Here is a 55,040-nt window from a genome sequence, read left to right on the forward strand (position 1 = left end):
GGCACCCGGCACCCGGCACCCGGCACCCGGCACCCGGCACCCGGCACCCGGCACCCGGCACCCGGCACCCGGCACCCGGCACCCGGCACCCGGCACCCGGCACCGGGCAACGGCGCCTACTGCAGGCAGAATTCGTTGCCCTCCGGGTCCGTCATCACCAGCCACTGCCCGCCCGGCTCCTTCACCTCGCGAACCACCCGCGCGCCCAGCCCCTCCAGGCGTGCCACCTCCGCCGCGCGCCGTTCCGGGCCGGCGTGCAGGTCGAGGTGGAGCCGGTTCTTGACCGTCTTCGGTTCCGGGACACGTTGGAAGAGCAGGCGCCGGCCGAGCCCCGTGCCGGTGTCCGGGTCGTACGGATCCTCGGGATGCCGTACGGCGATCAGGTCACGGAAGGCGGGGCGGCCGTGGTACTCGACGGTCGCCCCGCCGGGCAGCGCTCCGGCCGCCAGCAACCGCTCGACGAGGGCGCTGTTGTCCTCGGCCGTGTAGTGCAGCGCGGCGGCCCAGAAGTCGGCCTGGGCGTGCGGGTCGGCCGCGTCGATGACGAGCTTCCAGTGCAGTGGTGCGGGCGTCTGTGTCGACATGGTCGCCACTTATAGCGCGCGGCACTGACAACGGCCGTCAGGCCTCCACCGCCGCGGACTCGGCCCGGTCGCCGCGTGCCACCACGAGCGATTGCCTGGTCCGCCGCGCCGAGCGCAGGGCGTCGCCCGTGAGCAGCATCAGGGCCAGCCAGACCAGCGCGAATCCGGCCCAGCGCTCGGGCGGCATGGCCTCGTGGAAGTACAGGATGCCGAGCAGGAACTGGAAGACGGGAGCCAGGTACTGCAGCAGGCCGAGCGTGGACAGCGGCACGCGGATGGCCGCCGCGCCGAAGCAGACCAGGGGCAGTGCGGTGACCAGGCCGGTGGAGGCGAGGAGGGCGGCGTGCCCGGTCCCGTCGCTCGTGAAGCTGGCCTTGCCGTGCGCGCCGAGCCACAGCAGATAGCCGAGTGCGGGCAGGAACTGGATCGCGGTCTCGGCAGCCAGCGACTCCAGGCCGCCGAGGGCGACCTTCTTCTTGACCAGGCCGTAGGTGGCGAAGGAGAACGCGAGGACGAGCGAGATCCACGGCGGGCGGCCGTAGCCGATGGTCAGGACGACGACGGCGGCGAGGCCGGTGGCGACCGCCGCCCACTGCACGGGCCGCAGCCGCTCCTTGAGCAGCAGCACGCCCATCGCGATGGTCACCAGCGGGTTGATGAAGTATCCGAGGGAGGCCTCGACCACATGACCGGAGTTCACGGACCAGATGTAGACGCCCCAGTTCACGGTGATGACGGCGGCGGCCACGGCGACGAGCGCGAGCCGGCGTGGCCGACGCAGCAGCTCACCGGCCCACGCCCAGCGCCGTACGAAGAGCAGGGCGACGGCGACGACGACCAGGGACCACACCATGCGGTGAGCGAGGATCTCCACCGCCCCGGCGGGCTTCAGCAAAGGCCAGAACAGGGGCACCAGGCCCCACATGCCGTAGGCGGCGAAGCCGTTCAGCAGGCCTATTCGGTGCTCACCCTTGGACTTCCCGGCCACCGGGCCCTCCCTCTCGCATCAGACACGCGAGAACGAAGGTAGCGCCGAAACCCGCGCCTGTCATGGCCGTATCGCCATACGGTCATGACAGTCGGGGTGGATCATGGGACGCTCAGCCCTTGAGCGCGGCGGTGACCGCCTCCGCCAGCGGGGTGGTGGGACGGCCGGTCAGCCGCGACAGGTCGCCGGAGGAGACCACCAGCTCACCCTTCTCGATCGAGGCGTCCACGCCGGCCAGGATCGTGGCCAGCGGTCCGGGCAGCCCGGCGCCGGCGAGGATGCCGGCGAAGGTCTCCACGGAGACCGCGTTGTAGACGATCTCCTTGCCGGTCTGCCGGCTCAGCTCGGCCGCGTACTCGGCGAAGCCCCACGCCTCGTCGCCGCCCAGCTCATAGGTCTTGTTCTCGTGCCCCTCGCCGGTCAGCACCGCGACCGCCGCGGCGGCATAGTCGGCGCGGGCGGCCGAGGAGACCCGCCCGTCGCCGGCGGCCTGGACGACCGCGCCGTGCTCCAGCACCGGGGCCAGGTTCTCGGTGTAGTTCTCGTGGTACCAGCCGTTGCGCAGCAGGGTGTACGGCAGGCCGGAGGCGAGCAGCACCTCCTCCGTCGCCCGGTGGTCGTCCGCGAGCGCGGCGGTGAGGCTGCCCGGGGCGCTGGTGTAGGCGAGCAGCGCCACACCGGCCGCCTGCGCGGCGTCGATGACGACCTTGTGCTGCTGCACCCGGCCCCTGTCGAACTCGTTGCCCGAGATCAGCAGCACCTTGTCACCGGCGGCGAACAGGCCGTCGAAGGTCTCGGGCGCGTTGTAGTCGGCGACGGCCGGCTTCACCCCGCGGGCGGCGAAGTCGGCGGCCTTCGCCTCGTCGCGCACGACGGCGGTGATCTGCTCCGCGGGTACCTTCTCCAGCAGCTGCTCCACTACGTGCCGGCCGAGGTGTCCGGTGGCTCCGGTGACGACGATGCTCATGGTTCAGAACTCCTTGTGGGGTGCCGTGACTCTCCTATGACACTCACCCTAGGAGGGGCGCTAACCAAGCGAAAGTACCCACTTTGAAGTAAGGTACGGTCATGTCGGTAAGTGAGTGGAAGGGTGACGGCGAGGCCATGTGCCCCCACCGCCTGGTCCTGGAGCACATCACCAGCCGCTGGGGTGTGCTGGTGCTGATCCAGCTCCTCGAACGCCCGTACCGCTTCAGCGAACTGCGCCGGGCGATCAGCGGTCTCGGCGGGCGTGGCGTGAGCGAGAAGATGCTCACGCAGACCCTCCAGACCCTGGAGCGCGACGGTCTCGTCCACCGGGACGCCAAGCCCGTCATCCCGCCGCGCGTCGACTACTCCCTGACGGGTCTGGGCCGCGAGGCGGCGGAGCAGGTGCGCGCACTGGCCCGGTGGACCGAGCGGCGCATGGACGACGTCCTCGGCGCCCGCCGGGCATACGACGAGGCCCGGGACGTCCGGTCCCGGGCCTCGTAGCCGAGCCGAGGGCGTCCTCAGCCGATGACCGTCCAGGTGTCCCCGCCCGCCAGCAGCGCGGCCAGGTCGCCCTTACCCTTCTGCTCGATCGCGGTGTCCAGCTGCTCGGCCATCGCCGTGTCGTAGACCGGCCGGTCGACCGAGCGGAAGACACCGACCGGAGTGTGGTGCAGGGTGTCGGGGTCGGCGAGCCGGGAGAGGGCGAAGGCGGTGGTCGGGGACGCGGCGTGGGCGTCGTGGACCACGATGTCCGCCTCGTTCTCCGGCGTCACCGTGACGACCTCCAGGTCACCTGTGGCCCGGTTGCGTACGACGCCGCGCGCGCCGGCGGCCCCGAAGCGGATCGGCTGTCCGTGCTCCAGCCGGATCAGGGCCTCCTCGGCCTGCTGCTTGTCCTTCAGGGCGTCGAAGGCGCCGTCGTTGAAGATGTTGCAGTTCTGGTAGATCTCGATCAGCGCGGTGCCCGGGTGGTCGGCGGCCGCGCGCAGCACCTCGGTCAGATGCTTGCGGTCGGAGTCGATGGTGCGGGCGACGAAGGACGCCTCCGCGCCGATCGCCAGCGACACCGGGTTGAACGGCGCGTCCAGCGAGCCCATCGGCGTCGACTTGGTGATCTTCCCCAGCTCGGAGGTCGGCGAGTACTGGCCCTTGGTCAGGCCGTAGATCCGGTTGTTGAACAGCAGGATCTTCAGGTTGACGTTACGGCGCAGGGCGTGGATCAGGTGGTTGCCGCCGATCGACAGCGCGTCGCCGTCACCGGTGACCACCCACACCGACAAATCCCGCCTGCTCGTGGCCAGGCCGGTGGCGATGGCGGGGGCGCGGCCGTGGATGGAGTGCATCCCGTAGGTGTTCATGTAGTACGGGAAGCGGGAGGAGCAGCCGATGCCGGAGACAAAGACGATGTTCTCCTTCGCCAGCCCCAGCTCCGGCATGAAGCCCTGCACGGCGGCGAGGATCGCGTAGTCGCCGCAGCCCGGGCACCAGCGCACCTCCTGGTCCGACTTGAAGTCCTTCATCGACTGCTTGGCCTCGGCCTTGGGGACCAGCTGCAGCAGCCCGTTGCCGGTGTCAGTCATCGATGGCCTCCTTCAGCGCCGCGGCGAGCTGTTGCGCCTTGAACGGCATGCCGTTGACCTGGGTGTAGGAGTGGGCGTCGACCAGGTACTTCGCCCGGATCAGGATGGCGAGCTGCCCGAGGTTCATCTCGGGGATGACCACCTTGTCGTACCGCTTCAGGACCTCACCCAGATTCCGCGGGAAGGGGTTGAGGTGGCGCAGGTGGGCCTGGGCGATCGCCTCGCCGGAGCGGCGTAGCCGCCGTACCGCCGCCGTGATCGGCCCGTAGGTGGAGCCCCAGCCCAGTACCAGGGTGGTCGCGCCGTGCGGATCGTCCACCTCGATGTCGGGGACCTCGACGCCGTCGACCTTGGCCTGCCGGGTGCGGACCATGAAGTCGTGGTTGGCCGGGTCGTAGGAGATGTTGCCCGTGCCGTCCTGCTTCTCGATGCCGCCGATGCGGTGCTCAAGCCCCGGGGTGCCCGGGAGCGCCCATGGCCGGGCGAGGGTCTCGGGGTCGCGCTTGTACGGCCAGAAGACCTCGGTGCCGTCGTCCAGGGTGTGGTTCGGGCCGGAGGCGAACTGCACCCGCAGATCGGGCAGTTCGTGCAGGTCGGGGATTCGCCACGGCTCGGAGCCGTTGGCCAGGTAGCCGTCGGACAGCAGCATCACCGGGGTGCGGTAGGCCAGGGCGATCCGTGCCGCCTCCAGGGCGGCGTCGAAGCAGTCCGCCGGCGTCTTCGGCGCGACGATCGGCACCGGGGCCTCGCCGTTGCGGCCGAACATCGCCTGCAGCAGGTCCGCCTGCTCGGTCTTGGTCGGCAGACCCGTGGACGGGCCGCCGCGCTGGATGTCGACCACGAGCAGCGGCAGCTCCAGGGAGACCGCGAGCCCGATCGTCTCGCTCTTCAGCGCGATCCCGGGACCGGACGTCGTCGTCACCGCGAGCGAACCGCCGAACGCCGCGCCCAGCGCCGCGCCGATGCCCGCGATCTCGTCCTCGGCCTGGAAGGTCCGCACGCCGAAGTTCTTGTGCTTGCTCAGCTCGTGCAGGATGTCGGATGCCGGGGTGATCGGGTACGAGCCCAGGAACAGCGGCAGGTCCGCCTGCTGGGACGCGGTGATCAGGCCGTAGGCCAGGGCGAGGTTGCCGGAGATGTTGCGGTAGGTGCCCACGGGGAAGGCCTTGGCGGCCGGGGCGACCTCGTAGGAGACCGCGAAGTCCTCCGTCGTCTCGCCGAAGTTCCAGCCCGCCCGGAACGCGGCGATGTTCGCCGCCATGATCTGCGGCTTCTTCGCGAACTTGGACTTCAGGAACTTCTCGGTGCCCTCGGTCGGCCGGTGGTACATCCACGACAGCAGACCCAGCGCGAACATGTTCTTGCTGCGCTCGGCCTCCTTGCGGGAGAGGTCGAACTCCTTCAGTGCCTCCACCGTGAGGGTGGTCAGCGGCACCGGGTGCAGGTTGTAGCCGTCCAGCGAGCCGTCGTCCAGCGGGGAGGCGTCGTAGCCGACCTTCTGCAGGGCGCGCTTGGTGAACTCGTCGGTGTTGACGATGATCTCGGCGCCGCGCGGCAGATCGCCGATGTTCGCCTTCAGCGCGGCCGGGTTCATCGCGACCAGGACGTTCGGCGCGTCGCCCGGAGTGAGGATGTCGTGGTCGGCGAAGTGGAGCTGGAAGCTGGAGACGCCGGGCAGGGTGCCGGCGGGCGCGCGGATCTCGGCGGGGAAGTTGGGCAGGGTGGAGAGGTCGTTGCCGAAGGACGCGGTCTCCGAGGTGAACCTGTCACCGGTGAGCTGCATGCCGTCACCCGAGTCCCCCGCGAACCGGATGATCACCCGGTCCAGGCGCCGTACGTCCTTGGCGCCGCCCGGTTTGCGCTGTTCTCCGACAACGGCTCCGTCGGTCTGCTCCGCCTGGCTGCTGACCTGGCTGGTCACTGAACTGGACCTCCTTCGAGGCGGCTGTCCGGGGCGTGGTCGTCCCACGGACCATCCCAGGATCAACCCTACGTCGGTTAGGGTCGCCTTCCCGAGGCGATCCACAGAATGGACGACATCGAGTCGGCCTGTGGTGCTGTCGAGTCGGCATGGCACTGAGGTGTCAGGGCGTCCTTCCCCGGTCGCCTCCTCCTGTCTTCCATCCGGGTACCCGGACTTCTCACAGAAGCCGGACCGTCTGACGCCCTGCTGACACAGTGTTCTTCGGATCAGGAGTTCAGATAGGTCAGTACGGCCAGAACACGCCGGTGGTCCCCTTCGCTCGGGGCCAGCCCGAGCTTCAGGAAGATGTTGCTGACGTGCTTCTCCACGGCGCCGTCACTGACCACCAGCTGCTTGGCGATCGCCGAGTTCGTGCGCCCCTCCGCCATCAGCCCCAGCACTTCGCGCTCCCGCGGGGTGAGCCCCGCCAGCACGTCCTGCTTGCGGCTGCGGCCGAGCAGCTGCGCGACCACCTCGGGGTCGAGCGCCGTACCGCCCTGGGCCACCCGCACCACCGCGTCGACGAACTCGCGCACCTCGGCGACCCGGTCCTTGAGCAGATAGCCCACGCCCCGGCTGGAACCGGCCAGCAGTTCGGTGGCGTACCGCTCCTCCACGTACTGCGACAGCACCAGCACCCCGAGCCCCGGGTGGGTCTTCCGCAGCCGTACGGCCGCCCGTACGCCCTCGTCGGTGTGCGTCGGCGGCATCCGTACGTCCGCCACCACCACGTCGGGCAGCTCGCCCTGGGCGTCCAGGTCGGCGACGGTCTTCACCAGGGCCTCCGCGTCCCCGACGCCGGCCACGACGTCGTGCCCGCGGTCGGTCAGCAGCCGGGTCAGGCCCTCCCTGAGCAGCACTGAGTCCTCGGCGATGACCACCCGCACCCTGTCCTCCACGATCTCCCGGCCCCCCATGGTCCCTACGCAGGTCTCGTACGGGGGTCCAGCATTCCAGCATTCGGTACGCGCCGCTCGCGGCACCAGCACAATCCCGCCCCCGGGGCGGGGGCGGGAAAGGCCGGGCCGGGTCCTCGCGTCAGGTGCGCCAGGGCAGTTCCGCGATCACCCGGGTGGGTCCGCCTTCCGGGGAGTCCACCACGAGGACGCCGTCCACCGCGTCCAGGCGGCCGGCGAGACCGGCCAGGCCCGTGCCGCGGGAGGCCTCCGCGCCACCGACGCCGTCGTCGATCACCTGCAGCATCAGCCGGTCCTCCGCGCGCCACACGTCCACCGACGCGGAGCGGGCCCGGCTGTGCTTGCTGATGTTCTGCAGCAGCTCGGAGACCGTGAAGTAGGCGATGCCCTCGATGGCCGGCGCCGGGCGGGCCGGCAGATCGACCTCCACCCGCACCGGCACCGTGCAGCGCGAGGCGACCGAGGACAGCGCCGCGTCCAGGCCGCGGTCGGTCAGCACGGCCGGGTGGATGCCGCGGGCCAGATCGCGCAGCTCCTGCAGCGCCGTCTTCACCTCCCCGTGCGCCTCCTCCACCATCGCCGCCGCCGCCCGCGGATCCTCCCGCAGCTTCTCCTTCGCCAGCCCCAGGTCCATCGCCAGGTTGACCAGCCGCGCCTGGGCCCCGTCGTGCAGGTCCCGCTCGATGCGCCGCAGATCGGCGGCGGCCGTGTCGACCACCACCCCGCGGTCCGACTCCAGCTCCACCACCCGCGCCGACAGCGGCGAGGGCCCCAGCAGGCCCCGGACCAGCAGTCCGTCCACCGTCGTCAGGGCCCGTACGATCCACGGCGCGGCCAGCGTGAACAGCAGCCCCCCCAGCGCGGTCACGGTGATCTCGAAGGGGTTGTCGAGATAGACGCTGTGGTGCTCGTCGCCGTACAGCTGGATGCCGCCCTGGCCGGCGTATGCCGGGAAGACCCAGAACCACAGCGGGTACGTCAGCAGCGTCCAGCCCGTCGCCCACAGGCTCACCGCCACCGAGAACGAGAACACCGCCCACGGGAACTGCACCAGCGCGTACAACATGTTCCGCCAGGAGGTGCCGCTCTTGAGCACCGCGCCCATCCAGGCCGGCACGCCCGGCTTGCGCATCCGCAGCGGCTCGGGCTCGGCCACCTCCAGCCGCAGCAGCCCGCGCGCCCGCGCCCGCTCCAGCGCGCCGAAACCCCGGCAGCCGGCCAGCGCCGCCGCGAGGACCGGGACGCCGAGGAAGGTCACCAGCAGGCCCGTGCCGAGCGACGCCATGGTCACCGTCCAGGTGAACAGCACGATCGAGATCGGCAGGCTCAGCAGGACATAGCCGAACTCGCGCCAGCTGCGCGCCTCGAACGGTGCCCGCAGGGCGGGAGGGAGCCGAAAGCCGGTGCGGGTCCGTTCGTCCTCCCGCCCGTATCCGTATCCGTGTCCGTACTCCATGGCCATCGATCGCGTCCCGTTCTCGTCGTGTGAGCGGCGGTTCAGCCGTGTTTCCAGGGTCGTGCGCCGGGGGTTCGCGGGCCATGGAGGTCGTCGGCGTCTCGGGGCGGGGGTTTTCCCCACCATGGCCTCCGGCGCCTGGACCTACTTGTCTTCGGTGCGGTGGTTTCTTGGTGCCGTTGGTTGCGGATCGCCGTAGGGGTTCTGCCGTCGGCTCGCCGCGGGGCCGTCGTGGCCGGTCGCGCAGGTCCCCACGCCCTTAGGGGGTCGCGGGCGCCGGCACTCGGGTACGGACCCCTCGGCTACTCCCTGCGGTCCCGCCACGGCAGCTCGGCTGTGACCACCGTCGGGCCGCCGGGTGGGGAGTCGAGGTCGAACAGGCCGTCCACGGCGCCCAGGCGCTCCGCGAGGCCGCGCATGCCGGTGCCGTCCTGGAGGCGGGCGCCGCCCCGGCCGTCGTCCTGGACCTGGATGAGCAGCCGGTCCTCCGCGCGCCACACGTCCACCGACGCGGCGCGGGCCCCGCTGTGTTTGCTGATGTTCTGCAGCAGCTCGGAGACCGTGAAGTAGGCGATGCCCTCGATGGCCGGTGCCGGGCGGTCCGGCAGGGTCACGGTCACCTTCACCGGCACCGTGCAGCGGGTGGCGACCGAGGACAGGGCCGCGTCCAGGCCCCGGTCGGTGAGCACGGCCGGATGGATGCCGCGGGCGAGGTCGCGCAGCTCCTGGAGGGCCAGCTTCACCTCGCCGTGCGCCTCCTCCACCATCGCCGCCGCCGAGTCGGGATCCTCCAGCAGCTTCTCCTTGGCCAGACCGAGCCCCATGGCCAGGTTGACCAGCCGCGCCTGGGCCCCGTCGTGCAGGTCCCGCTCGATGCGCCGCAGATCGGCGGCGGCCGTGTCGACCACCACCCCGCGGTCCGACTCCAGCTCGGCGATACGGCGCTCCAGCTCGTCCGAGGGCGACAGCAGCCCGCGCACCAGGAAGCGATCCACGTTCGCCAGGCCCCGCGCCAGGTACGGCAGCACCGGCCACAGCACGAACAGCGAGGTCAGTACGGTGCAGAAGGTGAGGATGCCCCAGGGCAGCCGGATGACGTCGTACAGCAGCGTCCGCCAGCCCACCGGGTCCTTCAGCGCCATCCACAGCCGCTGCGTCAGCGCGCCGCTCTTCGCGAGCGGCAGCGGGGTCGGCTCCTCCACCCGCACCCCGAGCAGCCTTCGCGCGCGGGCCCGCTCCAGCTTCCCCAGCTGCCGGGCACCCAGCAGACTGAGCGCCAGCAGCGGCAGGCCGACGACGGTGATCGTCAGGGACCCGCCGACGGACAGCACAGTGATCGCGTAGACGAAGCCGAACACCGCCACCGGCAGGTTCAGCAGGAGATACAGGATCTCCTTCCACGTGTGCGCGTCGTACGCCGGCCGGATCGGAGGCAGAGGGTCGGTGCCGTCGGCCCGGTCGACGGCTGAGCTGGTAGCGGTCATGACGGTCAGCCTGCCGTGCCGTGCACCCTCCGCGCCATGCGGTACACGCCCTCCGCCGACGGGGGAAAACCCCACCCCGCACACGTCGGCCGTCGCCGCCATCTGTCCCACGCGTGACGGGCTGCTTACTGGCTCTTTATCAGGGCCTAGACTCCCGTGCGTACACATCGTCGAATGATGTCAGGGAGCGAGGTCGGACGGTGCGGGAGACGTTGGGGGACTCGACGGCCGCCGCGGCGAACGTCATCGCGGCCGGCTACTTCCGGTCCTACTCGGTCGTGGGCCTGCTCGCGCTGATCGGCGTGCTGTTCGTCGCGGTCGCCTTCGGCGCGGGCCGCCTGCTGCGCCCGGTCGTGCCGACCCCCGAGAAACTGCTGACCTACGAGTGCGGCGTCGACCCCGTCGGCGAGGGCTGGGCCCACACCCAGGTCCGCTACTACGTCTACGCCTTCCTGTACGTCATCTTCGCCGTCGACTCGATCTTCCTGTTCCCCTGGGCGACGGTCTTCGCCGCCCCCGGCTACGGCGCGACGACGCTCGTGGAGATGTTCGTCTTCCTCGGCTTCCTCGCCGTGGGCCTGCTGTACGCATACAAGAAGGGCGTCCTGGCATGGACGTGACCCCCACCCCTGTGTCGCTCCCGGAGCCGAAGCGGCTGGGCGCACTCGCCCGTCTGGCCCCCGAGCCGATGAAGGTGGTCCTGAACTGGGGCCGCCGGTACTCGCTCTGGGTCTTCAACTTCGGCCTCGCCTGCTGTGCGATCGAGTTCATCGCCGCGTCGATGGCCCGCCACGACTTCATCCGCCTCGGCGTGATCCCGTTCGCCCCCGGCCCGCGCCAGGCCGACCTGATGGTGGTGTCGGGCACGGTCACGGACAAGATGGCCCCGGCTGTCAAACGTCTGTACGAGCAGATGCCCGAGCCGAAGTACGTCATCTCCTTCGGCGCCTGCTCCAACTGCGGCGGCCCCTACTGGGACTCGTACTCGGTGACGAAGGGCGTCGACCAGATCATCCCGGTCGACGTCTACGTCCCCGGCTGCCCGCCGCGCCCGGAGGCGCTGCTCCAGGGCATCCTCAAGCTCCAGGAGAAGATCGCCCGCGAGTCCCTGGGGGAGCGGTACGGCCACTCCCGGCCGTCGGCGGCCGCCCTGACCAGCGACCTGGTGAAGCCACCCGCCCCCGCCGGTGAGGGGGATGCCCGATGAGCACGGTCGGCTGGCTGCCCGCCCCGGTCGAGGACCTCTTCGGTACGGACGCCACGGCCGAGGAGTCCTACGACCTCCTGACCGTGGACGTGCCGCCGTCCTCCTGGCTCACCGCCCTGGAGACGGCCCGTACGACCCTGGGTTGCAGCTACTTCGACTGGCTGAGCGCGGTCGACGAACCGGGCACGGGCTTCCGCGTCTCCGCCCATGTCGTCGCGCTGGGCCCGGTCCGCCGCCTCCTCGTCCGCACGACCGTCCCGCACGAGGCGCCGGCGCTGCCCTCCGCCGTGGGGGTCTACGCGGGCGCGGCCTGGCACGAGCGCGAGACCCACGAGATGTTCGGCGTGGTGTTCGAGGGTCACCCGGGCCTGGAGCACCTGCTCCTCCCGGAGACCTTCGAGGGCCACCCGCTGCGCAAGGACTTCGTCCTCGCCGCGCGTGTCGCCAAGGCCTGGCCCGGCGCCAAGGAGCCCGGCGAATCCGAGCACGGCGGCCCCAAGCGCCGCCAGATGCTCCCCCCGGGCGTGCCCGACCCCAACGAGTGGGGCCCCCTGAAAGGCCAGCTGCCCCCTGCCCCGGCCCGCCCGGCGCGCGGCGCGGGCCGAGCGCCGGGCGAACGCCCGGCGGCTCGCGCGGCCGCGGCCGGAGACCGCCCGGTACGACGCACCCGCACAGCGGCGGAGGGTTCAGCCGGCCAGACCGCGCAGGCCGCCCCGCCCGAGCCGACGGGCGAGGCCGCTGCGGCAGGCGGGGCGAGCGGGGCTGCCGGAGCAGGAACTACAGGGACCGGCGGGGCTGCAGGGGCCGGCGGGGCTGTGGGCGCTGCCGGTGCGCGGCCGCGCCGGATGCGGAGTGCCGGCGAGGGCTCGGTGAGCCAGACGCGGGCGCCCCAGGACGCGGCCGGGCTCAAGCAGGCGGCGGCCGAGGGCGACGCGACCCAGACCGCGGCGGATGCGGCAGCGGAGGGCCCGGCCGCCGAGGCCTCCGTGGCCCATGAGCCCGGCCCCGCCCCGGCCCGTCCGCGCCGCGCTCGCAGCGCCTCGGAAGGCTCGGCCTCACAGCGACCCCGGGCTCCTGAACCGGAGGCACCGGCCACGGATGAGCCGGCGGCAACGGAAGGCGCCGCCCGTCCCGCCCGCCGGAGCACGACCCCGCGCAGCTCGGACGCCCCATGGCACCACGCCCGCCCGGCCTTCGAGGAGCCCGAACAGGCCCCGGCGGCCCCCGAACAGGCGCCGGAGGAACCGGGGCGGACCCCTGCGGAGCCCGAGCAGGCCTCGACGGAACCTGAGCGGGCGTCTGCGAAGCCTGAGCAGGCCCCCGCCGAAGCCGTACAGGCCGAGCAGCAATCCGAACGGCCCGCCGGCACCGGTGACGGCCTCCCCACCGACGACGAGCCCGCCACCCCCGACAACCCCGAGGCCGAACCCGAGCCCAACGACGACACCACCCAAGGAGGCCCGCAGTGAACGGCGCGTTGGACGTCGCCCTGCGACTCGTGGTCGTGTTCGTCGTCTTCCTCACCTTCCCGCTGATCGTCGGCCAGACCGAGCACAAGGTGATGGCGCACATGCAGGGCCGGCTCGGCCCGATGTATGCCGGCGGCTTCCACGGCTGGGCCCAGCTCATCGCGGACGGCGTGAAGTTCGCACAGAAGGAGGACGTGGTCCCGGCCGGCGCCGACCGGCGCGTCTTCCAGCTCGCCCCCGCCGTCGCCCTGCTGCCGTACCTCCTCGTGCTGCTCGCCATCCCGATCGGCCCGAGCAACGGCGACGTCGGCCAGGTCCTCGACGCGGGTGTGTTCTTCGTGCTCGCCGTGATGGGCGTCGGCGTACTCGGCTCGCTCATGGCCGGCTGGGCCAGCGCGAACAAGTTCTCCCTGCTCGGCGGTCTGCGCACGGCCGCCCAGCTGCTCGCCTACGAACTGCCGATGCTGCTCGCTGCCGCCTCGGTCGCGATGGCGGCGGGCACGGTCTCCCTGCCCGGCATCCTGCACGCCTTCCACTGGTGGTGGGTGCCCTGGCAGATCGTCGGCGCGGTCGTCTTCTTCGTCGCCGGACTCGCCGAGCTGCAGCGCCCGCCGTTCGACATGCCTGTCGCCGACTCGGAGATCATCTTCGGCGCGTACACCGAGTACACCGGTCTGCGGTTCGCACTCTTCCTCCTCGCCGAGTACGCCGGGATCGTCGTCCTGTGCGGCCTGACCACCGTCCTCTTCCTGGGCGGCTGGCACGGCCCGTGGGGCCACGACGGCCTGGGCTGGCTGTGGACCCTGCTGAAGACCGCGATCCTCGCCTTCCTCGTCATCTGGCTCCGCGTCACCTACCCGCGGCTGCGCGAGGACCAGCTCCAGAAGCTGTCCTGGACCCTCCTCGTCCCCCTCTCCCTCGCCCAGATCGCCCTCACCGGCATCGTCAAGGTGGTGATCTCCTGATGGCCCCCATTCCCGGCTCCGGCCTCGCCAAGGGCCTGGCCGTCACCCTCCGCACGATGACCAGGAAGACGGTCACCGAGCAGTACCCGGACGCCCAGCCCGAACTGCCGCCCCGCACGCGTGGCGTGATCGGCCTGTTCGAGGAGAACTGCACGGTCTGCATGCTCTGCGCCCGTGAGTGCCCCGACTGGTGCATCTACATCGACTCCCACAAGGAGACCGTCCCGCCCGCCGCCCCGGGCGGCCGCGAGCGCAGCCGCAACGTCCTCGACCGGTTCGCCATCGACTTCTCCCTGTGCATGTACTGCGGTATCTGCATCGAGGTGTGTCCTTTCGACGCCCTGTTCTGGTCCCCGGAGTTCGAGTACGCCGAGACCGACATCCGTGACCTCACCCATGAGCGGGACAAGCTCCGCGAGTGGATGTGGACCGTCCCGGCCCCGCCGGCCCTCGACCCCGCCGCCGAGGAGCCGAAGGAGATCGCCGCCGCCCGCAAGACCGCCGAGAAGCTGGCGGCCACGCAGGCCGAACCGGGGGAGGGCGCGTCGTGACCCTCGCCTCGACCCTGAGCCCGGCCGCGGGTCGTACCGGCATGCACTTCGCCGCGGCCTCACACGGCTTCCTGTCCCCGACCGGCGTCGAGGTCGCCTTCCTCCTCGTCGGCCTGGTCACCTTCGGCGCCGCGCTCGTCACCGTCACCACCCGCCAGCTGGTGCACGCCGCCCTGTGGCTGGTGGTCGCGCTCGGTGGTCTCGCCGTGGAGTACCTGCTGCTCACGGCCGAGTTCATCGCCTGGGTGCAGGTCCTGATCTACGTCGGTTCCGTCGTCGTCCTCCTGTTGTTCGGTCTGATGCTCACCAAGGCCCCCATCGGCCGCTCCCCGGACGCCGACTCCGGCAACCGCTGGGCCGCCCTGACCGTCGCGGTCGCCGCCGCCGTCGCCCTGGTCTGGGTGGTCGTCGACGCCTTCCGCACCACCTGGATCGACCTGAACGGCCCGGCCGCCGGCTCCACCCGGGTCACCGGCGAGAGCCTGTTCCGCAACTGGGTGCTGCCCTTCGAGGCCCTGTCCGTCCTGCTCCTCGCGGCCCTGGTCGGCGCGATCGTCCTGTCCCGCAAGGCGAAGGCGGAGTCGAACCCTCCCCCTGTGAACTCCCGGGGAGTCACGGAGAGTTCCCCCTCCGTCACGGATTCCGGAATTCACCCGGTCGAGCAGGAAGGCGCCCGCTGATGCACCTCGCCTACCCGGCCGTACTCTCCGCCCTCCTGTTCTGCACCGGCCTGTACGGCGTCCTCGCCCGCCGCAACGCGATCCTGGTCCTGATGTCCGTCGAGCTGATGCTCAACGCCGTCAATCTCAATCTCGTCGCCTTCGACGTCTGGCTCAGCCGGGCCGCGAGGGACACCCTGCACTCCGGCCAGGCGCTCACCCTGTTCACCATCACCATCGCCGCCGCCGAGATCGGCATCGGCCTGGCGATCGTGCTCGCCGTCTACCGCAACCGCGGCACCTCCGACATCGACAAGCTCCGCGACACCGCCGAGGGCCCCGGCACCGAGGGACCGGGCTCCTCCGCGGCCGAGAAGGCTGAGGCCACCGCGTGACCACGACCACCCTCGCCGCCCTCGTCCCCCTGCTGCCGTTCCTCGGCGCCGCGGCAGGACTTCTGCTCGGCCGCACCGCGCCCGGGTTCATCCGCCCGCTCGCCGTGCTGCCGCCGCTGGCCTCGCTCGTCCTGGCGGCGCTGGTCGCCGCACGCCAGGGCGGCGGTCAGGCCATCGACGCCCACACCGAGCTGACGCCCACCGGCTCGGTCCCCATCGAGCTGGCGCTGCACATCGACGGCTTCGCCGCGCTCGTCGCGATCCTGGTCGCGTTCGTCGCGGCCTGCGTGCAGATCTACTCGACGGGCTATCTGCGCGACGACCCGCGCTACCCCTCGTACGCCGCCCTCGTCTCCCTGTTCACCTCCGCGATGCTTCTGGTCGTCTACTCCGGCGACCTGATCGTGCTGCTGGTCGGCTGGGAAGTCATGGGCATCTGCTCCTACTTCCTGGTCGGCCACTACTGGGAGACGCCCGAGGCCCGCGCCGCCTCCCTGAAGGCCTTCCTGGTCACCAAGCTCGGCGACGTGCCGTTCCTCATCGGCCTGTTCGCCCTCGCCACCGACGCCGGGTCCTTCCGCATCACCCGCGTCCTCGGCGCCGTCGCGAGCGGCAACCTGCACCATCCGACGGTGATCGCCCTGCTGCTCCTCGCGGGCGTCGCGGGCAAGTCGGCACAGTTCCCGCTGCACACCTGGCTCCCGGACGCGATGGCCGGCCCCACACCCGTCTCCGCGCTGATCCACGCCGCGACGATGGTCGCCGCCGGTGTCTACTTCGTCGCCCGTCTCCTCCCGGTATTCGAGGCCTCCCAGGCCGCGATGACCGTGCTGGCCGTCATGGCCGCCGTCACGATGGTGGGCTCCGGTCTCGCCGCGCTCGCCCAGGACGACATCAAGCGCGTCCTCGCCTACTCGACGATCGGCCAGCTCGGCTACATGACCGGCGCCCTCGCCGTCGGCGACCGTGGTGCCGCCGTCTTCCACCTCCTGTCCCACGGCGCCTTCAAGGCGCTGCTGTTCCTCGCGGCCGGCGTGATCATCCATGCCTCCGGCACCAACTCACTGGCCGCCATGTCCCGGATGAGTCACCTGCGCGACCGTGTTCCGGACGCCTACTGGACGATGACCGTGGCGCTCCTCGCACTCGCCGCGGTCCCGCCGTTCAGCGGCTTCTTCTCCAAGGAGTCCGTCCTCGGCGCCGCCGAGCACGTGGTCGACGGTCACCCGGACCACGCCCCCTGCGCCGCCGGCTGGATCGTCCTCGTCGCCGGTCTGCTCACCGCCCTGCTCACCGCCGCCTACGCGGCGCGGCTGTGGCTGCTGGCCTTCCGCGGCCGGGGCGCCGAGGCCCCCGACCACGGCCGCCAGCCGCTGACGATGACCGTGGTGCTGTGGGTCCTCGCCGTGCCGTCCCTCGCCTTCGGCGGGCTCGCCTACCGCGTCCTGCCCCGCTGGTTCGACGGCCGCGACCTGACCCCGACCCTGCTCACCTCCATCCTGGGCACAGGCCTCGCCGTGGTCGGCGGGCTGCTGACCTACGGCGCCTGGCAGCGCACCACCCAGCTGGCCGCCCGGGTCCCGCTGGGCGCGGTCGCCGCCCATCCGGAGGAGGACGCCGGGCTGGTCGAGGCCGAGGCCATCGCCACCCACGAGCCGGCCTACGGCGACATCGCCTACGCGCCCGACCCGGCGGACCCGGCGCGGCTGCTGCTCGGCCCGCTGCGCCGCCACGCGGCCGCCGGCTTCCACCTGGACGCCGTGTACGCGGCACTGTTCGTCCTTCCGGTCCAGGCCGGAGCGAGCCTCGTCCGGTTCCTCGACCGCGAGGTCGTCGAGACCTACGTACAGGGCGCGGCCGCCCTTCCCCGGCTGCTCGGGGCCGCCGTACGGCGGGCGCAGACCGGCAATGTGCAGACCTATGTGAGCGCGCTGCTCGCCGGCACCGTCCTCCTGGCGGTCGCCGTCGTCCTCGTCGCCACGGGAGCGTGAGCAGGCGTGATCGATATCAACGAGTCCGTGATGCAGTTCCTTCTGGCATTCGTCGTCGTCGGCCCGCTCCTCGGCGCCGTCGCCGCCCTCCTCCCGGCCCCGCCCGGACTGAAGGGGAAGTCACCCGAGCAGGCCGTGTTGCGGCACGGCGTGACCGTGACCGGCGCGATCCTCATCGCCGCGATCGTCCTCGCGCTCGGCTTCGACCACGACCACCCGTCGAAGATGCAGGCCACGACGGACATCAGCTGGATCCCCGCACTCGACGTGCGGATCCACCTCGGCATCGACGGCATCTCCCTCCCCCTCGTCGTCCTGACCGCGCTGCTGACCTTCCTGTGCGCGCTGTACTCCTACTTCAAGCCGCCCGCGGGCGGCTCCCCGAAGGCGTTCGTCGCGCTGCTGCTCCTGCTCGAGTCCGGCACCCTCGCGACCTTCGCCGTCCTCGATCTGCTGCTGTTCTTCCTCGCGTTCGAGATGGTGCTCATCCCGATGTACTTCCTCATCGCCCGCTGGGGCGGCGAGGGCCGGACCCGGGCCGCGTGGAAGTTCATCCTGTTCACGCTGCTCGGCTCCGTGGTCATGCTGCTCGGCCTGCTCCTGATCGGCATCAAGGCGGGCACGTTCGACATGGTGGCACTCGCCACTGACAACGGCCGGTCGCTGACCGCATCCGTGCAGGTCATCGCCGTTCTGGCGATCGGGATCGGGCTGGCGGTGAAGTCGCCGATGTGGCCGTTCCACAGCTGGCTGCCGGACGCCCACACCGCAGCGCCGACCGTCGGCTCGGTGCTGCTGGCTGGTGTCCTGCTGAAGATGGGTACGTACGGGTTCGTCCGGATCCTGCTGCCGGTGGCGCCGCACGGCTTCCACACCTTCGCGCCGTACATCGCCGCGTTCGCCGTCGTCGGGATCATCTACGGGTCCCTGGCCTGTCTGGCGCTGGCAAAGCGGGGCGCGAAGGGCGATCTCAAGCGGCTGATCGCCTACTCCTCCGTCGGCCACATGGGCTTCGTGCTGCTGGGCGTCGCCACCATGACCCCGACCGGTGTCAACGGCGCCCTGTTCGCCAACATCGCCCACGGCCTCATCACCGGCCTCCTCTTCTTCCTGGTCGGCGCGCTGAAGGACCGCACGGGCACGACCGACCTGGACACCCTCGCCGAGGAGACCGGCGCTGCGCTGTACGGCAAGGCCCCGCGCCTCGGCGGCCTCCTCGCGTTCGGCGCCGTCGCCTCGCTCGGGCTGCCCGGGCTCGCCGGGTTCTGGGGCGAGATGCTGGCCCTGTTCGGCGCGTTCAAGCCCGCCGCCGATCTCAGCCGGCCGGCCTTCCTCACCTTCATGGCGATCGGCGCGTTCGGCACCCTGCTGACGGCCGCGTACATGCTGATCGTGGTCCGCCGCGTCTGCATGGGCGGCGTCGAACAGGAAGTCCCGAAGCTCGCCGACGTACGCGGCTACGAGTTCGCCGCCTGGACCCCGCTCGTCGCCCTCACCGTCGCCGCCGGACTGTGGCCGAGGGCCCTGCTCGGCCTGACCGACCCGGCCGTGCACCAGCTCCTCGCAGGAGGCACCCGATGAGCGCCCAGCCCCTCGCCGAGTCGCTGGTCCAGTCCGTCGACTGGCTGGCCGTCGCCCCGCCCGCCATCGCCGCCGCGGTGGGACTCGTCGTCCTGGTCGCCGACCTGTTCCTGCCCGAGGCCCGCAAGCCCGTCCTCGGCTGGGTCTCGGTCGCCGGACTGGCCGCGGCCGCGCTGATGCTGCTACCCCTCCTGGACGGCGACCGCAGCACCTTCTGCCTCACCGGCGCCGGTACGCGCGCGTGCAGCTACACCGCCGACCACTTCACGCTGGTCATCCAGTTCCTGGTCCTCGGCGGCGCCCTGCTCGCGGCCCTGCTGTCCGTCACGAATCTCAGCGACGACCAGCGGCGCGTCCCGCCGGGCGAGTTCTGGTTCCTGCTGCTGTCCTCCGCGGCCGGCGCCGCCCTGCTGCCCGCCTCCCGCGACCTGGCCACGCTGATCGTGGCCCTGGAGGTCGCCTCCCTGCCCGCGTTCGCCCTCGTCGGCATCCGGCACGGCGACGAGCGGTCCTCCGAGGCCGCCCTGAAGTTCTTCCTCTCCTCGGTGACGGCCACCGCGGTCAGCCTGATGGGCATCAGCTTCGTCTACGCCTCCACCGGCACTCTCTACCTCACCCAGGTCGCCCAGCGCCTGCCCCACGTCGGCGGACAGCTGCACACGCTCGCCCAGGCGGGTGTCGTCCTCACCCTGATCGGCTTCGCCTTCAAGACGGCCGCCGTCCCCTTCCACTTCTGGGTGCCCGACACCTACGTCGGCGCACCGCTGCCCGTCGCCGCCTACCTGTCGGTCGTCGGCAAGGCGGTCGGCTTCTCCGGCCTGATCCTCGTCACCGTCGTCGCGCTCCCGTCGTACGCCGACGTCTGGGGCCCCGCGCTCGCCGCCCTGGCCGCGCTCACCATGACCGTCGGCAACGTCGGCGCCCTGCGCCAGCAGGCCACGCGCGCGTACAGCGCCGTTCGGCTGCTCGCCTGGTCCTCCGTCGGTCAGGCCGGCTACCTGCTGGTGCCGATTGCCGCCGCCGGCTACGCCAAGGACCCGCAGAAGGCGATCGGCTCCACGGTGGCCTACGCGCTGATGTACGGCGCCGTGAACCTCGGCGCGTTCGCGGTGGCCGCCGTGGTGGGCCGTAGCCGGGCCGTGAACCGGATCGCCGACTACCGGGGTCTGTACGCCAGCAACCCGCTCACCGCGCTCCTGCTGGCGTTCTTCCTGCTGTGCCTGGCCGGGCTGCCGCCGGGCGTGATCGGCCTGTTCGCCAAGGTCACCGTGTTCTCGTCGGCCGTCGACGCGGGCCTCGGCTGGCTCGCCGTCGTCATGGCCGTCAACGTGGTGATCGCCCTCTTCTACTACCTGCAGTGGACGGCTCTGCTGTTCCGCGCCCCCGAGGGCGAACCCGCCCGGCACCACGTCCCGGCCCCGCTCACGGCCGCCCTCGCCCTCACCGGTGTACTCGGCGTCGCCCTGTCCGGAGCACCCCAGCTGGTCCTCCGCTTCGCGGCCACCGGCCTGTTCTGAAGGCTCGGCCACGCGCGCGTGGGCACCCGTGCCCTCCACGCGCGCGTGGCCGTATGCGCCCATCACTCGCACGGCCCTGGCGCGCAGCCGCACCCACCAGGGAACTCGCAGCAGCCGCCTGGCGTTGTCACAAGCGGGAGGGTCCACTGGACCAAAGTGTTCCCCAGCTGCACGACTTGGAGGGCGCACGGTGCACCGCCGGCACAACGGGCTCAGGACCGCAGTACTCCTCGGGGGACTGTCCGCACTCATCATCGTCATCGGCAGCCTCTTCGGCCGCACCGGTCTGATCGTCGCGGTCCTGGTGGCCCTGGGCACGAACGCGTACGCGTACTGGAACAGCGACAAGCTGGCCCTGCGCGCGATGCGCGCCCGCCCGGTCAGCGAGTTCGAGGCCCCCGCGCTGTACCGCATGGTCCGCGAGCTGTCCACGCAGGCCCGCCAGCCCATGCCGCGCCTGTACATCTCGCCCACGGAGGCCCCCAACGCCTTCGCCACGGGCCGCAACCCGCGCAACGCGGCCGTGTGCTGCACCGAGGGCATCCTGCGCCTGCTGGACGAGCGTGAGCTGCGGGGCGTCATCGGCCATGAGCTCAGCCACGTCTACAACCGGGACATCCTCATCTCCTCGGTCGCCGGCGCGCTCGCCTCGGTGATCATGTTCCTGGTGAACTTCGCCTGGCTGATCCCGGTCGGCCGCTCGGACGACGACGACGGCCCGGGCCTGCTCGGCCTGCTTCTGATCATGATCCTCGGCCCGCTCGCCGCCAGCCTGATCCAGCTGGCCATCAGCCGCTCCCGCGAGTACGAGGCGGATGCCTCCGGCGCCCAGCTCACCGGCGATCCGCTGGCCCTCGCCAGTGCCCTGCGCAAGCTGGAGACCGGCACCCAGCAGCTCCCGCTGCCCCCCGAGCCGCGGATCGAGACCGCCAGCCACATGATGATCGCGAACCCGTTCCGCTCGGGCCAGGGCCTGACCAGGATGTTCTCCACGCACCCGCCGATGGCGGACCGCATCGCCCGGCTGGAACAAATGGCAGGCCGCCACAGGTGAGTCCGCCGTCCTCCTGCACGACCGGATGGCCGAACTGTGCGACAGCTACGGCCTCACCATGGCCGACCTCAACATTGACCTCGGGCCGCTGGGCACGCTGCTCCCGCCGTGACCGGCGGCCGGCGCGGGAGACCGGCGGCCGACGCAGAAGATCGCGCCCGGCGCGCGAGATCAGCGCCCGGCGAAACCCTGGTCCGACGGCACCACCTCACGCCCGAGCGGCATGAGGGAGATCGGGATGAGCTTGAGGTTCGCCCAGCCGAAGGGGATCCCGATGATCGACAGGAACAGGGGGATGCTCGTGATGAGGTGCCCCAGCGCCAGCCACCAGCCCGCGAAGATCACCCAGATCACGTTGCCGATGAAGGAACCCGCCCCCGCGTCCGGCCGGTCCACGGTGGTCCGGCCGAACGGCCACAGGACGAAGCCGGCGATGCGCAGCGACGCGATGCCGAACGGGATGGTGACGATCAGGACGAAGCAGATCAGGGCGGCGATGAGATAACCGATCGCCATCCAGAAGCCGCAGAAGACGAGCCACAGGATGTTGAGCAGCAGGTTGAACAGCTTCATGGTCGGTACCTCTCCGGGTCGCTCCGCCGGCATGCCTGCTGCCACAAGTATCAGCGTGCCGGGCCTTCAGGCAGAACCGCAGCGTCCTTGTGGAGTGATCGGGAACGCCCGGAGACGATCCGGCGCAGCATCACTCTCGGCATCATTCGGCGTCACTCGGTGCGCCGTCGCGCCCGCAGTCGTACGCCGTAGGCCGCCACGCCCGCCGCGAGCACGCCCGCCCCCACGGCCACCGAGCCGGCGGGCAGTGCGAACGCCAGCGTGGCGCAGCCCAGCAGGCCCACCACGGGCACCACGCGGGCCGACGGGGCCGGACCCAGGGTCCATGCGGAGGCGTTGGCGACGGCGTAGTAGGCGAGCACGCCGAAGGAGGAGAAGCCGATCGCGCCGCGCACATCGACCGCCGCGGCCAGTACGGCGACCACCACGCCCACGGCCAGCTCCGCCCGGTGCGGCACCTGGAAACGCGGGTGCACGGCCGCAAGCGCCCTCGGCAGATGCCCGTCCCGGGCCATGGCGAGGCTTGTACGGGACACGCCGAGGATCAGCGCGAGCAGCGAGCCCAGCGCCGCCACCGCGGCCCCGACCCGCACCACCGGCGCGAACCCCGGCACGCCGGCCGCCCGTACCGCGTCGGCCAGCGGCGCCGCCGCGTGCCCGAGCCGGTCCGTACCGAGGACAGCGAGCACCGCGACGGCCACGCACGCGTACACCACAAGTGCGATCCCCAGGGCCAGCGGGATCGCACGCGGAATCGTGCGCGCCGGGTCCCGTACCTCCTCCCCGAGGGTCGCGATCCGCGCGTACCCGGCGAACGCGAAGAACAGCAGCCCCGCCGCCTGGAGCACCCCGCCCGCGCCCGACGACAGCCCGATGTCCAGCCGCCCGGCGTCGCTCTGTCCGGAGACCAGGCACACGACCACCACGGCTGCGAGCACGGCCAGCACCACCGCCACGATCACGCGCGTCAGCCACGCCGACTTCTGGATCCCGCCGTAGTTCACGGCCGTCAGGGCCACCACGGCCGCGACCGCCACCGCGTGCGCCTGCCCCGGCCAGACGTACGCGCCCACGGTGAGCGCCATGGCCGCACAGGACGCCGTCTTGCCGACCACGAAGGCCCAGCCCGCGAGATAGCCCCAGAAGGGGCCCAGCCGCTCCCGTCCGTACACGTACGTCCCGCCGGAGGCCGGATAGCGGGCGGCGAGCCGGGCGGAGGACATGGCGTTGCAGTAGGCCACCACGGCCGCGAGCGCCAGCCCGGGCAGCAGTCCCGTGCCCGCCGCGTGCGCGGCGGGCCCCAGGGCCGAGAACACGCCGGCCCCGACCATCGAGCCGAGGCCGACGATCACGGCGTCCCGTACGCCGAGGGTGCGGCGCAGCCCGGTGCCGGAGGTTGTCATGTGCCGGACTCTACTGACTGCCGGAACCGGGAGGTGGACCACCGGCGTCTATCTCGTGACCAGACCACGAACGCACGGTCAACAGGCAGCGAACGTGTGCTGCGACAGCACGGAAGGGCGGGCACCGCTCGGGGGCGCCCGCCCTTCCGTGCTGTCACGGATGTCCGGCTGGTGTGCTGCCGGTCCCTACCGGCGTGCTGCTGGTTCCCACCGGTGCCCTGCCGGTGTCCTACCGATGTCCTGCCGGTCTTCTACCGGTAGTTCACGAACTGCAGGGCGAAGTCGAAGTCCTTGCCCTTCAGCAGCGCGATCACGGCCTGCAGGTCGTCCCGGCTCTTGGAGGTGACGCGCAGTTCGTCGCCCTGGACCTGGGCCTTCACGCCCTTCGGGCCCTCGTCGCGGATGATCTTCGCCACCTTCTTGGCGTTCTCCTGGGAGATGCCCTCCTGGATCGACGCGAAGATCTTGTACTCCTTGCCGGACAGCTGGGGCTCGCCCGCGTCCAGCGCCTTCAGCGAGATGCCGCGCTTGATCAGCTTGGACTGGAAGACGTCGAGGACAGCCTTCACCCGGTCCTCGGAGTTCGCCTCCATGAGGATCTTGTCACCGGACCACGAGATCGAGGCGCCCACGCCCTTGAAGTCGTAGCGCTGCGAGATCTCCTTGGCGGCCTGGTTGAGGGCGTTGTCGACCTCCTGCCGCTCGACCTTCGAGACGATGTCGAAACTGGAGTCGGCCATGTCCTGTGGCTCCTTGTATCGGGGTGCGTATCGGGTGCGTGCCGGCGTGCGCGGCGGCGGCCGCCGGGCCCGGCGTCATACCGGGCCGCATCCGCACCAGCCTAGTCACCCCACGAGCCGAGGGGTGGAGATCAACCGGGTGGCGAAGCACCCCCGTGTATCGGGTATTGTTTACGTCGTCGCCAGGGGGCACCGCCAAAAAGCGGTTCGATCTGGTGGCCAACCCCGGCGGTGTGCCCGAGCGGCCAAAGGGAGCAGACTGTAAATCTGCCGGCTCAGCCTTCCCAGGTTCGAATCCTGGCGCCGCCACGCTAGTGGGAATCAGCCCCTGACCAGCAAGTTTGGTCAGGGGCTGGTCTCTTTTCTGACCCCTGTGGTTATCCGCCGCTCCCCGTGGTTCCCCGCCGCTTCGGGCACGCAGCGGGCACGGGTGATCGTGGCGCCCTAGGCCCGCCGCGTCCCGCGTTCGGTCACACTTGTCGGGCGCAGCATGACCTTGATCACGCAGGAGTTGCGCCGGTCTCACGCGCTCAGTGTTTCCCGGTGTCGCCAGGCAGTCCGGCTCACCGCCGGGACCGCGGGCTAGGTGGGTGACGCACTCGCTTTCGAGGTGTGTTCCTCCTGGTCGGGACAGCGTTCGGCCTTGTCCATGCTCGTTCACCACTGCGCTCCAGACGGCTGACGTGTACGCCCCTGAACGGCTCCGGCCACCGACGAATGAGACCAAAACTGAGACCACATCATGCCCGCACCCGGCGTACGTGGCAGCAGTGGCCAACCTCGCTCCCGGAGCCCTCGGCTTATCGAGACGTCGCCGAGAAAAATGCGACAATCATCTTGAAGAGGCTGTTTTGGTGTATTCCAGGGAACCTCAGATGGACGCCACGGACGAACTCCTTCGAAGTGCTGACCCGTCGGCTCTGCTGACGCTGGAAGGTGCCATCCGCAGCCTCAACCCTGCGATGGCCGCAGCGCTGGGCAGGCCGGCGGAGCAGTGCCTGGGACGTGGCTTCGGTGATCTGTTGCCCGCAAGCCAGCGGATGTCGGCCGAGAGCCTCGTGGCCCACGCCGCCGGGACGAAGATGGTCGCGATGCGGGTGCTGGAGTTCCCCGGGCCAGGTGGAGCACCCATTGCCTCCTTGCTCGAGGCACGGCAAGCGAAGGATCCGGCAAGTGGCGAGCAGCTGGTTTGGGTGCACGCCCTGGATGCGCGCAACGACGTGACGAGCCTGTTGATCCCGTTCCGGCTGGCCACCGAGGCTGCCAACCTCGGCCTGTGGATGTATTCACCCCAGGGGCACCAGCTGGAGTGGCTCGGTGGCGCACCCGCCCTGGTCGCGCTCTACCCGGATCTCACCGCGCCACTCTCCCGAGTGATGTCGGCCGTGCACCCTGACGACCGGGAGGCCTTCGGGCAGCTCCTGCGCCCGGCCCCCGCCCAGTCCGCCTGGGTGAGGTACCGGTACCTCACCCCGCACGACGGCTGGCACCAACTGACCGTTCAGACTCGTCGGATCCAGTTGGGGTATGGGGGCCCCGAGCGGATCTTCGGGGTGGTTCGCGACGAGACCAAGAAGGCGAAGCTCAAGGAGAAGGCGCAGGCCGCGCTGGCTGCCGAGCGACAGCGCGCCAAAGACACCGCCGACTTCTCCTCCGCCTTGATCACCGCGGCCACGGAGCAGGAACTGCAGCAGGTCGTCCTGACCCGGCTCGCCGCGACATTCGGCGGTACCGGTGCCCTGCTCGCACTCGTCGACGAAGGCCGCCTGCGCGTCTCCACCGATGCCCGAGTAGCCATGGGGGACGTCGAGTCCCTGCACGGCCTGCCGCTGGACCGTCCGAGCCCGCTGCCCGAGGCGATACGCGCCGGCAAGCCACAGTTCATCCCCGACCGGGAGGACTACATCCGCCGCTGGCCACACGGGGCCGGATTTCCGCACCTCGCCCGGCTCGGCTCCGACTACACCACCTCCATCACCCCCCTCGGCGAGCCCGGCAATCAGCCACTCGGGGCGTGGATGGTGTTCTACGGCAGCGGACACCAACCGTCCCTGGACGAGCGGACCCTCATGGGTACGCTGGCCGACCTGGCGGGCCAGGCACTGCGGCGCATCAGGTCGCAGCAGGCACGAGTCGAGCTGGCCACGGCGCTGCAGCAGACCATGCTCCCCACACTGCCCGAGCACCTCGCCGGCCTGGAGGTCGCCGCCCGCTACACACCCAGCCGCGCCGGGCTGGACATCGGCGGAGACTGGTACGACGCCTTCGTACTGCCCGACGGCGCGGTGGCCCTGGAGATCGGCGACGCTCAAGGGCACGACGTGAACGCCGCCGCAGCCATGGGACAGGTGCGCGCCTCCATGCGCGCGATCGCCGCCCACGAACCGGATCCCGCAACCGTGCTGATGCGCACCAACGAACTGCTCGTCACGATGGGCGTGGCTCGATTCGCCAGCTGCACCATGCTGCATCTCGACCCGCGCGACGGACAGGTCACTGGCGCCAGTGCCGGCCATGTGCCGGTGCTGTGCGCGCGCACGGACGGCAGCCACAGCATCCATGAGCTGCCGGGCGGGCCGGTCCTGGGAGTCGTGCCCGGCACCGAGTACCGCGAGGAGACCTTCACCCTGGACGAGGACAGTGCGCTGGTCATGGTCACCGACGGGGTGGTCGAAGGACCGGGCCTGACGTTGGACGCCGGACTGGAGCGAGCCGGAACACTGGCAGGCGCGGCCCTCCACGACGGACTGGACGCCGAGGAGACCGCCGACCGCATCCTCGACACCGCGGTCGCGGTAGACCACGCCGACGACGTGGCCGTGCTGGTCATCCGACGCACACGACTGCGCCCGCGTCCTCACGGGGTGCCATCCATCGGTCGATCACGACGCCGACGCTGGCACAGACTTTGAGATCTAGCCTCATCCTTATCAGGTCGATCACGGGGGTCTGTCGACATCGGCCAACGGCCCCTGCGCCTCGGGCAATCGTCCACTGAGGTCCGGCGCTGGCCGCTGCTGTTCGTGCTTGTTGGTGTCAGCCGCTGGTGTCAGCCCCTGCACCTGGTCTTGACAAGGGTCGCCCGACCGCTAGGGGCTCGGCCCGCCTCACAATGCCCTGCCAAAGCCTCTTCCGCCCGCCGCCGAGCCTCGGACGGCCCAGAGACGGGCCAACGACTCAGTACCGGAAGCGTGCGGTATAGCCGTCGATCCGCAGCAGGGAGTCTCTGATGACCTCACCCCCACTTTCGGGCACCAATTCGAGGCCAAGCGCATAGATGGCCTCGTCAGCCGCGATGGCCGCGTCCTCGTCCTTCCGCTCCCATGCAGCCCGCGATGCGTCAATGAACGGCTTGAGGGTCGGCCAGCCAGTTGAGGGCTCGAACCGGCAGCCGGTCCAGAACATATCGACGGCTTCGAGTGTGAGCACGCCGACGACCTCGTGACCTCGACGCAACTGCCAGACCTGGTCTTCCATCACGGCCCCCCTTCATGGAAGTTGCACCGTATCGCGGCCGTGGCCTACCCAGGGCATGGATCCGATACCGCCCCGAACTGCTGTTTCCGGCAGGAACCCACAACCTTGAGCTCCAGGAGCACCTCACCTCGCGTGTGGCGGATGAACCGGAGGCGCTGCTATTCCTCGGTCGCACCGGGCGCTCTCTCCGTACAACTCTTGGCGCCGGACGCACTTCGACAAGGCTGTGGAGCGCGCCGGACTGAAGGACGTCACCCCGCAGGACCTCCGAGCGACGCACGCTTCCCAGGTGGCCGATCGGCACGGCGTCATGGCTGCGGCCAAGCGGCTGGGCCACGCCAACGCGAGCGTGACCACGCGTCACTGCGCGCGGTCACGGGATGGTCAGGACGCGGAGATCGCATATGAGCTCAACGCCGATCACGAGAGGGCCAAGCGCGCTCGTGCCAGGAAGGCCAAGCGGGTGAAGGGTGACGTGGCACGGACGTTGCACGAAGAGAAAGGCGCCGTTTCCGAGTCCGACGATCAGGGCAACTGACCTGCACAGACGTCCCGTTGTGCGTGATCGTTCACCGGAGTCTGTAAATCTGCCGGCTCAGCCCTCCCAGGCTCGAATCCTGGAAGATCTTCAAGAGCCGGAGGAGTGCGCGGCTGCTGCCGGGGACGAGCTCGCCGACAGGGTCGGCCGTCGTGACGCGGGCGCGGGTGACGGCCAGGACGGCAGTGGCGAGCCGTAGACGCCCTTGGCCGGCTGGAAGTCCTCTTCCACCTGCCGTCTTCGGCAGAGCCCGTCGACGAGGGCGGCCAGGGTGGTGGTCAAGAGGGGTTCGCGGCTCCGCGCATTTTCCGGCCCGGAACTCAACGCCCTGGCTGACTCATATTCCCGACCCTGGAGTCGTGAAAATCGGGACGGGCGGCCACTCGGCAGTCTGGGTGGATGGCTTTTCCATCCACCCAGACCGTGAAATCAGGTGGTCTTGGTGCGACCGAGGTTGTTGTTGTTATTGTTGTTGTTGTTCGGGTTGCCGGCGTTGTTGTTGTTATTGTTGTTGTTGACGATGACGGTGATATGGAAGCCGTCCTCGTCGAAGTCCGCCCAGTCGTGAGTAGACTCGTCGTCCGCGTCGTCCTTGGCCTTCCCCCAGTCGTGGGTAGCGTCGTCGTCTTCGTCTTCCTTGGCGTTCGCGCGGTCGTCGTCCTCGTCTTCCTTGGCGTTCGCGCGCTCGTGGTTCGCGCCTTCCTTGGCCTTCGTGCGGTCGTGGGTAGCGTCGTCGTCTTCGTCTTCCTTGGCGTTCGCGCGGTCGTCGTCTTCGTCTTCCTTGGCGTTCGCGCGCTCGTGGTTCGCGCCTTCCTTGTCCTTCGCGTGGTCGTGGGTAGCCTCGTCGTTCGCGTCTTCCTTGGCGTTGGCGCGTTCGTCGGCAGCGTCGACGTCTGCGTCATCCTTGGGGGCGGCGAAGGTACCGCTTGAGCGGAAGGTCTTGAGCGAATCATGATCTGCGGCGTGCGCCATGGGCACTGACCAGAGACCTACCCCGCTGCCGAGCACGATCACGGCCGCCGCCTTCGCACCCAGGCGGGGGCGACGCGAGGGAGCGCCCTCGTCTTGGCGCCAATTGCGCGTCACCTTGCGCTTCGGAAACATTTTGTGTCCTCTCTCCTCGCATAGCCGAGGGAACTGTCCGATCGGTTCGAGAATGCAAACGTTGATCCGCATCCAGCCTCATCACGCTTTCCGCGCGAACTGCGTGCGATAACGGTTCGACCTGCGGAGTTAGGCCAGACGCTGACATGCCTGCAACACGTGGCTCAGCGCCGATGGCGCCTCTGGAGGCCTCGCGATAAAGTAATTAGCCGCCACTTTTCATGACGGTCCGTCAGTTTGTCTGGTAAAACCGCTTCGGCTTGCCGGTCGTAGAGGCAGAGCGTTTCGGCTGGCCAGCCGGAGTTCGGCAGGGGTTTGCAGGCGCGCGAACGCGCCGGTGATCACGTGGGCGAAGGGTCAGTGCCGGGCGAAGTGGAGGCAGCGGCGGCGGCCGGTGGGGGCGAGTACGGGCATCCCGGCCGGCAGGTCGCAGGCGACAAGAGTGCGGTGTCGCGTGGTCTTCCCTCGGAAGTCCCTTCAGGGTGGGCGGTGTTCAGGTGATGCGCTGTTCTTCGGGATGGGCGCACGGCACGCACGTGCCGAGCGAGGACGGGATGACGCATTCGGCATCCCGACCACACTCCGGGTACCTGCGGCGGGCGGTGTTGGCTTCGGCCGGGGTCGCCCATTTGGCGGGCCTCGTCGGCCGGACGGGCTTTGGCTGCTCGATCGAGTAAAGGCAGGCGACCAGCGGTCCGCGGCGACGCCGCGGACGCTCCGACCGGCCTGCCAGTCCCGCCCACCGGGCCGTAACCCGAGGGCGCGCAGTCGTCGGACTGCGGCCAGCCGCTCGGAAGCCAGGTGCCACCGGTAGACGGGGATGCCGGCTGCCAGACGGCCGCGGTGTCGACGGCTCGCAGGACGAGGCGGGAGGGCTCGTCGTCGCGGGACGGCGAGGATCCGCCGGGCGTCCCCAGGGCTCGCTCATGCCGAATGCCTCGCCCACCGCACGGGCGCTGAGCGGGCGGCCCGCCTGCGCGGACTCGGTGTACGGGCGTGCGGGAGGTGGATCGAGCCGACCGGGAGCGAGGTGGTGAACAGGATGAGCACCCGGTTCGCCGGATCCCGGTCCGCGAGGGCGTGTCTTGATCTTGAGTGGACTGTAGATCTGCCGGCTCAGCCTTCCCGGGCTCGAATCCCGGCGCGGCCGCACGGGAACGAGAGCCCCGTGATCTGCGAGAGCAGGTCGCGGGGCTCTTGTCATTGCCGTCAGTGGAACTTGGCGGCCATGCCCGCCTCGTAGTCGCCGGCGGGCTGCTGGGTGAGGACGTTTCCGCGGTTGAAGGCATTGATGACGGCGATCTGGGCCACCAGGTCGGCGAGCTGGTCCTCGTCGTAGTACTTGGCCGCGTTCGCCCAGACCTCGTCCGGGACGCCGCCGGCCGCGTCCGCGATGCGGGTGCCCTGCTCCGTCAGCTCCAGCGCGGCGCGCTCGGCGTCGGTGAAGACCTTGGCCTCCCGCCAGGCGGCGACCAGATGGAGGCGTACGGCGGTCTCGCCGGCCGCGGCGGCCTCCTTGGTGTGCATGTCGATGCATCCGGCGCAGCCGTTGATCTGGCTCGCGCGGAGCATCATCAGTTCGCGCGTCGAGGCCGGCACGGTCGACTCCGAGAGCGCCATGCCCGCGGCGATGATGTGCTTCATGACCTTGGCCGCGACCGGGGCGGCCATGACGTTCAGACGAGCTTCCACGGTGTACTCCTGGGCGGTTGCCGGTGTGTACGCCCTCTGCGTACGCCCTCTTGGACAGACCGGCCCCGTGCGCTGTGACAGGAAGGGGTGTGACCCGCGTCTCAGCGGTGGGGAAGCCGTTTCGCGCGAATCCTGTTCGGCCGTATCCCGCTGGTCGCACTTCCGGATCTCTTCACTAGAATCGAACGTGTGAACGATGACCGTCCGCTGACGCGTCTCGACATGCTGCGCTTCGCCCGCCGCGTCGTCGAACATCAGGCCGCGCGGCAGCTCGCCCTGATGGACCGGTGGATCGCGGACGAAGAGCGCCGGGAGGCCGAACGGCAGCGCCGACTCGCCGTCCGGCAGGCCGCTCCGGACTGGCTGATCGAGCGCGGACTGAACGGCCGCACGGCGGTGTACGTCCACGTCGGCGGCTGTGCGAGCGCCGGCGGACGCGCCAAGGCGGTCGGCCGGGAGCAGGCGGTCCGCGCACTCACCGAAGGAGAGGTCCCCGCATGCCCGCTGTGCCGCCCCGACAGGGTGCTGGGAATACTGGAATGACCGGTCCGGGTGCGGGCCCGGGCGGTCCGGACGATGCTGGAGCCATGGCTGGGAAGCGACCCATCATCGTGCACCTGCCGTCCCCGACCGGCGGCCGCCGGGTCCGCGTGGACGGCGAGATTCTGGGCCTGGCGCACAACGTGGGGGACCTCGTGGAGTTCCTGCGCCGCGCGGGACTGGAGATCGAGCCGGAGCAGGTGGCCGACTCGCCGCTGATCGACTGGCGCGGAGTGGGCCCCGATCGGTGGGAGGTCGAGACCCGCACCTGACAGCGGTGTCGCGTCCGCGCCGGTGCGGGCACACTGACGGCATGTCCTCCCGACGCAGAACCTGTCCTGTGTGCCATCGCGACATCGCCGTCGTCGCGGGCCGTTACGCGCGGCACGACCCGCCCGGGGCGCGGGAGAACGGGGAACTCGTCTCCTGCGCCGGATCGCGGCAGCAGGCCCAACTCGGGGCGGTCCAGTCGGCGTTGGACGGATACGCCGTACCGGAGTTTCCCGGGCAGCTGCCTCTGTTCTGAGTTCGCGAAGAGGTGGAGGGGCTTGGGTGCGCGGAGGGGACTTGCGTGTGTGGGGCTTGGCTGTTGGGGGACCTGACGGGGCGACATGCCGGCGGTGCTGAGGGCTCGGTGGCGGGGTCTGTCCGTTCAACGGCCGGTGGCCGGCCTCAGTTCCCGGCCACCGACTTCACCGCCACCGACACCGGTGTCGATCCGCTGATCAGCTCCAGCGTCAGGCCGGTCGTCGCCGGGGTGTCCACCAACTCCGCGAGCACGGCCGCCACATCGTCCCGGGGGATCGCGCCGCGCCCGGTGTGCGCCTCCAGCCGGACCTGGCCGGTGCCGGCGTCGTCCGTCAGCGAGCCGGGGCGCAGGATCGTCCAGTCCAGGGCCTCCTGGCGGGTGACGTACGCGTCCGCCTCGCCCTTGGCGCGCAGATACGCGTCGAAGACATCGTCGCCCCGGTGCGCGGGATCCGCGCCCATCGAGGAAACGACCAGGAAACGGCGCACGCGCGCGCGTACGGCCGCGTCCGCGAACAGCACCGCCGCGCCCCTGTCCACTGTCTCCTTGCGGGCCGCCCCGCTGCCCGGGCCCGCGCCGGCCGCGAAGACCGCCGCGTCGGCGCCCTGCAGATGCGCCGCGACCTCCTCCACCAAGGCGGACTCCAGGTCGAGCAGCACCGGTTCGGCGCCGGCCGCGCGTAGATCGTCGCCCTGTTCGGACTTGCGGATGATCCCCGCGACCTCGTCTCCGCGCGCGGAGAGCAGGCGCTCCAGCCGCAGCGCGATCTGTCCATGACCACCAGCGATGACAATGCGCATGATTCCGACCGTACGCCGGAAGAGGCGTATCCGCCGCACGGGTTAACCGGCGTGGCAGCACCGCGCCGGGCTCGCGCCCACCGGCCCGCGCCGGGCGCGCACGAGCGCACGCCCGGCGCTCACACCCACCCGCGCGCTCCCCTCGGGTCGCGCTCCAGACCGCGCTCCGGACCACGCGCCCTCACGACAGCTCGCCCCGCCCCTGCCGCGGCAATCCGAGTTCCACCGTGGCCGCCGAGTTGCAGTACTCGCGCACCGCGCTCGTGCGCGCCACCACCCGGCCCCGGTGGACCACGATCCGGCTGTAGGCCAGGGACAGGGCGCCGGCCAGGCGGTTGCCGCGTACGGCGAGGAGGTCCGCGGGAAAGCCGGCCTCCACGCGTACCTCCGGCAGGCCCAGCACCGCGCGGGCCGATGCGCTCACGGCGTCGTAGGCGTCCTCCGGGCGCAGGCCGTGGGCGGAGGCGAGGAGATAGGCCGCCTCCAGGGGGTCGCCGCGACCGACCGGGTTGGAGGCATCGCGCAGGGCGCCGCTGCCGGCCGACACGCGCACCCCGGCCGCGCGCAGCAGCCGTACCGGAGCGGTGCCCCGGCGGTCGGTTCCGCAGCAGCCACCCTGAGGCAGGCACACGACCGTCACACCGGCCGCCGCGAGCTGGTCGGCGGCACGGGAGGCCGCCTCGGTGGGGAAGCGTGCGAGACCGGCGCACGGCCCGATCGTCACGCCGGGGCGCAGGCCCCCGGCCATGGCCGCGAGCCGGGACAACCGGGCCGGGTCGGAGGCGTCCGTGTGCAGGTCCACCGGGCAGCCGTGCTCGGAGGCCACCTCCAGGACCGCCTCCACATAGCCCGTGGGATCGGGGTCCAGGTCGGGGCAGCCGCCCACCACGGAGGCGCCCATCTTGACCGCGTCGCGCAGCATCGCCAGCCCGTCGGCCCCGGCCACCCCGGTCAGCAGCCGTGGCATCGCGACCGTCGTCAGCTCGGCGAGCCCCCGCAGCGAGCGCCGCGCCTGCAGGACCGCGCCCAGCGCGCCGAGCCCTTGTACGTCGCCCACGCGCACGTGCGTGCGTGCTGCCGTCGCCCCGTGGCCGAGCTGCAGCAAGGCCGCCTCCGTCGCCCGGCGCTGGACGTCCTCGGGGGCGTACGACGCCGGGCCGGGGTGCTCGGCGGACAGCGCGGTGTCGCCGTGGGCGTGCGGTTCGGCCGGGGCCGGCAGGAGCAGGTAGCCGTTCAGGTCCACGCGCGTGGCGCCCGTCCGGGCGGGTCCCGGCGCCAGACTGCCGGCCGTGCCCACCGCCTCGATGCGCCCGCCGCCCAGCCGTACGTCCACCGTCCGGCCGTCGGTGAGCCGCGCCCCGCACAGCAGCAGGGCGGCCGGGTCGGACTGGCCCGAGGATCCCGAGGAGTTCGACGGCGGATGGGGCTGCGGCTGGCTGTCGGGCATCGCGCTCCAGGATCGGGGGCGGGGGCTCGGGTTGGCCCGCGTGAGACACCGGGGCCCGGACCCCAAGATCACGCCGAGCGAGTCGAGCCTAGGGTGGCGAGCCGCGCCGGGCGCGCAGGAGCGCAATAGTCGTACCGGCGTGGTCCGTCCTTGCGGGTGCACGTCTCGCGCACCCACGTGGCCCCGCCCTTCCCGCCGACGTCCACGCGCGCGTGGACCTCGGCTTCAGCTCCGTGCGAGGGCTCGTGGGGCCACTGCGGGCCCTGGGGTGGGGTGGTCCGGGGCCGCCGGATACGGATTTGGGTGAACGGCGGCGGACCGTGTAATGTCTTCATCGCTCGCCCCAATAGCTCAGTCGGCAGAGCGTCTCCATGGTAAGGAGAAGGTCAACGGTTCGATTCCGTTTTGGGGCTCTGGTGTGAGAGGTTCCCGCCGAAAGGCGGGGTCCGATCGCATCGCAGCGGTGTAGCTCAGTCGGTAGAGCAAGCGGCTCATAATCGCTGTGTCACCGGTTCAAGTCCGGTCACCGCTACTCACAGTAGCCGATTGCGGGGTCGGTCCTTCGATCGGCTACTCTTTCTTGCGTTGAATTAGTCCACCCGTTCGTCTTAGGAGCACTCACGTGGCTGCCACCGACGTCCGCCCGAAGATCACGCTGGCCTGCGTGGAGTGCAAGGAGCGGAACTACATCACCAAGAAGAACCGGCGTAACAACCCGGATCGTCTTGAGATGAAGAAGCACTGCCCTCGCTGCAACGCGCACACCGCGCACCGCGAGACGCGATAAACAGGCTCGTTCGCGAGGCCGTCCCCTTCCGAGGGGGCGGCCTCGCGGCGTTTCACCGCTTCACCGGCGCCTCGGCTTCCCCGGCGCTTCGGCTTCACCCGCGCTTCAGCGGCCGGTCCTGACCCGTCCCCCTGCGCATTGTCCGGCGGGATTCCGGCTAATTTGGGGCCATCACAGCAGACATCAGGAGGTGCCGGGCCATGGCGCTCGACCAGTCCTTCGTTGGACGGACCTACCCGCCCACCGCGCCCTATGAGGTGGGCCGGGAGAAGATCCGCGAGTTCGCCGAGGCGGTGGGTGAGACCAATCCGGTCTACACGGACCCGGAGGCCGCGAAGCAGCTCGGGTATTCCGATGTGATCGCCCCGCCGACGTTCGTGTTCGCCATCACCTTCCCGGCCGCCGGGCAGATCGTCGAGGACCCGCAGCTCGGTCTCGACTACAGCCGCGTGGTGCACGGCGACCAGAAGTTCGCCTACACCCGCCCGGTGCGCGCCGGCGACCGGCTCACGGTCACCTCCACCATCGAGGGCATCAAGTCCCTCGCGGGCAACGACATCCTGGACATCCGCGGTGAGGTGCACGACGAGGCCGGCGAGCACGTCGTGACCGCCTGGACCAAGCTCGTGGCCCGCGCGGCCGGGGAGGCGTGAGGACCTGATGACGGCGAAGATCGCGTACGACGACGTCGAGGTCGGCACCGAACTGCCGGCGCAGACCTTCCCAGTGACCCGCGCCACGCTCGTGCGCTACGCGGGTGCCTCCGGGGACTTCAACCCGATCCACTGGAACGAGAAGTTCGCCAAGGAGGTCGGCCTGCCGGACGTCATCGCGCACGGCATGTTCACCATGGCCGAGGCGATCCGCGTGGTCACCGACTGGACCGGGGACCCGGGGGCGGTCGTGGAGTACGGCGTCCGCTTCACCAAGCCCGTCGTCGTGCCGAACGACGACCAGGGCGCGCTGATCGAGGTCAGCGGCAAGGTCGCGGCAAAGCTGGACGACAACACCGTGCGCGTGGACCTGACGGCGACCAGTGACGGCCAGAAGGTGCTGGGCATGTCCCGGGCGGTCGTACGGCTGGCCTGACGGCACCACCGGAAGCAGTGCGGTAAGGGGCGTCCTCCATGGTGGGGCGCCCCTTACGTATGTCCGGGGCCGAGGAGCTTGCCAAGTTAGTGATTGAGCACTAACTTACTTTCCATGCCCAGGATGAGTGCAGAAGAGCGACGCGAGAGCGTCATTCGCGCGGCGATCGCCGAGTTCGCGCAGAAGGGCTACTACGGCACTTCCACGGAGGCGATCGCGAGCCGCGTCGGCGTGTCGCAGCCGTATCTCTTCCGGCTCTTCGCGGGCAAGAAGGCGATCTTCGCCGCCGCGTCGCTCCGGTGCGTGGAGGACACCTGTCGGGTCTTCGAGGCGGCGGCCGAGGGGCTGGACGGCGAGGAGGCCCTGCATGCCATGGCGAACGCCTATGTGCGGATGATCACGGAGCAGCCCGAGAAGCTCCAGATGCAGATGCAGACGTACATCACGGTCGCGGCGGCCGAGGCGGAGGGTGACCACGAGTTCGGCGAGGCCGTACGGGCCTCCTGGATGAAGCTCTGGGACACCGTCCATCTGCCGCTCGGGGCGGACGACGGCGAGACCACGACCTTCCTGGCGTACGGAATGCTCATCAACACCCTCACCGCCATGGGGTTTCCACCCGAACACCGGGTCTGGCAGGGGATGTATCCGTCGGCCCGGATCACCGGGCGGCTGGAGAAGTAGCGGAACGGGGGGGGATCGGCCACCTCTTTTCCTGGCCGCAAAAGTTAGTCATCAATAACTAACTAGATCGCTCTCTGGGGGAGAGATGTCACACCAGACCGCAACGAGCACCGGCCGCGGAAGCGCGGCCTGGGCCCTCGTCATCACCAGCGTCGCCGGCTTCATGGCGGCCCTCGACAACCTCGTCGTCACCACCGCACTGCCCTCCATCCGCAAGGACCTCGGCGGCGCGCTGGACGACCTCGAGTGGACCGTGAGCGCCTACACGCTCACCTTCGCCGTCCTGCTGATGTTCGGCGCGGCGCTCGGTGACCGCTTCGGGCGCCGCCGGCTCTTCATCGCCGGACTCGCCGTCTTCACCGGTGCCTCCGCCGCCGCGGCCATGGCCCCCGGCATCGGCTCCCTGATCGCCGCCCGTGCGGTCCAGGGCGTCGGCGCGGCCGTGATGATGCCGCTCACGCTGACCCTGCTGACCGCGGCCGTGCCCGCCGCCAAGCGCGGGATGATGTACGGCATCTGGGGCGCCGTCAACGGACTCGCCGTCGCCTCCGGACCGCTCATCGGCGGCAGCCTCACCGAGCACGTCTCCTGGCACTGGATCTTCTGGCTGAACGTCCCGCTCGGCCTGATCACGCTGCCGCTCGCCCGGCTGCGCCTCGCCGAGTCCCACGGCACCGGGGCCCGGCTCGACGTCCCCGGCACCCTGCTCGCCAGCGGCGGCCTCTTCGGGATCGTCTACGGCCTGGTCCGCGGCCCGGCCGACGGCTGGACCGACACCGTGGTCCTCACCGCGCTGTTCGCGGGCGGCGCGCTGCTGACCGGGTTCGTCCTGTACAGCTCCCGCGCGGCCAACCCCATGCTGCCGATGCGGCTGTTTCGGTCCCGCGCCTTCTCCGGCATCAACGCGGCCAGCCTGCTGATGTTCGTCGGCATGTTCGGCTCGATCTTCCTGCTCAGCCAGTACATGCAGGGCGTGCTCGGCTACTCGCCCACCGAGGCGGGCCTCAGGATGCTGCCGTGGACCGGCATGCCGATGCTCGTCGCGCCGATCGCCGGGATCCTCTCCGACCGCATCGGCGGCCGCCCGGTCGTCGCGGCCGGCCTGTTCCTGCAGGCCGTAGGTCTCGGTTACATGGCCGCCGTGGCCACCACGGACGCCTCCTACGCCGCCCAGCTGCCCGCCCTGCTCGTCAGCGGGGTCGGCATGGCCCTGTACTTCGCGCCGGCCGCCAACCTGGTGATGTCCAGCGTCCGCCCGCAGGAGCAGGGCATCGCCTCCGGCGCCAACAACGCGCTGCGCGAGGTGGGCGGCGCGCTCGGCATCGCGGTGATGTCGTCGATCTTCTCCGCACAGGGCGGCTACGAGACTGCGCAGAGCTTCGTCGACGGTCTGCGGCCCGCCCTGGTCACCGGCTCGGCGGTGGTCGCCCTCGCCGCGGTCGCGGCCCTGGTGATCCCGGCCCGGCGCGCCGCCGCCCGCCTCGCCGCGGGGGACGCGCGGACGCCCGCGACGGCCCTGGAGGCCGCTGCCGCCGAGGCTCCCGCCCCGGCGGGCACCGCCCTGGAGAGCACCGCCCGCTGAAACCCCGCCACCCTCGTCCCATGGAGTTCGCGATGCCCGCTCTTCCCTGGATCGTGCCGAACACCCCGCCGCAGGGCACCGAGGTGCACGTCTTCGCCTCGCGCTTCGAGACCCGCTCCCTGTGGGGCGCGCTCCGCTTCCTCGCCCGCACCCCGGCCGTGTGGCGGCAGGTCGGCAAGGCACCCGGCGCCTACGGGGCATCCCTCAAGGCACAGCCCCTGCGGCGGACCTTCTGGACGTTGTCCGCCTGGGAGTCCGCCGACGCGCTGAAGGCCTTCGCCCGCTCCGGTGTCCACCGGCCCACCTCCCGTGGACTGGCCTCCCAGATGCGCGACGCCGCGTTCGCCACCTGGCAGACCTCCAGCGACGAGTTGCCGGTGAGCTGGGAGGAGGCGGAGCGGCGGCTCAGCTAGACCGCCGGTCGGCAGCCGCGGTACGTCGGGTACGCGCGCGTGGGCTTCGAGACGAGCCCACGCGCGCGTGCACGTGTGCCGGCTCGCGTCGGTGGGCGGGCAAGGCATGGAGCCCACCCCGCCCTGCATGGGCGGAACCGCCTCCCGCCACAGTTCCCCGGCCGTCGCCCGCGTGGCTGCGGTGCTGTCGGAGGTGTCTCGTAGTCTTGGGCCCGTGCAGGTACTCCACGACGCCCCCCTCGCCCCGCTGACCACCTTCCGGCTGGGCGGTCCCGCGGCCCGGCTGGTCACCGCCACCACCGACGCCGAGGTGATCGCCGCCGTCCGTGAGGCCGATGACAGCGGGACGCCGCTGCTGGTCATCGGCGGTGGATCGAACCTGGTCATCGGCGACAAGGGCTTCGACGGCACCGCCCTGCGCATCGCCACGCGCGGTGTCGAGCTGCGCGGCACGACGCTGGAGCTCGCGGCCGGCGAGGTGTGGACGGATGCCGTGGCCCGCACGGTCGAGGCCGGGCTCGCGGGGATCGAGTGCCTCGCCGGGATCCCGGGATCGGCCGGAGCCACCCCGATCCAGAACGTGGGCGCCTACGGCCAGGAGGTCTCCTCCACCATCACCGAGGTCATCGCCTACGACCGGCGTGCCGGCGTGACCGTCACGCTGACGAACGAGGAGTGCGCCTTCTCGTACCGCCACAGCCGCTTCAAGGCCGACCCCGAGCGCTATGTCGTGCTGCGCGTCCGCTTCGAGCTCGAGGACGCGGACGGGCTCTCGGCGCCCGTGAAGTACGCCGAGGCGGCCCGCGCGCTCGGCGTCGAGCCGGGCGAGCGGGTGCCGCTGGCCGAGGCCCGCGAGACCGTGCTGAAGCTGCGCGCGGGGAAGGGCATGGTGCTCGACCCCGACGACCACGACACCTGGTCCGCCGGGTCCTTCTTCACCAACCCGATCCTCAGCGACGAGCAGTTCGCCGCGTTCCACGCGCGCGTGCGCGAGCGGCTGGGCGACGGCGTGGAGCCGCCCGCCTACCCGGCGGGGGAGGGCCGTACGAAGACCTCCGCGGCCTGGCTGATCGACAAGGCGGGCTTCACCAAGGGCTACGGCACCGGACCGGCCCGCATCTCCACCAAGCACGCCCTCGCCCTCACCAACCGGGGCACCGCCACCACCGAGGACCTGCTGGCCCTGGCCCGCGAGGTGGTCGGCGGCGTGCGCGAGGCCTTCGGGATCACGCTCGTCAACGAGCCGGTGACGGTCGGCGTCAGCCTCTGACGGCACGAACGGCAGTGGCCTAGTACGCCACCCCCACGCCCTGCTTCACGGTCCCCGCGTCGTCGATCATCGCCAGCATCGCGTGCGCCACGTCCGCGCGCGCGATGAAGCGGCCCTTGCGCGGGAAGCCGCCGACGGCGGTGCGGTAACGGCCGGTGAGCGGCTTGTTCTGCAGCCGCGGCGGCCGTACGGACGTCCAGTCCGTGCCGCTGCGGGCCAGCTCGGCCTCCATCCCGCGCAGATCGGTGTAGACGTCCTTCAGGACGGCCGACACCAGGCCGCGCATCGCACGGTCCAGCGCGCCGTCGGCCTCGGGGGCGGGGCCGACGGGGCCGGCGCTGACCACGAGCAGCCGCCGTACGCCCTCCGCCTCCATGGCGCGCAGGACGGTCCGGGTCAGCCGGGTGGCGACCCCGGCGTCCTTGCGGCTGCGCGCGCCCAGGCCGGAGAGGACCGCGTCCCGGCCGCTGACCGCGGCGCGCAGCTCCTCGGAGTCGGTGAGGTCGGCGCGGAACACCTCCAGCGAGTCCCCGGTGACGTCGAGCCGGGCGGGATCGCGGACCACGGCGGTCACCCGGTGGCCGGCGCCGAGCGCCTGACGCACGATCTCGCGGCCGATGCCGCCGGTGGCGCCGAAAACGGTGAGGTTCATGAGTGCTCCCGTACTCGGGATGGGTGGAGTGGGACAGGTGGGTGAGTATTCACTCACCTGTCTGCCTCTAGAGTGGGTAAGCACTCACCCACACGTCAAGCCCGATTGGACGCCCATGGAGCCGAAGCCGGCGCGTGTCCGCATCCTCGACGCCGCCCACGAGCTCATGCTCACCGTCGGACTCGCCCGCGCCACCACCAAGGAGATCGCCCGCGCGGCCGGCTGCTCCGAAGCGGCCCTCTACAAGTACTTCGACAGCAAGGAGGACCTGTTCGTACGCGTGCTCGCGGAGCGGCTGCCCCGGCTCACGCCCCTGCTCAACAGCCTCGCCGCCGAACCCGGACAGGGCACCCTGGAGGGCAACCTCACCGAGATCGCCCGCCAGGCCGCGCTCTTCTACGAGCAGAGTTTCCCGATCGCCGCCTCCCTGTACGCCGAGACCCAGCTCAAGCGGCGCCACGACGACGCCCTGCGCACGCTCGGCTCCGGACCGCACCGGCCCATCCAGGACCTGGACGCCTATCTGCGCGCCGAACAGGCCGTCGGCCGGGTCCGCGCCGACGCCGACACCTTCGCGGCCGCCTCGCTGCTGCTGGGCGCCTGCGCGCAGCGCGCGTTCGCCTACGACGCGACCGCCACCGGGGAGCGGCCGTCGGTCGACGACTTCGCCGCCCGGCTCGCGCGGACACTGCTGGGCGGAATCTCCGCTGCGCAGGCCTCGGCGTGAATCTCACGCTGAGGGCATGACAAACGCCTGCCACGGGTCCCGTCCGTGCGGCTGAGGCCGCGCGCGCTCCGCCCCCGCACCGGCCCGCACGAACACCGGGTCGTCCAGCCCCGGCAGCCCCTGCTCCCGGCACACGATCGTCCGTGTGCCGCTGCTCGCCGGCCAGCGGTCCGAACTGCGCCGGAAGCCGCGCGCGGGCACCCCGCTGACCGGGCGCACTGACGAGGCGCCCACCGCGCGGGACGCCGCCGCCTGGCGCGAGCGCCACACGCGGCCCGGCTTCCGCAACGAGTTGCGGCACGACACGCACGCGTGCACGTTCTTCCTCTTCGGCAGCCGGGACGTGTTCGCCGAGACGGCCGGCTGGTTCGCGCACGCGAGGCTGATGGGGGAGATCCCGGCACTCGTCCAGCCGCCCGGGCGAGCCCGCCGCTCGCCTTATGCGGCCGGCCGGGTCAGCCAGTCGTCCACGCCGGCCAGCAGCCGCGCCCTGACGTTCTCCGGGGCGGCCGAACCCCGTACCGACTGGCGGGCCAGCTCGGCGAGTTCGGCGTCCGAGAAGCCGTGCGCGTGCCGGGCGATCTCATACTGGGCGGCCAGCCGGGAGCCGAACAGCAGCGGGTCGTCGGCACCGAGCGCCATGGGCACGCCGGCGTCGAAGAAGGTCCGCAGTGGCACGTCCTCGGGCTTCTCGTGCACGCCGAGCGCCACGTTCGAGGCCGGGCACACCTCGCAGGTCACGCCCCGGTCGGCGAGCCGCTTCAGCAGCCGCGGGTCCTCCGCCGCGCGCACCCCGTGCCCGATCCGCGAGGCGTGCAGGTCGTCGAGGCAGTCGCGCACCGAGGCCGGGCCGGTCAGCTCGCCGCCGTGCGGGGCCGACAGCAGACCGCCCTCGCGCGCGATGTGGAAGGCCCGGTCGAAGTCCCGCGCCATGCCCCGCCGCTCGTCGTTGGAGAGCCCGAAACCGACCACGCCGCGGTCGGCGTACCGCACCGCGAGGCGGGCCAGCGTACGGGCGTCCAAAGGGTGCTTCATGCGGTTGGCGGCGACGAGCACGCGCATGCCGAGCCCGGTCTCCCGGGACGTGGTCTCCACCGCGTCCAGGATGATCTCCAGCGCGGGGATCAGCCCGCCCAGCCGGGGTGCGTACGAGGTGGGGTCCACCTGGATCTCCAGCCAGCCCGAGCCGTCGTTCAGGTCCTCCTCGGCGGCCTCCCGGACCAGGCGCTGGATGTCCTCCGGCCGGCGCAGGCAGGAGCGCGCCGCGTCGTACAGCCGCTGGAAACGGAACCAGCCCCGCTCGTCGGTGGCCCGCAGCTTCGGCGGTTCGCCGCTGGTCAGCGCCTCCGTCAGGGCCTCGGGCAGACGTACGCCGTACTTGTCGGCCAGTTCCAGGACGGTCCCCGGCCGCATCGAGCCGGTGAAGTGCAGGTGCAGATGGGCTTTCGGCAGCTCAGAGAGATCACGTACACGCTCCATTCCCAGATCCTGCCGTACGTCCCTGCCGTACCGGTAGCCGTTTCCCCGTACGTGGTCTTGCTCGCACAAACGAACAGGGGCACCCGGGAACGTTCCCGGGTGCCCCTGTCCAAAAATGGACCGCTCGGTTGTCCGAAGATGGACTGCTCAGGCCTTGGCCTCCGCCAGCAGCTTCTGGATGCGGCTCACGCCCTCGACGAGGTCCTCGTCGCCCAGCGCGTACGACAGCCGCAGATAGCCCGGCGTGCCGAAGGCCTCACCCGGGACGACCGCGACCTCGGCCTCCTCCAGGATCAGCGCGGCCAGCTCGACCGTGTCCTGCGGGCGCTTGCCGCGGATCTCCTTGCCGAGCAGGGCCTTGACCGACGGGTAGGCGTAGAACGCGCCCTCGGGCTCGGGGCAGACCACGCCGTCGATCTCGTTGAGCATCCGCACGATCGTCTTCCGGCGCCGGTCGAAGGCCTCGCGCATCTTCGCCACGGCCTGAAGGTCACCGGAGACGGCGGCCAGGGCGGCCACCTGGGCCACGTTGGAGACGTTCGAGGTGGCGTGCGACTGCAGGTTGGTCGCGGCCTTGACGACGTCCTTCGGGCCGATGACCCAGCCCACGCGCCAGCCGGTCATGGCGTACGTCTTGGCCACACCGTTGACGACGACGCACTTGTCGCGCAGCTCGGGCAGCAGCGCCGGCAGGGACACCGCGGCGGCGTCGCCGTAGACCAGGTGCTCGTAGATCTCGTCGGTGAGCACCCACAGGCCGTGCTCCAGGGCCCAGCGGCCGATCGCCTCGGTCTCGGCCTCGGAGTACACCGCGCCGGTCGGGTTGGACGGGGAGACGAAGAGCACGACCTTCGTCTTCTCCGTGCGCGCCGCCTCCAGCTGTTCGACCGAAACGCGGTAGCCGGTCGTCTCGTCGGCCACGACCTCCACCGGGACTCCGCCGGCCAGGCGGATCGACTCCGGGTACGTCGTCCAGTACGGCGCCGGGACGATGACCTCGTCGCCCGGGTCGAGGATCGCGGCGAACGCCTCGTAGATGGCCTGCTTGCCGCCGTTGGTGACGAGGATCTGCGAGACGTCCGGCTCCCAGCCGGAGTCGCGCAGCGTCTTCGCGGCGATCGCGGCCTTCAGCTCGGGCAGGCCGCCGGCCGGCGTGTAGCGGTGGTACTTCGGGTTCTTGCACGCCTCTACGGCGGCCTCGACGATGTAGTCCGGGGTCGGGAAGTCGGGTTCACCGGCGCCGAAGCCGATCACCGGACGCCCGGCGGCCTTCAGGGCCTTGGCCTTGGCGTCCACGGCGAGGGTGGCGGACTCGGAGATCGCGCCGACTCGGGCGGAGACCCGGCGCTCGGTGGGAGGGGTTGCAGCGCTCATGGAGCCCATCGTTCCAGACCGGAAATCCCCCCGGCACATGGGTTTCACAGACTGAACAGCAACGGGTCGGGACGTGAACACGGGTCCGAATCCGGCCTCCGGCCAGGACGATCTTTGGTCAGGTGGCCCTGGACGGGCGCTTTCTGTTCGACGCCGGGCTGTTGACCACGTACACTCTCACCTCGTTGGCCTTCAGAAGCCGCCGCCGAAACCGGTGCACACCGCGCACCCGGTCGGATGCGGTACGTTGGGGGACACACAAAGGGTCGTAGCTCAATTGGTAGAGCACCGGTCTCCAAAACCGGCGGTTGGGGGTTCAAGTCCCTCCGGCCCTGCTACACACACCGCCAGGATGTGTGCGCATGTACGTACAGCAATGCACCGCCGTGCGGCTCAGAAACCGGGCGCGGCACGGCCACGACCCGGGACCAGGTGAGGACAATGACGGACGCCGTGGGCTCCATCGACACGCCTGACGCCCAGGACGAGGCGCTCGAATCGAAGAAGAAGGCCCGCAAGGGTGGCAAGCGCGCCAAGAAGGGCCCGCTGAAGCGCCTCGCAACCTTCTACCGCCAGATCATTGCGGAGCTCCGCAAGGTCGTCTGGCCGACGCGCAACCAGCTGACGTCGTACACCACCGTGGTGATCTTCTTCGTCGCCATCATGATCGCGCTGGTGACCGTGATTGACTATGGGCTCAACCACGCGGCCAAGTACGTCTTCGGCTGAGCCAAGAGCGAAGGGCGCCGTGGCACCGGCGCCCGTTTTCGCATGTTCCACCCCTATGTATCCAGGAAGAAGCAGCCATCGTGTCTGACCCGAACCTGAACGACGACGCCATCGAGCCTCGCGGGACCGCTGCCGAGATGGTGGACGACGAGCGCGACATCGTCGAGGGCGCGGACGAGCAGGACGAGTTCGAGGCTGCCGAGGCCGAGGCGGGGGAGCCGGCCGAAGAGGCTGCCCTGAACGTCGAGGACGAGGAAGACGAGGAAGAGGCCGAGGAGGCTGCCGCCGAGGCCGCCGAGGAGGAGCCGGCCGCGCCCGTCGACCCCGTCGAGGCCCTGCGCGAGGAACTGCGCTCTCTGCCCGGCGAGTGGTACGTCATCCACACCTACGCCGGTTACGAGAACCGCGTGAAGACCAATCTGGAGCAGCGCGCCGTCTCGCTGAACGTCGAGGACTACATCTTCCAGGCCGAGGTGCCGCAGGAAGAGGTCGTCCAGATCAAGAACGGCGACCGCAAGACGATCAAGCAGAACAAGCTGCCGGGTTACGTCCTGGTCCGCATGGACCTGACCAACGAGTCCTGGGGCGTCGTCCGCAACACCCCGGGCGTCACCGGCTTCGTCGGCAACGCCTACGACCCGTACCCGCTGACCCTGGACGAGATCGTCAAGATGCTCGCCCCGGAAGCCGAGGAGAAGGCCGCCCGCGAGGCCGCCGAGGCCGAGGGTAAGCCCGCCCCGCAGCGCAAGGTCGAGGTCCAGGTGCTGGACTTCGAGGTCGGCGACTCGGTCACCGTCACCGACGGCCCGTTCGCCACGTTGCAGGCGACCATCAACGAGATCAACCCCGACTCGAAGAAGGTCAAGGGCCTGGTGGAGATCTTCGGCCGCGAGACGCCGGTCGAGCTGTCCTTCGACCAGATCCAGAAGAACTAGTCCATTTCTGGACGTCGCTCTTCCGCGCAGGTCAGACGGGCTGTCTCAGCCGGTCTGACCTGCGCGGTTTTTGGCCGCGCATCTATACCCGTTATCGTTGTGCGGTATGCCTGCGTCAGGATCGCGATCTTGCGCGGGCATGGACCCGAATGAAAGGACCCGGAGAGCTATGCCTCCCAAGAAGAAGAAGGTCACGGGGCTCATCAAGCTCCAGATCCAGGCCGGTGCCGCCAACCCGGCTCCGCCGGTCGGCCCCGCGCTGGGTCAGCACGGTGTCAACATCATGGAGTTCTGCAAGGCCTACAACGCCGCGACCGAGTCGCAGCGCGGTTGGGTCATCCCGGTGGAGATCACGGTCTACGAGGACCGCTCCTTCACCTTCGTCACCAAGACGCCGCCGGCCGCGAAGATGATCCTCAAGGCCGCGGGCATCGAGAAGGGCTCCGGCGAGCCGCACAAGACCAAGGTCGCCAAGATCACCCAGGCGCAGGTCCGCGAGATCGCCCAGACCAAGATGCCCGACCTGAACGCGAACGACCTGGACGCCGCCGCGAAGATCATCGCCGGTACCGCGCGTTCCATGGGCGTCACGGTCGAGGGCTGACCCCAAATCCCCAAGCAGTCATGCGGCCGTAGCCGGTCGCACGTGGCAGGGCCTGCTCGGCCCAGGGACCACGACTCCTTCAGAACACACAGGAGCAAGTTGTGAGCAAGCGCAGCAAGGCTCTCCGCGCTGCGGACGCCAAGGTCGACCGGGAGAAGCTGTACGCCCCGCTCGAGGCCGTCCGTCTCGCCAAGGAGACCTCCACGACCAAGTTCGACGCCACCGTCGAGGTCGCCTTCCGTCTGGGTGTCGACCCGCGCAAGGCCGACCAGATGGTCCGTGGCACCGTGAACCTTCCGCACGGCACCGGTAAGACCGCCCGGGTCCTGGTCTTCGCGACCGGCGACCGTGCCGAGGCCGCGCGTGCCGCGGGCGCCGACATCGTCGGTGCCGACGAGCTGATCGACGAGGTCTCGAAGGGCCGCCTGGACTTCGACGCCGTCGTCGCCACCCCGGACCTCATGGGCAAGGTCGGCCGCCTCGGCCGCGTCCTCGGCCCGCGTGGTCTGATGCCGAACCCGAAGACCGGCACCGTCACCCCCGACGTCGCCAAGGCCGTCACCGACATCAAGGGCGGCAAGATCGAGTTCCGCGTCGACAAGCACTCGAACCTGCACTTCATCATCGGCAAGGCGTCCTTCGGGGACGACAAGCTGGTGGAGAACTACGGCGCCGCGCTGGAGGAGATCCTCCGTCTGAAGCCGTCCGCCGCCAAGGGTCGCTACATCAAGAAGGCCGCCATCACCACCACGATGGGCCCCGGCATCCCGGTCGACCCGAACCGCACCCGCAACCTCCTCGTCGAGGAGGACCCGGCCGCCGTCTGAGCCGTCCGCTCACCCCGGTAGCCGCGTCAGGTACGCGTGAGTGAGGGCGGGCCCCGCAACCTTCCAGGTGCGGGGCCCGTCCTTTCTTCGTAGGGCCTTTCTTTGTACGGCCTTTCGAATGACTGTCAGTGGCCCGGGCTACGTACAGGGCACAACGACTCGCAACAGGGGTGGGACCAGATGAAGAGCACGACCGTTCGCCGTACGGCCCTTTCCGCAGCGGTGGTCGCCGCGCTGACCTCCGTGGCAGCCTGCGGCTCCTCCGCGAGCTCCGGCAAGGGTGACAAGGCCGCCGGCGGCGAGACGATCCACATCAGCCCCATCGCCGCCGTGCTGCGCACCGCCGAGCAGTCCACCGACAAGGCGGAATCGGCGAAGGTGCGCTCCACCATGGTCGTCGGCGACGTGATGTCGATGTCGGGAAACGGCACCATGCGCTGGGGCAACGGCCTCACCGGCAGCCTCACCATCACCTACACCGGCGGCAAGATCGCCGAGGCCATGCACAAGGTCGGTGCGGCGCCATCGGTGCAGGCCCGCTACCTGCCGGACGCCTACTACGCGAGCCTGGGCGGCACGTCCGCCGAGCGCCTGGGCGGCAAGCACTGGATCAAGTACTCGTACGACCTCCTCGCCCAGGTCGGCGGTGCCTCCGGGGCGTACCTGAAGGACCAGATCCGCACCGCCACGCCGGCCCAGACGGTGAAGCTGCTGCTGGCCTCCCATGACGTGAAGAAGGTCGGCCAGGAGACCGTCTCCGGCGTCCGTACGACGCACTACTCGGGCACGGTGAACGTCGCCGACTTCGCGGGCAGGAGCAGCAACCTCAGCGCGGACCAGCTGGCCGCTCTGAAGAAGCAGCTCGACCAGGCGGGCGTCGCCAGCGAGACCATCGACATCTGGCTCAACGACCAGAACCTGCCGGTGAAGAAGATCGAGAAGGGCGCCATGGCCAAGGGCGAGATGGTCAACACCGCCTATTACAGCGACTACGGCGTCCCGGTCACCACCGAGGCCCCGCCGGCCTCCGACACACTGGACTTCGCCAAGCTCATGAAGTCCAGCCGCCTGCCCAACGGCACCGCGACGGGCAGCAGCACGAGCACTACGTCCTGACCCGATTTGCCTGGGTGGGGGGCCGTCCCGTACGCTTCCACGGAAGCCAAAGACCGCTGGTCGTTGCCGCGCGCTCGTACGAGGGCGCGGTGGCCGAAGGATCCGCTGAAAAGTGGGCGACCCGCGCAGGTGACAGTGGAAGAACTCCCGGAGTGCGCGCGCCGAGCGTGTGTGCGACCGGTCGAGTCTGCCCCGTGCGCCTGCGCCGGGGCGTTTCGTTTTCCCCAGTCCTCCTTCGGGTCCGCGCGGTCCGAATCACCCGGAAGGAGGCCGAGGCTCTATGGCGAGGCCCGACAAGGCTGCCGCGGTTGCGGAGCTGACGGACAAGTTCCGCAGCTCCAACGCCGCCGTGCTGACCGAGTACCGCGGTCTCACCGTGGCGCAGCTCAAGACGCTGCGCCGGTCGCTCGGTGAGAACGCCCAGTACGCCGTGGTGAAGAACACGCTGACCAAGATTGCGGCCAAGGAGGCCGGGATCACGCTGGAGGACCAGCTCTTCGCTGGCCCGACGGCCGTCGCCTTCGTCACCGGTGACCCGGTGGAGTCGGCGAAGGGTCTGCGTGACTTCGCCAAGGACAACCCCAATCTCGTCATCAAGGGCGGTGTCCTCGAGGGCAAGGCCCTCTCCGCCGACGAGATCAAGAAGCTTGCGGACCTCGAGTCCCGCGAGGTTCTGCTCAGCAAGCTGGCCGGTGCCTTCAAGGGCAAGCAGTCCCAGGCTGCTCAGCTCTTCCAGGCGCTGCCGTCGAAGCTCGTCCGCACCGTGGACGCGCTGCGCGCCAAGCAGGCCGAGCAGGGCGGTGCCGAGTAATTCGGCTCGCTTTCTGATCCTGGCCGCATGACGCGGCAAGGGTCTCAGCGGGCCGACGTACGCCCGCCTCATCCAGTACATCCGGCACCTGCCGATTTGAGTGGAAGGACCGCCAACATGGCGAAGCTCAGCCAGGAAGACCTGCTCGCGCAGTTCGAGGAGATGACCCTCATCGAGCTCTCCGAGTTCGTGAAGGCCTTCGAGGAGAAGTTCGACGTCACCGCCGCCGCCGCGGTCGCCGTTGCCGGCCCGGCCGGCCCGGCCGCCCCGGCCGAGGCCGAGGAGGAGAAGGACGAGTTCGACGTCATCCTCACCGGCGCCGGCGACAAGAAGATCCAGGTCATCAAGGTCGTGCGTGAGCTGACCTCCCTGGGTCTGAAGGAGGCCAAGGACCTCGTCGACGGCACCCCGAAGCCGGTCCTCGAGAAGGTCAACAAGGAAGCCGCCGACAAGGCCGCCGAGGCCCTCAAGGGCGCCGGCGCCTCCGTCGAGGTCAAGTAACACCTTCCGGGTCCCCAGGACCCGACTGCGCGCTGAAAGCGGTCTCGTAGGGCTGTAACGCGAACGCACCGAAGGGCGATCATCCATCTGGGTGGTCGCCCTTCGGCGTTCCCCGGGGTCCGGTGTGGGCCGCCTTGCACCTGTGTTCGTGAGGGGTAAGGTGATCTTCGCCGTGTCCCCGGACGGCGGTGTTCCGGCTGGGGCCCCTTGACGAACCGCACGCAGCGCGCAATTCTCAGGACGCGTCGTCACGAGGATCCGAATCCGAGGCATGGATCGACGGCGAAGAGGGCAGTATCAACGTGCGTTGAGGGCAGGCATGCCGAGGGCGTTGACGAGAGCGGTGAGCACAGCGAGGGTCTCGAAAAACCCGCACTGGACATCAGTGTGCCAAGTGGCTACACTGACCCTTTGCGCTGCCTGTTAGCTGTCCCCTGCCCGTCACCAGGGGTCTGCCCTCACTCGAGCACTGACGACAAAAGCTCCCTTGACCTGGGGTTTCTGTCTCTGCGTACGAGTGAGGGGCCGGTACGCGCGTAGTGAGTCCGAGCCCTCGGAAGGACCCCCTCTTGGCCGCCTCGCGCAATGCCTCGACCGCGAATATGAACAACGGCGCCAGCACCGCCCCGCTGCGCATCTCCTTTGCAAAGATCAAGGAGCCTCTTGAGGTTCCGAACCTGCTCGCGCTGCAGACCGAGAGCTTCGACTGGCTGCTCGGCAACACCGCCTGGCAGAGTCGGGTCGAGGAGGCTCTGGAGAACGGTCAGGACGTCCCCACCAAGTCCGGTCTGGAGGAGATCTTCGAGGAGATCTCCCCGATCGAGGACTTCTCCGGGTCGATGTCCCTGACGTTCCGGGACCACCGCTTCGAGCCGCCGAAGAACTCCATCGACGAGTGCAAGGAGCGCGACTTCACGTACGCCGCCCCGCTCTTCGTCACTGCCGAGTTCACCAACAACGAGACCGGTGAGATCAAGTCCCAGACCGTCTTCATGGGCGACTTCCCGCTCATGACGAACAAGGGCACCTTCGTCATCAACGGCACTGAGCGTGTCGTGGTGTCTCAGCTGGTCCGTTCCCCCGGTGTCTACTTCGACTCCACCATCGACAAGACGTCCGACAAGGACATCTTCTCCGCCAAGATCATCCCGTCCCGGGGTGCCTGGCTGGAGATGGAGATCGACAAGCGCGACATGGTCGGTGTCCGCATCGACCGCAAGCGCAAGCAGTCGGTCACCGTACTGCTGAAGGCGCTCGGCTGGACGACCGAGCAGATCCTTGAGGAGTTCGGCGAGTACGAGTCCATGCGCGCCACCCTGGAGAAGGACCACACCCAGGGCCAGGACGACGCGCTGCTCGACATCTACCGCAAGCTGCGTCCGGGCGAGCCCCCCACGCGTGAGGCCGCGCAGACGCTGCTCGAGAACCTGTACTTCAACCCGAAGCGTTACGACCTCGCCAAGGTCGGCCGCTACAAGGTCAACAAGAAGCTCGGTGCGGACGAGCCGCTGGACGCCGGTGTGCTCACCACCGAGGACGTCATCGCCACCATCAAGTACCTGGTGAAGCTGCACGCCGGCGAGACCGAGACGGTCGGCGCGTCGGGTCGCTCGATCATGGTCGAGACCGACGACATCGACCACTTCGGCAACCGCCGTATCCGCAGCGTCGGCGAGCTGATCCAGAACCAGGTCCGTACGGGTCTCGCCCGTATGGAGCGTGTCGTGCGCGAGCGCATGACCACGCAGGACGTCGAGGCAATCACGCCGCAGACCCTGATCAACATCCGCCCGGTCGTGGCGTCGATCAAGGAGTTCTTCGGCACCTCGCAGCTGTCCCAGTTCATGGACCAGAACAACCCGCTGTCGGGGCTGACGCACAAGCGTCGTCTGAACGCCCTCGGCCCGGGTGGTCTCTCCCGTGAGCGGGCCGGCTTCGAGGTCCGTGACGTGCACCCCTCGCACTACGGCCGCATGTGCCCGATCGAGACGCCGGAAGGCCCGAACATCGGTCTGATCGGCTCGCTCGCCTCCTACGGCCGGGTCAACGCGTTCGGTTTCATCGAGACGCCGTACCGCAAGGTCGTCGACGGCCAGGTCAGCGACGAGGTCGACTACCTGACGGCCGACGAGGAGGACCGCTTCGTCATCGCGCAGGCCAACGCGCCGCTGAACGAGGAGATGCGGTTCGCCGAGGCCCGCGTGCTGGTCCGCCGCCGTGGCGGCGAGGTCGACTACGTCGGCCCCGAGGACGTGGACTACATGGACGTCTCGCCGCGCCAGATGGTGTCGGTCGCGACCGCCATGATCCCCTTCCTGGAGCACGACGACGCCAACCGTGCCCTCATGGGCGCGAACATGATGCGTCAGGCCGTGCCGCTGATCAAGTCCGAGGCGCCGCTCGTCGGCACCGGCATGGAGTACCGCTCCGCGGTCGACGCCGGCGACGTGGTCAAGGCCGAGAAGGACGGTGTGGTTCAGGAGGTCTCCGCGGACTACATCACCACCGCCAACGACGACGGCACGTACATCACGTACCGCCTGGCCAAGTTCTCCCGGTCCAACCAGGGCACCTCGGTCAACCAGAAGGTCATCGTCAACGAGGGCGACCGCGTCGTCACCGGCCAGGTCCTGGCCGACGGCCCCGCCACCCAGAACGGTGAGATGGCCCTCGGCAAGAACCTGCTCGTGGCGTTCATGCCGTGGGAGGGTCACAACTACGAGGACGCGATCATCTTGTCGCAGCGCCTCGTGCAGGACGACGTCCTCTCCTCGATCCACATCGAGGAGCACGAGGTCGACGCCCGTGACACCAAGCTCGGCCCCGAGGAGATCACCCGGGACATCCCGAACGTCTCCGAGGAGGTCCTCGCCGACCTCGACGAGCGCGGCATCATCCGCATCGGTGCCGAGGTCATCGCCGGTGACATCCTCGTCGGCAAGGTCACCCCGAAGGGTGAGACCGAGCTGACCCCCGAGGAGCGCCTGCTGCGCGCGATCTTCGGTGAGAAGGCCCGTGAGGTCCGTGACACCTCGCTGAAGGTGCCGCACGGCGAGACCGGCAAGGTCATCGGCGTGCGCGTCTTCGACCGCGAGGAGGGCGACGAGCTGCCGCCGGGCGTGAACCAGCTGGTCCGCGTCTACGTCGCACAGAAGCGCAAGATCACCGACGGTGACAAGCTCGCCGGCCGGCACGGCAACAAGGGTGTCATCTCCAAGATCCTGCCGATCGAGGACATGCCGTTCCTGGAGGACGGCACCCCGGTCGACATCATCCTCAACCCGCTGGGTGTGCCGTCCCGAATGAACCCGGGACAGGTCCTGGAGATCCACCTCGGCTGGCTCGCCAGCCGCGGCTGGGACGTCTCCGGCCTCGCGGACGAGTGGGCCCAGCGCCTGCAGGCCATCGGCGCCGACCAGGTCGCCCCGCGCACCAACGTCGCGACCCCGGTCTTCGACGGTGCCCGCGAGGACGAGCTGGCGGGTCTGCTGCAGCACACCATCCCGAACCGCGACGGCGAGCGCATGGTGCTCCCGTCCGGCAAGGCGCGGCTGTTCGACGGCCGTAGCGGTGAGCCGTTCCCGGACCCGATCTCGGTCGGCTACATGTACATCCTGAAGCTGCACCACCTGGTCGACGACAAGCTGCACGCCCGCTCGACCGGTCCGTACTCGATGATCACCCAGCAGCCGCTGGGTGGTAAGGCGCAGTTCGGTGGCCAGCGGTTCGGCGAGATGGAGGTGTGGGCACTTGAGGCCTACGGCGCCGCGTACGCCCTCCAGGAGCTGCTGACCATCAAGTCCGACGACGTCACCGGCCGCGTGAAGGTCTACGAGGCCATCGTCAAGGGCGAGAACATCCCCGAGCCCGGCATCCCCGAGTCCTTCAAGGTCCTCATCAAGGAGATGCAGTCGCTCTGCCTGAACGTGGAGGTGCTGTCCAGCGACGGTATGTCCATCGAGATGCGTGACACCGACGAGGACGTCTTCCGCGCTGCGGAGGAGCTCGGCATCGACCTGTCCCGGCGCGAGCCGAGCAGCGTCGAAGAGGTCTGACGGGAGTCCGGCGGGGCCCCTGACCCACAAGGGGCCCCGCCGACCCCCAGGCCCCCGTACAGACCAAAGACTTACGACCCTGAGAGGGATTGACGCATAGTGCTCGACGTCAACTTCTTCGACGAGCTCCGGATCGGCCTGGCCACCGCTGACGACATCCGTCAGTGGAGCCACGGCGAGGTCAAGAAGCCCGAGACCATCAACTACCGCACCCTCAAGCCCGAGAAGGACGGCCTCTTCTGCGAGAAGATCTTCGGCCCCACCCGGGACTGGGAGTGCTACTGCGGCAAGTACAAGCGCGTCCGCTTCAAGGGCATCATCTGTGAGCGCTGTGGCGTCGAGGTCACCCGCGCCAAGGTGCGCCGTGAGCGGATGGGCCACATCGAGCTGGCCGCGCCCGTCACGCACATCTGGTACTTCAAGGGTGTCCCGAGCCGACTGGGCTACCTGCTCGACCTGGCTCCCAAGGACCTCGAGAAGGTCATCTACTTCGCCGCGTACATGATCACGTACGTCGACGAGGAGCGCCGTACCCGTGACCTGCCCTCCCTGGAGGCGCATGTCTCGGTCGAGCGCCAGCAGATCGAGAACCGCCGCGACGCCGACCTGGAGGCCCGCGCCAAGAAGCTCGAGGCCGACCTGGCCGAGCTGGAGGCCGAGGGCGCCAAGGCCGATGTGCGCCGCAAGGTGCGCGAGGGTGCCGAGCGCGAGATGAAGCAGCTGCGCGACCGCGCGCAGCGCGAGATCGACCGCCTCGACGAGGTGTGGAACCGGTTCAAGAACCTCAAGGTCCAGGACCTGGAGGGCGACGAGCTGCTCTACCGCGAGCTGCGGGACCGCTTCGGCACGTACTTCGACGGCTCGATGGGTGCCGCGGCGCTGCAGAAGCGCCTGGAGTCCTTCGACCTCGAGGAGGAGGCCGAGAAGCTCCGCGAGATCATCCGTACCGGCAAGGGCCAGAAGAAGACCCGTGCCCTCAAGCGGCTGAAGGTCGTCTCCGCGTTCCTGCAGACGTCCAACAGCCCCAAGGGCATGGTCCTGGACTGCGTCCCGGTCATCCCGCCGGACCTGCGTCCGATGGTGCAGCTCGACGGTGGCCGCTTCGCGACCTCCGACCTGAACGACCTGTACCGCCGTGTCATCAACCGCAACAACCGTCTGAAGAGGCTCCTGGACCTCGGTGCCCCGGAGATCATCGTCAACAACGAGAAGCGCATGCTTCAGGAGGC

General features: G+C 70.1%; 54 protein-coding genes, 4 tRNA genes and 2 pseudogenes (1 of these 60 only partly in view). 39 read left to right on the forward strand and 21 right to left on the reverse strand.

Annotated elements, in window-relative coordinates:
* Nucleotides 1–116: 116 nt before the first annotated feature.
* The 3 genes from ACFYOH_RS00560 to ACFYOH_RS00570 form a co-directional block, all read right to left on the reverse strand.
* A complete protein-coding gene (locus ACFYOH_RS00560) occupies nt 117–584 on the reverse strand; it encodes a VOC family protein (protein WP_388619461.1) in 468 nt (155 codons plus the stop codon).
* A 37-nt stretch (nt 585–621) separates the two neighbouring features.
* Nucleotides 622–1,572 carry an EamA family transporter RarD gene (rarD, locus tag ACFYOH_RS00565; RefSeq protein WP_388619464.1) on the reverse strand — a complete coding sequence of 317 codons (951 nt, stop codon included), beginning with the start codon at nt 1,570–1,572 and terminating at the stop codon, nt 622–624.
* A 112-nt stretch (nt 1,573–1,684) separates the two neighbouring features.
* On the reverse strand, nt 1,685–2,539 hold the full coding sequence (locus ACFYOH_RS00570; protein ID WP_388619467.1) for an SDR family oxidoreductase: 855 nt from the start codon (nt 2,537–2,539) through the stop codon (nt 1,685–1,687).
* 101 nt (nt 2,540–2,640) lie between these two features.
* Here ACFYOH_RS00570 and ACFYOH_RS00575 point away from each other — a divergent pair, with 101 nt between their 5' ends.
* The gene (locus ACFYOH_RS00575; RefSeq protein ID WP_388619470.1) at nt 2,641–3,045 is read left to right on the forward strand and encodes a winged helix-turn-helix transcriptional regulator; all 405 of its coding nucleotides are present in this window, start codon (nt 2,641–2,643) and stop codon (nt 3,043–3,045) included.
* A gap of 17 nt (nt 3,046–3,062) precedes the next feature.
* On the opposite strand, the gene ACFYOH_RS00580 is transcribed toward ACFYOH_RS00575, so the two are convergent.
* The 5 genes from ACFYOH_RS00580 to ACFYOH_RS00600 all read right to left on the reverse strand — a co-directional run bounded on the left by ACFYOH_RS00580 (nt 3,063) and on the right by ACFYOH_RS00600 (nt 9,944).
* Nucleotides 3,063–4,124 carry a 2-oxoacid:ferredoxin oxidoreductase subunit beta gene (locus ACFYOH_RS00580; RefSeq protein WP_388619473.1) on the reverse strand — a complete coding sequence of 354 codons (1,062 nt, stop codon included), beginning with the start codon at nt 4,122–4,124 and terminating at the stop codon, nt 3,063–3,065.
* Nucleotides 4,117–6,045 carry a 2-oxoacid:acceptor oxidoreductase subunit alpha gene (locus ACFYOH_RS00585; protein WP_388619476.1) on the reverse strand — a complete coding sequence of 643 codons (1,929 nt, stop codon included), beginning with the start codon at nt 6,043–6,045 and terminating at the stop codon, nt 4,117–4,119. Before ACFYOH_RS00585 ends, ACFYOH_RS00580 begins: the two co-directional genes overlap by 8 nt.
* Nucleotides 6,046–6,314: 269 nt before the next feature.
* On the reverse strand, nt 6,315–7,004 hold the full coding sequence (locus ACFYOH_RS00590) for a LuxR C-terminal-related transcriptional regulator (protein ID WP_388619479.1): 690 nt from the start codon (nt 7,002–7,004) through the stop codon (nt 6,315–6,317).
* Nucleotides 7,005–7,125: 121 nt separating this feature from the next.
* Nucleotides 7,126–8,466, reverse strand: coding sequence for a sensor histidine kinase (locus tag ACFYOH_RS00595; RefSeq protein ID WP_388619481.1), 1,341 nt, complete (start codon nt 8,464–8,466; stop codon nt 7,126–7,128).
* A 296-nt stretch (nt 8,467–8,762) separates the two neighbouring features.
* Nucleotides 8,763–9,944 (reverse strand): sensor histidine kinase, encoded by a 1,182-nt coding sequence (locus ACFYOH_RS00600; RefSeq protein WP_388619484.1) that lies wholly within the window; start codon nt 9,942–9,944, stop codon nt 8,763–8,765.
* Between the two features lie 200 nt (nt 9,945–10,144).
* Between ACFYOH_RS00600 and ACFYOH_RS00605 the strand changes: the two genes are divergently transcribed.
* The 12 genes and pseudogenes from ACFYOH_RS00605 to gvpK all read left to right on the forward strand — a co-directional run.
* Nucleotides 10,145–10,564, forward strand: a complete 420-nt coding sequence (locus ACFYOH_RS00605; RefSeq protein WP_388619487.1) for an NADH-quinone oxidoreductase subunit A — start codon at nt 10,145–10,147, stop codon at nt 10,562–10,564.
* Complete coding sequence (locus ACFYOH_RS00610; protein ID WP_388619490.1) at nt 10,555–11,151, forward strand: NADH-quinone oxidoreductase subunit B; 597 nt, start codon at nt 10,555–10,557, stop codon at nt 11,149–11,151. The genes ACFYOH_RS00605 and ACFYOH_RS00610 overlap by 10 nt, the downstream gene beginning before the upstream one ends.
* A complete protein-coding gene (locus ACFYOH_RS00615) occupies nt 11,148–12,620 on the forward strand; it encodes an NADH-quinone oxidoreductase subunit C (RefSeq protein ID WP_388619493.1) in 1,473 nt (490 codons plus the stop codon). Before ACFYOH_RS00610 ends, ACFYOH_RS00615 begins: the two co-directional genes overlap by 4 nt.
* Nucleotides 12,617–13,585 (forward strand): NADH-quinone oxidoreductase subunit H, encoded by a 969-nt coding sequence (locus tag ACFYOH_RS00620; protein WP_388619496.1) that lies wholly within the window; start codon nt 12,617–12,619, stop codon nt 13,583–13,585. Before ACFYOH_RS00615 ends, ACFYOH_RS00620 begins: the two co-directional genes overlap by 4 nt.
* The gene (locus ACFYOH_RS00625; RefSeq protein WP_388619499.1) at nt 13,585–14,136 is read left to right on the forward strand and encodes a NuoI/complex I 23 kDa subunit family protein; all 552 of its coding nucleotides are present in this window, start codon (nt 13,585–13,587) and stop codon (nt 14,134–14,136) included. Before ACFYOH_RS00620 ends, ACFYOH_RS00625 begins: the two co-directional genes overlap by 1 nt.
* Nucleotides 14,137–14,177: 41 nt before the next feature.
* A complete protein-coding gene (locus ACFYOH_RS00630; RefSeq protein WP_388621015.1) occupies nt 14,178–14,816 on the forward strand; it encodes an NADH-quinone oxidoreductase subunit J in 639 nt (212 codons plus the stop codon).
* The gene (nuoK, locus tag ACFYOH_RS00635; RefSeq protein ID WP_228621287.1) at nt 14,816–15,190 is read left to right on the forward strand and encodes an NADH-quinone oxidoreductase subunit NuoK; all 375 of its coding nucleotides are present in this window, start codon (nt 14,816–14,818) and stop codon (nt 15,188–15,190) included. Before ACFYOH_RS00630 ends, nuoK begins: the two co-directional genes overlap by 1 nt.
* The gene (locus tag ACFYOH_RS00640; protein ID WP_388619502.1) at nt 15,187–17,181 is read left to right on the forward strand and encodes an NADH-quinone oxidoreductase subunit L; all 1,995 of its coding nucleotides are present in this window, start codon (nt 15,187–15,189) and stop codon (nt 17,179–17,181) included. The genes nuoK and ACFYOH_RS00640 overlap by 4 nt, the downstream gene beginning before the upstream one ends.
* Nucleotides 17,182–17,187: 6 nt before the next feature.
* Nucleotides 17,188–18,762 (forward strand): NADH-quinone oxidoreductase subunit M, encoded by a 1,575-nt coding sequence (locus tag ACFYOH_RS00645; protein WP_388619505.1) that lies wholly within the window; start codon nt 17,188–17,190, stop codon nt 18,760–18,762.
* Entirely contained in the window at nt 18,759–20,279 is a 1,521-nt protein-coding gene (locus ACFYOH_RS00650) for an NADH-quinone oxidoreductase subunit N (RefSeq protein WP_388619507.1), read from the forward strand. The genes ACFYOH_RS00645 and ACFYOH_RS00650 overlap by 4 nt, the downstream gene beginning before the upstream one ends.
* 190 nt (nt 20,280–20,469) lie before the next feature.
* Complete coding sequence (gene htpX / locus ACFYOH_RS00655; RefSeq protein ID WP_388619509.1) at nt 20,470–21,333, forward strand: zinc metalloprotease HtpX; 864 nt, start codon at nt 20,470–20,472, stop codon at nt 21,331–21,333.
* A 10-nt stretch (nt 21,334–21,343) separates the two neighbouring features.
* Nucleotides 21,344–21,445, forward strand: a pseudogene (gene gvpK / locus ACFYOH_RS00660) (gas vesicle protein GvpK); the annotation flags it as partial.
* Between the two features lie 59 nt (nt 21,446–21,504).
* On the opposite strand, the gene ACFYOH_RS00665 reads toward gvpK, so the two are convergent.
* From ACFYOH_RS00665 to ACFYOH_RS00675, 3 genes are all read right to left on the reverse strand, one after another.
* Complete coding sequence (locus tag ACFYOH_RS00665) at nt 21,505–21,906, reverse strand: YccF domain-containing protein (RefSeq protein WP_388619512.1); 402 nt, start codon at nt 21,904–21,906, stop codon at nt 21,505–21,507.
* Between the two features lie 152 nt (nt 21,907–22,058).
* On the reverse strand, nt 22,059–23,309 hold the full coding sequence (locus ACFYOH_RS00670; RefSeq protein ID WP_388619515.1) for an APC family permease: 1,251 nt from the start codon (nt 23,307–23,309) through the stop codon (nt 22,059–22,061).
* Between the two features lie 251 nt (nt 23,310–23,560).
* The gene (locus ACFYOH_RS00675; RefSeq protein ID WP_218514922.1) at nt 23,561–24,049 is read right to left on the reverse strand and encodes a YajQ family cyclic di-GMP-binding protein; all 489 of its coding nucleotides are present in this window, start codon (nt 24,047–24,049) and stop codon (nt 23,561–23,563) included.
* Nucleotides 24,050–24,276: 227 nt separating this feature from the next.
* On the opposite strand from ACFYOH_RS00675, the gene ACFYOH_RS00680 reads away from it, so the two are divergent.
* Both ACFYOH_RS00680 and ACFYOH_RS00685 read left to right on the forward strand, forming a co-directional pair.
* A tRNA-Tyr gene (locus tag ACFYOH_RS00680) sits at nt 24,277–24,358 on the forward strand.
* Nucleotides 24,359–24,924: 566 nt separating this feature from the next.
* Nucleotides 24,925–26,961, forward strand: a complete 2,037-nt coding sequence (locus ACFYOH_RS00685) for a SpoIIE family protein phosphatase (protein ID WP_388619518.1) — start codon at nt 24,925–24,927, stop codon at nt 26,959–26,961.
* Between the two features lie 265 nt (nt 26,962–27,226).
* Here the strand turns inward: ACFYOH_RS00685 and ACFYOH_RS00690 are convergent, their stop codons facing one another.
* Nucleotides 27,227–27,526, reverse strand: a complete 300-nt coding sequence (locus tag ACFYOH_RS00690; RefSeq protein WP_388619521.1) for a hypothetical protein — start codon at nt 27,524–27,526, stop codon at nt 27,227–27,229.
* 289 nt (nt 27,527–27,815) lie between these two features.
* On the opposite strand from ACFYOH_RS00690, the gene ACFYOH_RS00695 reads away from it, so the two are divergent.
* Nucleotides 27,816–28,064 carry a hypothetical protein gene (locus ACFYOH_RS00695; protein WP_388619524.1) on the forward strand — a complete coding sequence of 83 codons (249 nt, stop codon included), beginning with the start codon at nt 27,816–27,818 and terminating at the stop codon, nt 28,062–28,064.
* Between the two features lie 90 nt (nt 28,065–28,154).
* Here the strand turns inward: ACFYOH_RS00695 and ACFYOH_RS00700 are convergent, their stop codons facing one another.
* The 4 genes and pseudogenes from ACFYOH_RS00700 to ACFYOH_RS00715 form a co-directional block, all read right to left on the reverse strand.
* Nucleotides 28,155–28,346, reverse strand: coding sequence for a hypothetical protein (locus ACFYOH_RS00700; protein WP_388619527.1), 192 nt, complete (start codon nt 28,344–28,346; stop codon nt 28,155–28,157).
* Between the two features lie 147 nt (nt 28,347–28,493).
* On the reverse strand, nt 28,494–29,168 hold the full coding sequence (locus ACFYOH_RS00705; protein WP_388619529.1) for a hypothetical protein: 675 nt from the start codon (nt 29,166–29,168) through the stop codon (nt 28,494–28,496).
* A gap of 493 nt (nt 29,169–29,661) precedes the next feature.
* A pseudogene (locus tag ACFYOH_RS00710) lies at nt 29,662–30,002 on the reverse strand (RRQRL motif-containing zinc-binding protein).
* Between the two features lie 375 nt (nt 30,003–30,377).
* Complete coding sequence (locus ACFYOH_RS00715) at nt 30,378–30,860, reverse strand: carboxymuconolactone decarboxylase family protein (protein WP_388619532.1); 483 nt, start codon at nt 30,858–30,860, stop codon at nt 30,378–30,380.
* A gap of 189 nt (nt 30,861–31,049) precedes the next feature.
* On the opposite strand from ACFYOH_RS00715, the gene ACFYOH_RS00720 reads away from it, so the two are divergent.
* From ACFYOH_RS00720 to ACFYOH_RS00730, 3 genes are read left to right on the forward strand one after another with little or no spacing between them, the layout of a single operon-like run.
* Entirely contained in the window at nt 31,050–31,403 is a 354-nt protein-coding gene (locus ACFYOH_RS00720; RefSeq protein WP_388619534.1) for a DUF6233 domain-containing protein, read from the forward strand.
* A 44-nt stretch (nt 31,404–31,447) separates the two neighbouring features.
* On the forward strand, nt 31,448–31,672 hold the full coding sequence (locus tag ACFYOH_RS00725; protein ID WP_388619537.1) for a hypothetical protein: 225 nt from the start codon (nt 31,448–31,450) through the stop codon (nt 31,670–31,672).
* A gap of 41 nt (nt 31,673–31,713) precedes the next feature.
* Nucleotides 31,714–31,926, forward strand: a complete 213-nt coding sequence (locus ACFYOH_RS00730; RefSeq protein ID WP_388619540.1) for a hypothetical protein — start codon at nt 31,714–31,716, stop codon at nt 31,924–31,926.
* 146 nt (nt 31,927–32,072) lie between these two features.
* Here the strand turns inward: ACFYOH_RS00730 and ACFYOH_RS00735 are convergent, their stop codons facing one another.
* Both ACFYOH_RS00735 and ACFYOH_RS00740 read right to left on the reverse strand, forming a co-directional pair.
* The gene (locus ACFYOH_RS00735) at nt 32,073–32,729 is read right to left on the reverse strand and encodes an SDR family oxidoreductase (protein ID WP_388619543.1); all 657 of its coding nucleotides are present in this window, start codon (nt 32,727–32,729) and stop codon (nt 32,073–32,075) included.
* Nucleotides 32,730–32,910: 181 nt separating this feature from the next.
* Nucleotides 32,911–34,176, reverse strand: a complete 1,266-nt coding sequence (locus ACFYOH_RS00740; protein ID WP_388619546.1) for an amidohydrolase family protein — start codon at nt 34,174–34,176, stop codon at nt 32,911–32,913.
* Between the two features lie 340 nt (nt 34,177–34,516).
* Here ACFYOH_RS00740 and ACFYOH_RS00745 point away from each other — a divergent pair.
* The 9 genes from ACFYOH_RS00745 (at nt 34,517) to ACFYOH_RS00785 (ending at nt 40,001) form a co-directional block, all read left to right on the forward strand.
* A tRNA-Thr gene (locus tag ACFYOH_RS00745) sits at nt 34,517–34,589 on the forward strand.
* 46 nt (nt 34,590–34,635) lie between these two features.
* Nucleotides 34,636–34,708: transfer RNA gene (locus tag ACFYOH_RS00750), tRNA-Met, on the forward strand.
* A 90-nt stretch (nt 34,709–34,798) separates the two neighbouring features.
* Nucleotides 34,799–34,963, forward strand: a complete 165-nt coding sequence (gene rpmG / locus ACFYOH_RS00755) for a 50S ribosomal protein L33 (protein WP_003948671.1) — start codon at nt 34,799–34,801, stop codon at nt 34,961–34,963.
* 200 nt (nt 34,964–35,163) lie between these two features.
* Complete coding sequence (locus ACFYOH_RS00760; protein ID WP_388619547.1) at nt 35,164–35,616, forward strand: MaoC family dehydratase N-terminal domain-containing protein; 453 nt, start codon at nt 35,164–35,166, stop codon at nt 35,614–35,616.
* A gap of 7 nt (nt 35,617–35,623) precedes the next feature.
* The gene (locus ACFYOH_RS00765; RefSeq protein WP_388619550.1) at nt 35,624–36,052 is read left to right on the forward strand and encodes a MaoC family dehydratase; all 429 of its coding nucleotides are present in this window, start codon (nt 35,624–35,626) and stop codon (nt 36,050–36,052) included.
* A gap of 114 nt (nt 36,053–36,166) precedes the next feature.
* Entirely contained in the window at nt 36,167–36,736 is a 570-nt protein-coding gene (locus ACFYOH_RS00770; protein WP_388619553.1) for a TetR/AcrR family transcriptional regulator, read from the forward strand.
* An 85-nt stretch (nt 36,737–36,821) separates the two neighbouring features.
* A complete protein-coding gene (locus ACFYOH_RS00775; RefSeq protein WP_388619556.1) occupies nt 36,822–38,318 on the forward strand; it encodes a DHA2 family efflux MFS transporter permease subunit in 1,497 nt (498 codons plus the stop codon).
* A gap of 32 nt (nt 38,319–38,350) precedes the next feature.
* Entirely contained in the window at nt 38,351–38,731 is a 381-nt protein-coding gene (locus ACFYOH_RS00780) for a DUF3291 domain-containing protein (RefSeq protein WP_388621017.1), read from the forward strand.
* A gap of 127 nt (nt 38,732–38,858) precedes the next feature.
* Entirely contained in the window at nt 38,859–40,001 is a 1,143-nt protein-coding gene (locus ACFYOH_RS00785) for a UDP-N-acetylmuramate dehydrogenase (RefSeq protein ID WP_388619559.1), read from the forward strand.
* Nucleotides 40,002–40,020: 19 nt separating this feature from the next.
* On the opposite strand, the gene ACFYOH_RS00790 is transcribed toward ACFYOH_RS00785, so the two are convergent.
* Nucleotides 40,021–40,653 carry an NAD(P)-dependent oxidoreductase gene (locus ACFYOH_RS00790; RefSeq protein ID WP_388619560.1) on the reverse strand — a complete coding sequence of 211 codons (633 nt, stop codon included), beginning with the start codon at nt 40,651–40,653 and terminating at the stop codon, nt 40,021–40,023.
* 115 nt (nt 40,654–40,768) lie between these two features.
* Here ACFYOH_RS00790 and ACFYOH_RS00795 point away from each other — a divergent pair, with 115 nt between their 5' ends.
* Nucleotides 40,769–41,380, forward strand: a complete 612-nt coding sequence (locus ACFYOH_RS00795; RefSeq protein ID WP_388619563.1) for a TetR/AcrR family transcriptional regulator — start codon at nt 40,769–40,771, stop codon at nt 41,378–41,380.
* 438 nt (nt 41,381–41,818) lie between these two features.
* Here the strand turns inward: ACFYOH_RS00795 and ACFYOH_RS00800 are convergent, their stop codons facing one another.
* Both ACFYOH_RS00800 and ACFYOH_RS00805 read right to left on the reverse strand, forming a co-directional pair.
* On the reverse strand, nt 41,819–42,859 hold the full coding sequence (locus ACFYOH_RS00800; RefSeq protein WP_388619566.1) for an adenosine deaminase: 1,041 nt from the start codon (nt 42,857–42,859) through the stop codon (nt 41,819–41,821).
* 147 nt (nt 42,860–43,006) lie between these two features.
* Nucleotides 43,007–44,233 carry a pyridoxal phosphate-dependent aminotransferase gene (locus tag ACFYOH_RS00805; protein WP_388619568.1) on the reverse strand — a complete coding sequence of 409 codons (1,227 nt, stop codon included), beginning with the start codon at nt 44,231–44,233 and terminating at the stop codon, nt 43,007–43,009.
* Nucleotides 44,234–44,495: 262 nt separating this feature from the next.
* Here ACFYOH_RS00805 and ACFYOH_RS00810 point away from each other — a divergent pair.
* The 10 genes from ACFYOH_RS00810 to ACFYOH_RS00855 all read left to right on the forward strand — a co-directional run.
* Nucleotides 44,496–44,568: transfer RNA gene (locus tag ACFYOH_RS00810), tRNA-Trp, on the forward strand.
* Nucleotides 44,569–44,674: 106 nt separating this feature from the next.
* Nucleotides 44,675–44,962, forward strand: coding sequence for a preprotein translocase subunit SecE (gene secE, locus ACFYOH_RS00815; RefSeq protein WP_023547417.1), 288 nt, complete (start codon nt 44,675–44,677; stop codon nt 44,960–44,962).
* An 80-nt stretch (nt 44,963–45,042) separates the two neighbouring features.
* A complete protein-coding gene (gene nusG / locus ACFYOH_RS00820) occupies nt 45,043–45,897 on the forward strand; it encodes a transcription termination/antitermination protein NusG (protein WP_351802216.1) in 855 nt (284 codons plus the stop codon).
* A gap of 169 nt (nt 45,898–46,066) precedes the next feature.
* A complete protein-coding gene (gene rplK / locus ACFYOH_RS00825) occupies nt 46,067–46,501 on the forward strand; it encodes a 50S ribosomal protein L11 (protein WP_030601313.1) in 435 nt (144 codons plus the stop codon).
* Nucleotides 46,502–46,602: 101 nt separating this feature from the next.
* Nucleotides 46,603–47,328: a 50S ribosomal protein L1 gene (rplA, locus tag ACFYOH_RS00830; RefSeq protein ID WP_388619572.1), complete on the forward strand. Its 726-nt coding sequence runs from the start codon at nt 46,603–46,605 to the stop codon at nt 47,326–47,328.
* Between the two features lie 180 nt (nt 47,329–47,508).
* The gene (locus ACFYOH_RS00835; RefSeq protein WP_388619575.1) at nt 47,509–48,444 is read left to right on the forward strand and encodes a hypothetical protein; all 936 of its coding nucleotides are present in this window, start codon (nt 47,509–47,511) and stop codon (nt 48,442–48,444) included.
* Nucleotides 48,445–48,724: 280 nt separating this feature from the next.
* Nucleotides 48,725–49,255 carry a 50S ribosomal protein L10 gene (gene rplJ, locus ACFYOH_RS00840; RefSeq protein WP_069779227.1) on the forward strand — a complete coding sequence of 177 codons (531 nt, stop codon included), beginning with the start codon at nt 48,725–48,727 and terminating at the stop codon, nt 49,253–49,255.
* 117 nt (nt 49,256–49,372) lie between these two features.
* Nucleotides 49,373–49,756: a 50S ribosomal protein L7/L12 gene (rplL, locus tag ACFYOH_RS00845; RefSeq protein WP_388619578.1), complete on the forward strand. Its 384-nt coding sequence runs from the start codon at nt 49,373–49,375 to the stop codon at nt 49,754–49,756.
* Nucleotides 49,757–50,325: 569 nt separating this feature from the next.
* Complete coding sequence (gene rpoB, locus ACFYOH_RS00850; RefSeq protein WP_388619580.1) at nt 50,326–53,811, forward strand: DNA-directed RNA polymerase subunit beta; 3,486 nt, start codon at nt 50,326–50,328, stop codon at nt 53,809–53,811.
* A gap of 99 nt (nt 53,812–53,910) precedes the next feature.
* A protein-coding gene (locus tag ACFYOH_RS00855; protein ID WP_388619583.1) for a DNA-directed RNA polymerase subunit beta' crosses the window boundary here: on the forward strand, nt 53,911–55,040 show its beginning. It continues 2,770 nt past the right edge of the window; only the first 1,130 of its 3,900 coding nucleotides appear in the window; it begins with the start codon at nt 53,911–53,913; its stop codon lies off the right edge, out of view.

This window comes from Streptomyces sp. NPDC007856 (assembly GCF_042868225.1).
Classification (GTDB): Bacteria; Actinomycetota; Actinomycetes; order Streptomycetales; family Streptomycetaceae; genus Streptomyces.

What these genes read in the sequence shown, in the direction of transcription:
- ACFYOH_RS00560 (WP_388619461.1), bottom strand. Translation starts at nt 584, where the DNA reads ATGTCGACACAGACGCCCGCACCACTGCACTGGAAGCTCGTCATCGAC.
- ACFYOH_RS00570 (WP_388619467.1), bottom strand. Translation starts at nt 2,539, where the DNA reads ATGAGCATCGTCGTCACCGGAGCCACCGGACACCTCGGCCGGCACGTA.
- ACFYOH_RS00575 (WP_388619470.1), top strand. Translation starts at nt 2,641, where the DNA reads ATGTCGGTAAGTGAGTGGAAGGGTGACGGCGAGGCCATGTGCCCCCAC.
- ACFYOH_RS00580 (WP_388619473.1), bottom strand. Translation starts at nt 4,124, where the DNA reads ATGACTGACACCGGCAACGGGCTGCTGCAGCTGGTCCCCAAGGCCGAG.
- ACFYOH_RS00590 (WP_388619479.1), bottom strand. Translation starts at nt 7,004, where the DNA reads ATGGGGGGCCGGGAGATCGTGGAGGACAGGGTGCGGGTGGTCATCGCC.
- ACFYOH_RS00595 (WP_388619481.1), bottom strand. Translation starts at nt 8,466, where the DNA reads ATGGCCATGGAGTACGGACACGGATACGGATACGGGCGGGAGGACGAA.
- ACFYOH_RS00600 (WP_388619484.1), bottom strand. Translation starts at nt 9,944, where the DNA reads ATGACCGCTACCAGCTCAGCCGTCGACCGGGCCGACGGCACCGACCCT.
- ACFYOH_RS00610 (WP_388619490.1), top strand. Translation starts at nt 10,555, where the DNA reads ATGGACGTGACCCCCACCCCTGTGTCGCTCCCGGAGCCGAAGCGGCTG.
- ACFYOH_RS00615 (WP_388619493.1), top strand. Translation starts at nt 11,148, where the DNA reads ATGAGCACGGTCGGCTGGCTGCCCGCCCCGGTCGAGGACCTCTTCGGT.
- ACFYOH_RS00625 (WP_388619499.1), top strand. Translation starts at nt 13,585, where the DNA reads ATGGCCCCCATTCCCGGCTCCGGCCTCGCCAAGGGCCTGGCCGTCACC.
- ACFYOH_RS00630 (WP_388621015.1), top strand. Translation starts at nt 14,178, where the DNA reads ATGCACTTCGCCGCGGCCTCACACGGCTTCCTGTCCCCGACCGGCGTC.
- nuoK (WP_228621287.1), top strand. Translation starts at nt 14,816, where the DNA reads ATGCACCTCGCCTACCCGGCCGTACTCTCCGCCCTCCTGTTCTGCACC.
- ACFYOH_RS00650 (WP_388619507.1), top strand. Translation starts at nt 18,759, where the DNA reads ATGAGCGCCCAGCCCCTCGCCGAGTCGCTGGTCCAGTCCGTCGACTGG.
- ACFYOH_RS00665 (WP_388619512.1), bottom strand. Translation starts at nt 21,906, where the DNA reads ATGAAGCTGTTCAACCTGCTGCTCAACATCCTGTGGCTCGTCTTCTGC.
- ACFYOH_RS00670 (WP_388619515.1), bottom strand. Translation starts at nt 23,309, where the DNA reads ATGACAACCTCCGGCACCGGGCTGCGCCGCACCCTCGGCGTACGGGAC.
- ACFYOH_RS00675 (WP_218514922.1), bottom strand. Translation starts at nt 24,049, where the DNA reads ATGGCCGACTCCAGTTTCGACATCGTCTCGAAGGTCGAGCGGCAGGAG.
- ACFYOH_RS00685 (WP_388619518.1), top strand. Translation starts at nt 24,925, where the DNA reads ATGGACGCCACGGACGAACTCCTTCGAAGTGCTGACCCGTCGGCTCTG.
- ACFYOH_RS00690 (WP_388619521.1), bottom strand. Translation starts at nt 27,526, where the DNA reads ATGGAAGACCAGGTCTGGCAGTTGCGTCGAGGTCACGAGGTCGTCGGC.
- ACFYOH_RS00705 (WP_388619529.1), bottom strand. Translation starts at nt 29,168, where the DNA reads ATGTTTCCGAAGCGCAAGGTGACGCGCAATTGGCGCCAAGACGAGGGC.
- ACFYOH_RS00725 (WP_388619537.1), top strand. Translation starts at nt 31,448, where the DNA reads ATGGCTGGGAAGCGACCCATCATCGTGCACCTGCCGTCCCCGACCGGC.
- ACFYOH_RS00730 (WP_388619540.1), top strand. Translation starts at nt 31,714, where the DNA reads ATGTCCTCCCGACGCAGAACCTGTCCTGTGTGCCATCGCGACATCGCC.
- ACFYOH_RS00735 (WP_388619543.1), bottom strand. Translation starts at nt 32,729, where the DNA reads ATGCGCATTGTCATCGCTGGTGGTCATGGACAGATCGCGCTGCGGCTG.
- ACFYOH_RS00740 (WP_388619546.1), bottom strand. Translation starts at nt 34,176, where the DNA reads ATGCCCGACAGCCAGCCGCAGCCCCATCCGCCGTCGAACTCCTCGGGA.
- ACFYOH_RS00760 (WP_388619547.1), top strand. Translation starts at nt 35,164, where the DNA reads ATGGCGCTCGACCAGTCCTTCGTTGGACGGACCTACCCGCCCACCGCG.
- ACFYOH_RS00765 (WP_388619550.1), top strand. Translation starts at nt 35,624, where the DNA reads ATGACGGCGAAGATCGCGTACGACGACGTCGAGGTCGGCACCGAACTG.
- ACFYOH_RS00770 (WP_388619553.1), top strand. Translation starts at nt 36,167, where the DNA reads ATGCCCAGGATGAGTGCAGAAGAGCGACGCGAGAGCGTCATTCGCGCG.
- ACFYOH_RS00775 (WP_388619556.1), top strand. Translation starts at nt 36,822, where the DNA reads ATGTCACACCAGACCGCAACGAGCACCGGCCGCGGAAGCGCGGCCTGG.
- ACFYOH_RS00780 (WP_388621017.1), top strand. Translation starts at nt 38,351, where the DNA reads ATGCCCGCTCTTCCCTGGATCGTGCCGAACACCCCGCCGCAGGGCACC.
- ACFYOH_RS00785 (WP_388619559.1), top strand. Translation starts at nt 38,859, where the DNA reads ATGGGCGGAACCGCCTCCCGCCACAGTTCCCCGGCCGTCGCCCGCGTG.
- ACFYOH_RS00790 (WP_388619560.1), bottom strand. Translation starts at nt 40,653, where the DNA reads ATGAACCTCACCGTTTTCGGCGCCACCGGCGGCATCGGCCGCGAGATC.
- ACFYOH_RS00795 (WP_388619563.1), top strand. Translation starts at nt 40,769, where the DNA reads ATGGAGCCGAAGCCGGCGCGTGTCCGCATCCTCGACGCCGCCCACGAG.
- ACFYOH_RS00800 (WP_388619566.1), bottom strand. Translation starts at nt 42,859, where the DNA reads ATGGAGCGTGTACGTGATCTCTCTGAGCTGCCGAAAGCCCATCTGCAC.
- ACFYOH_RS00805 (WP_388619568.1), bottom strand. Translation starts at nt 44,233, where the DNA reads ATGAGCGCTGCAACCCCTCCCACCGAGCGCCGGGTCTCCGCCCGAGTC.
- secE (WP_023547417.1), top strand. Translation starts at nt 44,675, where the DNA reads ATGACGGACGCCGTGGGCTCCATCGACACGCCTGACGCCCAGGACGAG.
- rplK (WP_030601313.1), top strand. Translation starts at nt 46,067, where the DNA reads ATGCCTCCCAAGAAGAAGAAGGTCACGGGGCTCATCAAGCTCCAGATC.
- ACFYOH_RS00835 (WP_388619575.1), top strand. Translation starts at nt 47,509, where the DNA reads ATGAAGAGCACGACCGTTCGCCGTACGGCCCTTTCCGCAGCGGTGGTC.
- rplJ (WP_069779227.1), top strand. Translation starts at nt 48,725, where the DNA reads ATGGCGAGGCCCGACAAGGCTGCCGCGGTTGCGGAGCTGACGGACAAG.
- rplL (WP_388619578.1), top strand. Translation starts at nt 49,373, where the DNA reads ATGGCGAAGCTCAGCCAGGAAGACCTGCTCGCGCAGTTCGAGGAGATG.